Source organism: Streptomyces sp. NBC_01257, from assembly GCF_035917255.1.
GTDB lineage: Bacteria > Actinomycetota > Actinomycetes > Streptomycetales > Streptomycetaceae > Streptomyces.
The window spans coordinates 2,963,884-3,019,346 of sequence record NZ_CP108472.1; the positions used below are offsets into that span (position 1 = coordinate 2,963,884).

Here is a 55,463-nt window from a genome sequence, read left to right on the forward strand (position 1 = left end):
GCCGAACCACTTGCCGTGCCGGGCGACCCAGCGCTGCCCCTTGATCAGATAGCCGAGGCCCGCCCCGAGATCACGCATGGCGTCAGCCTAACGGGACCGGGGGGCGGGCCCCTTCGCGGGAGGGGGCTGTGGTCAGGAGAGGCGGATCATGTTCCAGGACATCGGCTCCAGCACGGCCCGCAGCACTCCCCCGTCGAGTGCCGTGCCCTCGGCCGGGTGGGGAGTGACGCGGCCGGGTTCGGTGAGGGTGTTGCGGGCGTCCGGGTCGGCGTCGGCGAGGACCTGGTGCTCGGCGATCCCCGTCAGGCCGAGCCCGTGCAGGGCGACTTCGAGCGGGAGGGCCGCGGACTGGCTGCGGTTGACCGCGAAGACGGTGACCGCGCCGGTCTCCGGGTCGCGGACGGCGGTGGCGTGCAGCAGGTCCGTCTCACCGTACTTCGCGGTCGTGTACGTGGGCGAGTCCACCCGGACGTCCAGGACCTGGCCGCGGCCGTGCCGGGCGGCCTGGGCGAACGGGAAGAACGTGGTCTGGCGCCAGGCGGGTCCGCCGGGTTCGGTCATGATCGGGGCGATCACGTTGACCAGTTGTGCCAGGCAGGCCACCGTCACCCGGTCGGCGTGGCGGAGCAGGGCGATGAGCAGGGTGCCGAAGACGACGGCGTCGGTGACCGAGTAGCTGTCCTCCAGCAGGCGCGGCGCCTCGGGCCAGTCGAGGGGGTTCGCCTCGGCCTCCTGCTGACTGCGCGCCATGTACCAGACGTTCCACTCGTCGAAGGAGAGGTTGATCCTCTTCGTGGACTTCAGCCGGGCCCCTACGTGGTCGCAGGTGGCGACGACGTCCTCGATGAAGGACTCCATGTCCACGGCGGACGCCAGGAACGAGTCGCGGTCGCCGCCGAGTTCCTCGTAGTAGGCGTGCAGCGAGACGTAGTCGACGAGGTCGTAGGTCTCGGCGAGGACCGTGGCCTCCCACGCGGCGAAGGTGGGCATGGAGCGGCCGGACGAGCCGCAGGCGACGAGTTCGACGGACGGGTCGATCTGCCGCATGGCGCGGGCCGTCTCGGCGGCGGTCCTGCCGTACTCCTCGGCGGTCTTGTGGCCGGTCTGCCAGGGGCCGTCCATCTCGTTGCCCAGGCACCACAGCCTGATGCCGAAGGGGTCCTTGTCGCCGTGCGCGATGCGGCGCTCGGAGAGTTCGGTGCCGGCCGGGTGGTTGGCGTACTCCTGGAGCTCGATGGCCTCCTGGACGCCGCGGGTGCCGAGGTTGACGGCGAGCATCGGCTCGGCCTGCGGGCCGATCTTCCTGAGGAAGGCGATGTACTCGGAGAGGCCGAAGCGGTTCGTCTCGGTGGAGCGCCAGGCGAGGTCGAGGCGGCGCGGCCGTTCGTCGGCGGGGCCGACGCTGTCCTCCCAGCGGTAGCCGGAGACGAAGTTGCCGCCGGGGTAGCGGATGGCGGTGACGCCGAGTTCGCGGATGAGTTCCAGGACGTCGGTCCGCAGGCCCGCCTCGTCGGCCGAGGGGTGGCCCGGCTCGTATATGCCGTCGTAGACGCAGCGGCCGAGGTGCTCGACGAACGAGCCGAAGAGGCGGGGGTCGACGTCGCCGACGGTGAACGCCGGGTCGAGGGTGAATCGGGCGGTGCGGGTCATGACGTCCTTCGGGGTCGGGTTGCGGATCTCGGTGCGCGTCACTGGCCGGCCAGCCCGGTGTGGGCGACGCCGCTGACGATCTGGCGCTGGAAGAAGACGAAGACGACGATGAGCGGCAGGCCGGCCATCAGCCCGCCGGCCATGAGCTGGGCCCACTGGATGCCGTAGGAGTTCATGACGGTCGCGATGCCGTTCGGCATGGTCATCAGGTCGGGGTTGTTGGTCACCATGTACGGCCAGAGGAAGTTGTTCCACGACGCGATGAAGGTGAAGATGCCGACCGCGGAGAGGGAGGGCCTGGAGAGCGGCACGATGATGGTGAAGAAGACCCGCCAGCGGCCGGCGCCGTCGATGAACGCCGCCTCCTCCAGCTCTTTCGGGATGCCCTGGAAGAACTTGTAGAGGATGTAGACCATCGCGGCGGGCGCGCACTGCGGCAGGATCATGCCCCAGTAGGTGTCGACCATGCCCATCTGCTGGACCGTGGTGAACAGCGGGACGCCGAGGACTGCGGGCGAGACCATCAGGCCCGCCATCACCGTGCCCATGAGGAACGCCTTGCCCCTGAACTCGGTGCGGGCGAAGCCGTATCCGGCGAGCGCGCTGACGAGCAGCACGACGACGGTGACGCAGATGGAGACGACGAGCGAGTTCACGAACCAGTCGGTGATGTTGCCGGTGGCGAAGAGCGCCTTCCACGCCTGGCCCGTCCAGTCCTCCGGCAGCCAGTGCGCCGGCACCTCGACGGCCTCGGTCTCCGACTTGAGCGAGGTGAACAGCGCCCAGGCGAGCGGCGCCAGGAACACGGCCGAGACGGCGACGCCGATGAGGGTGAGCACGACCTGGCTCGGTGACCAGGGCTTGCGGGTACGGGACTTGACGGGCGCCTGCGCGGTGTCGGCGGTCATCGGGCGTCCTCCTCACGGTTGCGCAGCAGCCACATCCGGGCGAGGGCGACGGCCGCGATGATGACGAAGAAGATGATGGAGATCGCGGAGGCGTAGCCCACGCGGTAGCTGGTGAAGCCCTCTTCGAGCGTGTACTGCACGAAGGTGCGGGTCGACCCCTCGGGCCCGGGGCCGAAGTCCTGCATCACGACGGCCTGGTCGAAGACCTGGAGCGAGGCGAGGATCTGCAGCGCGATCACGAGGCCGGTGATGTTGCGCAGCATGGGCAGGGTGATGTGGACCATGCGGTGCCAGGCGTTCGCGCCGTCCAGTTCGGCGGCCTCGTAGAGGTGTGCGGGGATGTTCTGGAGCGCGGCGAGGTAGAGCAGGAAGCTGAAGCCGACCGTCCACCACAGGGTGGTGATGACGACGGCGAGCATCGCGTACGACGTGTCGGTCAGCCACGGCGTATCGAGGCCGAAGAGGTAATTGACCATGCCCGTACCGGGGTTGAACAGCCACTGCCACAGGTTGCCCGCGACGGTCGACGGCAGCAGGAACGGGATGAAGAAGCACAGCCGCCACAGCCATTTTCCGCGCTCGATGTGGTGGGCGAGCAGCGCGAGGAGGAGGGCGAGGACCGTGATGCACGGCACGACGAGCAGCGTGAAGTAGGCGCTGTGGCCGAGCGCGTCCCACATCAGCTGGTCGTGCAGGGCCTCGCGGTAGTTGTCGAGGCCGACGAAGCCCGCGCCGTCGCCGGAGATGTTGGCGTCCGTGAGGCTCAGGTAGACGCCGCGCAGCAGCGGCCAGATCACGAAGAGCGCGAACAGGACGAGGAACGGGGCGACGAACCATCCGCCGTGCTGGAAGCCCTGCCTGCGGCGGGCCGTGGGGCTGTCGGCGGCGGTCCTCGCGCGGGTGGGTGCGAGGACGGCCTGGGGTGTGGTCGTCGTCATGCGGCCGCTCCTGCCTGCGCCGCGGTCCTGCCGTCCATGGGGTTCTTCATCGCGAGGAGCTCGGCGAGGGTGCTCCTCATGCGGCGGGCGGCGGCCTCGGGCCTGGCGGAGCCGAGCATGGAGGATGCGGCGATCGGTCCGACGCGCTGGGCGAGGATGCCGGTGGAGCCCGCGAACCACACCTTGGGCTCGGTGGCCTGGTGGTCCATCGCGGAGACGTACTCGCTCTGCGGTTCGAGCTTCTTGTACGCGGCCGTGGACAGCGTCGGCGTGTAGGCGGGGATGTGCCCGCCCGCGGCCCACTGCTGTGCGTGCCTGACGACGTAGGCGGCGAGTTCGTGGGCGGCCTCGTTGGCGTCGCCGCCGCGGCCTGACTGGTGCGGCAGGACGAAGGAGTGCGATTCGGCGTGGGTGGCCCGCTTGCCGAAGACGGGCGGCAGTGGCGTGGCGCCGTACTCGGTCTTCGCTCCGTCGAACACCGGCACCGACCAGTTGCCCTCCCAGCAGAACGGGGAGCCGTTGAGGAACTGTTCGGCGCCCGCGGCCCCGGCGAAGCCCGGGTCGGAGTACCCGTCGGTGATGTGCCGGCGCATGAACTCCAGGACCTGGGTGGCCTTGTCCGTGTCGAAGGTGACGTCGGAGTCGGCGGCGTCGAACCAGGTGCCGCCGAGCTGGGTGTAGAAAGCGACGAAGAACCACCACTGGAAGTTCTGGTCGTTGGCCCACAGACCGATGGTCTGCAGTCCCTTCTTCGTGGCCTTCTTCGCCTCCTTGAGCACGTCGAACCACTCCTCGGTGGACGTGACGGGCACGATCCGCCCGTCGTCGCCGAGCAGGCCGGCCTTCCTCAGCACGTCCTTGCGGTAGAAGCAGAGCTGGACGTGGATGTCGAGCGGGAGGGCGTAGAGCTTGCCGTCGACGACGGCGCGCTTCCACAGCGCGGGGTTGAAGTCGGCTTCCCTCACGCCGTACTTGGCGAGCAGGCCGACGTCCCAGGGGTCGAGCAGGCGGCCCGGTGAGAACCCGGTGACGCGGCCCAGGTGCATGACGCCGAGGTCCGGTGCGCGGTTGCCCGCCGCCGCCATGGCGAGCTTGGTGTAGAAGGGGCTGCCCCACTGGAGCGTCGAGTCCTTCACCTCGGTGCCGGGGTGCTCCCTGCGGAAGGCGTCGAGCATCGCGATCATGTTGTAGCCGTCGCCGCCGCTGAAGAGGTTCCAGTAGCGGACCCGGGTGGCCGCGTCCGACGCGAGGGCGTCCGCACCGCTTCCCAGCGCCGCGAAGCCGAAGCTGCCGGCGACGGCCGCACCGCCAAGGCCGGTGATCAGTTGCCTGCGATTCAGGCCAGGTCGTCCCATGCCCCGCCCTCACTGTTCGATATACCGGATGACGCCCGTAACTTCGAACGGACCGTAAAATCGAAGCGCTTGCGCGTCAATGGGTCGCGCAAGAATTCCGGACAATGTCCGGGGTGTCGAACAGGAGGGCGGGCCGGGACCGGGAACGGCCGAGGGCCGCACCTGGTGGGGTGCGGCCCTCGGCTGTGTACGAGTGGTGCGGACGGTCAGACGACCGAGAGCGCCACCTTGATGTTGCCGCGCGTGGCGTTCGAGTACGGGCAGACCTGGTGGGCCTTCTCGATGAGCGCCTGCGCGGTCGCCGCGTCCACGTTCGGGATGGTCGCGGTGATCGCGACCTCCAGACCGAAGCCACCGGCCTCCGTCTTGCCGATGGAGACCGCGGCGGTCACCGTGGAGCCGGTGATGTCGGCCTTCTCCTGGCGCGCCACGACGCCGAGCGCGCCCTGGAAGCAGGCACTGTAACCGGCGGCGAAGAGCTGCTCCGGGTTGGTGCCGGCGCCGCTGCCGCCCATCTCCTTCGGCGGGTTGACGACCACGTCGAGCTTGCCGTCGTCCGAGGAGACCCTGCCGTCACGGCCGTTCTCGGCGGTGGCGACGGCGGTGTACGCGACGGTGATGTCCTGAATGGTCATGCTGGGGGATTCCTCCTGCTGATGCGCCGCGACTCGCGCCCACGATCGCGACGGCCTGGGACGAGCCTAACGCGTGCCCGGACGGGCGGTTCAGCCGAGGGAGACGATCATCTTCCCGGTGTTCTCGCCGCGGAGCAGACCGAGGAAGGCCTCGAAGCCGTTCTCGATGCCCTCGACGACGGTCTCGCGGTACTTCAGCTCGCCGGAGGCCAGCCAGCCGGCCACCTCCTGGACGAACTGCCCCTGGAGGTCGGCGTGGTCGCCGACGAGCATGCCCTGGAGGCGCAGCCGCTTGCCGATGACGAGGGCGAGGTTGCGCGGGCCGGGGGTGGGCTCGGTCGCGTTGTACTGGGCGATCATGCCGCAGATGGTCGCGCGGCCGTGCACGTTGAACGAGGAGATCGCGGCTTCGAGGTGCTCGCCGCCGACGTTGTCGAAGTAGACGTCGATGCCGTCGGGGGCGGCCTCGCGCAGCTGCTGAGCGACGGGGCCGTTCTTGTAGTTGAAGGCGGCGTCGAAGCCGTACTCCTCGACCAGGAGCTTGACCTTCTCGTCGGAGCCGGCGGAGCCGATGACCCGCGCGGCGCCCTTGATCTTCGCCATCTGGCCGACCTGGCTGCCGACCGCACCGGCGGCGCCGGAGACGAAGACCACGTCGCCCTCCTTGAAGGAGGCCACGTCGAACAGGCCGGCGTAGGCGGTGAGACCGGTCATGCCGAGCACGCCGAGGTAGGCGGAGAGCGGGGCGAGGGAGGCGTCGACCTTCACCGCGTGCTTGGCGGGGACGTCGGCGTACTCGCGCCAGCCCAGACCGTGCAGCACGTGGTCGCCGACCGCGAAGCCCTCGGCGTTCGACGCGACGATCTCGCCGACCGCGCCACCCTCCATGGGGTGGTCCAGCTTGAACGGCGGGGTGTACGACTTCACGTCGTTCATCCGGCCGCGCATGTACGGGTCGACCGAGAAGTGCAGGTTGCGGACGAGGACCCGGCCCTCGGCGGGAGCGGTGACCGGCGCCTCACGCAGTGCGAAATCCTCGGCCTTCGGCCAGCCGTGCGGACGGGCTACGAGGTGCCATTCACGGCTGGACGTGGGAAGAGTTGCAGACATGGGCTCGGGTTCTCCTCGATGACTGGGGGATGCGGAGGGGTGGAGTCACGGAAGCGGTTCGGCCGGAGCGGAAAAGCTTCATGAGGTGAAACAACCATGCGCCTGGATATTTCACCTTGTCAAGTAACCGGCTATCCTCGATGTCATGGCCACCCCGCGCACGGACCCGCTGACCCTCGAAGTCGTCGAGCTGATCGGCTCGGTCGTGGCGCGGTACTACGAGGAGTACGAGCAGGCCGCGTCCGCCCACAGCCTCACCGGCGCCCAGGCCCGCGTCCTCGGACTGCTCTCCCTGGATCCGCTGCCGATGCGCCGGATAGCCCAGAAGCTGAAGTGCGAGCCGTCGAACGTCACGGGGATCGTCGACCGTCTCGAGGCGCGCGGACTGGTGGAGCGGCGGCCCGATCCGGCCGACCGGCGGGTGAAGCTGGCCGCGCCCACGGAGGAGGGCGCCCGGACGGCCCGGAAGCTGCGCGACTCGCTCGGCTTCGCCCGCGAACCCCTGGCGGGTCTCTCGGACCAGGAGCGCGCGGTCCTGCGGGACCTGCTGCGCCGGATGCTGGGGATGGAACCGGCCGACCTCTCCTGAGCGGCGTTCCTCAGGGGCTCAGCAGAACCACGGGAACCAGCAGTCGTCGTCCGTGGGGGTCGGTGACGGGGTGGGGGTCGGCGTGGGCACGGGCTGCGTCGGGGTCGCGGACGGTGACGGTCCGCCGCCGGTGCCGCCCGGCTCCGTGGGACCACCGGTGGTGACCGACGGGGCCGCCGACGGCGGTACGGAGACCGGGGCCGGGGCTGCCGGGGCCGAGGTGACCCCGCCGGGGCGCGCCTCGGCCGTGGCCCGGTCCGGCCGGGCGGCGGCCGAGGAGTGTGCGTCGGTCGCGGGGACGACGGACGGGCTGCCCGTCGGGCTCCTGACCGGACGCGGCGGCTCGGCCGTGTCGCTCACCTCGGGATCAGGCGCCGGAGCGGTGGTGGCGGACGTCGATTCGCGTACGTAGTCCGAGGCCCCGTCGCCGCCGTCCGGCTCGGTCGCCAGCTCGGCCAGGCTCAGCGCACCGGCGGCCAGGACCACCCCCAGCAGCGCCAGCAGCGCCGTACGGCCCCGCCTGCTGCGGCCACGCCGGCCACGGCGCGGCCGCTCCTCAGGGGCAGGGCCGCCGCGGCGCGCGGCGCGTCCGCCGTGCGCGCCGCCCCGTGTCCGGGCAGCCTCGCGCTCCCGGCGGCGCCGGCCCCCGGACGGAGACGGCGCGGCCCGCTCGTCCCGGGCGTCCGGCTCGTGGCCGAAGGGCGCGGGGGCGGCGTAGCGGCTCAGCGCCTGCGCGGGGGTTCCGCATCCGGCGCAGGCCAGGGCGCCGTTGAGATGCCGCTGACAGGGCTGGCAGTAATCCATGGCGCCCGCAGATTAGATGCCCGGCGGACACCAGAGAAAGCCGCTCAGGTGAGGATCCTGTGTGGAACCGTTGGTTCCATGACCGCTCCCGCCCCGTTCGGCCCCCGTGAGTTCCAGCTCGTCCTGCTGCGCCGGATGGCCGACCACCAGCCAGGCCTCGTCGAGGACGCCCGGCACGAACTGAGCGCCACGCTCGCCGAGATGCGTGAGGCCAACCGCCGCTGGCAGGCGATGACGCGGGCCCCGCGCGGGCGGGGAGCGCTGCGCCGCTACCGTTCGGTACTCGGCGAACCCGAGATCTCGCTGCGCCGCACGGTGGGTGATCTGGAGTGCGACGCGCTGTTCTGGCCGGTGCCGCTCTGGCCGGACCTGCGGTTCGAGGTGATGGTGGCGCCGGGCGGGGCGGTGTGGAACGAGTGGCTGGTGCGGGCGCCGGGCGCGCCGGCCCCCGAGCTCGGCCCGGCCGGGGAACTGCGCCCCTGGTCGTGCACCGTGAACGAGGTGGCGCGGGCCTTCGCCCCGGCCCGTCCGATGGAGGGCAGCGCACCGACCCGCTGGGCCCTCTCGATCACGGACACGGCCACCGGCGTCCCGTACGTCGCCGAGTTCACCTGGGGGCTGTTCCAGCGGCTGCTTCCCGGCCCGCCGGCCCGCTGAGACACGGACCGACGCCCCGTCAGCTGCGTACCTCCTCCGGCGTATCCCAGCGCGCACGAAGCCCCCGAACGGCGCAGGATGCGAAGAGAACCGGCTGCCCGTCGGTCCCCCCATCAGCGCTCTCGGGAGAACCTGCCGTGACCGTCAGCCTTGAGCAGTTGCGCCGTTGCCATGTCGCCGTCGACCTCGGGGCCGCCCGCACCCGGGTGTACGTCAAGGGGCTCGGGCTCGTCGTCGACGAGCCGAGTGTCGCCGCCGTCAACACCCGTACGGGCTCGCTCATCGCCGTCGGCGCGCTCGCCGAACAGATGACGGGCCGCACCCCCGACTACATCCGGGTGGCCCGCCCGGTCTCCGGCGGAACCGTCGTCGACATCGAGATGGCCCAGCGCATGCTGCGCCATCTGCTCGGCGAGAAGCTCCGCCGCCAGCTGCGCCGCAAGCCGCGGCTGCGGGCCGCCGCCTGCATCCCGCACGAGAGCGATCCGCTGGCCCAGCGCGCCGCCGTGGAGACGCTGGTCGGGCTCGGGGCGCGGCGGGTCGAGCTCGTCGACACCCTGATCGCGGCGGCCGTCGGCTGCGGACTGCCGGTCGAGCAGCCGACCGCCACCATGATCATGGTGTGCGGGGCGGCGACCACCCAGATCGCGGTCCTCTCGCTCGGCTCGATCGTGACGGCGGTGCGCATCCCGATCGGCGGCGACGCGATCGACCACGCCGTCATCCAGCACCTGCGCCAGTTCCACGAGCTGATGCTGCCGAGCCAGTCCGTGCGCCCCCTGCAGCTGGCGCTCAGCGGCAACGGGCTCACCCCGTACGGCCCCTCGGTGACCGAGATCCACGGCCGGGACGTGGCGACCGGACTGGCCCGCTCCGTCCAGGTCGACACGGCGGCGGTGCGGCAGGCGATCCACCGCCCGCTGACCGCGGTCCTCGACGGTCTCGGCAAGATCCTGCGGGCTTGCCCGCCCGATCTGGTGGCCGACCTCGCCGACTGCGGGATCATGATGGTCGGCGGCAGCGCGCTGCTGCCCGGCCTCGACCAGATGCTGCGCGACGCCACGGGCATGCCGGTGCACATCGCCGAGCGGCCCGACGTCTGCTCCGTCCTGGGGCTCGGCGCCATGCTGGACGGCAAGATCAGCCCGATGGTCCTCGACCCGCTCGCCGGCTGAGTCCGGCGGATGACGGACGAACCGCCCGACGAGGCACCCAGCCACGGTGTCCCCAGGTCACCACGGCTGCCGATGCTGCTGGAAGCGGTCCTCCGGGTCGGTACCGATCTCGAACTGCGGGCCACCCTCCAGCAGATCATCGACACCGCCACCGCGCTCACCGACGCCCGCTACGGGGCGCTCGGGGTCCTGGACCCCGCGAGCGGCAGGATCGGTGAGCTGTTCGTCACCGGGCTGAGCGAGAGCGAGCGGGCGGCCGTCGGCGGCCTCCCCGACGGGCACACGGGCCTGCTCGGCGCGCTGGTCGAGGAGGGGCAGCCGCTGCGCTGCGACGACCTGACCACCGATCCGCACTCCGTCGGCGTGCCCCCCGGCCATCCCCCGATGCGCTCGTTCCTCGGCTCCCCGATCCGGGTCCACCGCAAGGTGTTCGGGAACATCTACCTCACCGAGAAGCCCGGCGGGCACTTCACCGACACCGACATGACGCTGCTGCGGGTCCTCGCCGCTCAGGCAGGCATCGCGATCGGCAACGCCCGGCTGTACGAGGGCGCCCGGCAGCGGGAGCGCTGGATCGAGGGCGCGGCCGCGGTCACCAACACCCTGCTGACCGGCGAGAACGCGTCCGACGCCCTGATGACCGTGGCCGAGCGGGCCAGGATCCTCAGCGACGCCCTGGCCGGGGTGATCCTCCAGCCGAACGAGGCGGGCGGCATGGAGATCGTCGTCGCCTCGACCCTGGAGGACCCGGCCGGTCTGGTGGGCACGGCGATCGCCCCCGGCTCCCCCGTCCTGGTCCAGCTGCTGGGCGGCGAGGCGGTGTTCATCGACGACTCGGCGACCGATCCTCGGATGACCACGCCGGTCCGGACTCGCTTCGGGCCCAGCATGATGCTGCCGCTGCAGAGCGGCGGGCGGCTCATCGGCACGCTCGCCCTGCCCCGGCGGCGCGGCGCCCGCCCCTACACGGACGTGGACCGGCTGCTGGCCGCCCAGTTCGCCTCGCAGGCCGCGCTGGCCCTGGTGCTGGCGGACTCCCAGCACGACCGCGAGCAGCTCGCGGTGTACGAGGACCGGGACCGGATCGCCCGCGATCTGCACGATCTCGTCGTCCAGCGGCTGTTCGCCACCGAGATGATGCTGGAGTCGACGCGCCGCCGGGCCGGCGCCGCGGAGACGGACGAACTGCTCGGCAGGGCCGTGGACGAGCTGGACTCCACGATCCAGGAGGTGCGGACCGCCATCTTCGCCCTCCAGCAGCCGCCCGCCGAGGCTCCCACCACCTTCCGGGGCCGGGTACTGCGGGAGACCAGCGGTGCGGCGGCCGTGCTGGGTTTCCAGCCCTCCGTGCACTTCGCCGGGGCGGTGGACGCGCTGGTGCGCGATCCGGTGGACGGTCAGCTGCTCGCCGCGCTGCGCGGAGCGCTGGCGGCCGCACACCGCCGGCTCGGGGTGTCGGCGATCGAGGTGGAGGTGGACGCGACGGCCGTCCTGCCGGACGGCCGGGCCGGGGTGCGGCTGGCGGTTGCGGACGACGGGCGCGAACCGGACGGTTCGCGCGCGCCGACAGTCATTTGGCAGGCGCCGCTCTGAGCGCGATCCTGGTGCTGGAGTGGGCGACACCGGCCTCGCGCTTCAGCCGGCGCAGCAGCCCGTCCAGCGCCGCGGTGTCGGCGGCGGTGGCCCGTACGAGATAGTCGTGCCCGCCCGTCACATGCACCACCTCGGTGATGCCGGGCAGGGTCAGCACCGCCCGCTCGAACACCTCGTTGGTGGTGTCCGTCCGCAGGGTCACGTCGATGAAGACGACGAGTCCGGTCCGGGTGTCGGCGGCGGGGTCGATGATCACGGTGAAGCCGCGGATGACGCCGTCCCGGCGCAGCCTGCGCACCCGGTCGGCCGCCGCGTTGGCGCTGAGCCCGACCCGGACGCCCAGGTCGCGGTACGAGATCCGCGCGTCCTCCTGGAGGACTCCGAGGATTTCCCTGTCGAGACGGTCCATACCGCGATTGTCGCAGCTTTCGGCAGATCGCGACTGCGCAGACGTCGGCAGCCCGTCCCGCCCGGCCGTTACCGCGCCCCCGGATGGCGCAACCCGACGGGCCCGTGGCCCGCTCCCCCCCTTGACTGACTGTGTGGACAACGCCGTCAAGCAGTCACCCGCTCCGGCCGCCGCGAAGCCCTCCGGCGCCGCCTACCGCAACCTCGTGATGGCCACGATCGGCTTCGCGCTGACCTTCTGGGCCTGGAACCTGATCGCCCCCATGTCGGCCGACTACAAGGACCGGCTCGGGCTCAGCTCGTTCCAGCAGTCCCTGCTGGTAGCGGTGCCGGTGCTGGTCGGTTCGCTGGGCCGGATCCCGGCGGGCGCGCTCACCGACAAGTACGGTGCGCGGCTGATGTTCCCGCTGACCTCGGCGCTCACCATCGTCCCGGTGCTGCTGCTGATCCCGGCGCGGGACTCCTACGGCGCGATGCTCGCCGTGGGCTTCCTGCTGGGCCTGGGCGGCACGACGTTCGCGATCGGCATCCCGCTGGTCAACTCGTGGTTCCCGCCGTCCGACCGGGGCCTGGCCCTCGGCGTGTTCGGCATGGGCATGGGCGGGGTGGCCCTGTCCGGGTACTTCACCCCCCGGATCGCCAAGCACGGCGACAACCTGCCGTTCCTCGTGGTCGCCGGGGCGCTCGTGGTGTTCGCGGCGCTGGCGGCGGTGCTGATCACCGACCGGCCCGGCCGGCAGGTGCCGACCGACACGCTGGCCCACCGGCTGGGTGCGGCGGGGCGGCTGCGCGTCACCTGGGAGCTGTCGGCGCTGTACGCGATCGGCTTCGGCGGCATCGTCGCGTTCGGCGTCTACCTGCCGACGTATCTGAAGACCTGGTACGACCTCTCGCCGACCGACGCCGGCACGAAGGCCGCCGGGTTCGCCCTGGTCACGGTCATCTTCCGGCCGATCGGCGGCTGGCTCTCGGACCGGATCCACCCGGCGCTGGTCTCCTCCGTGGCGCTCGGGGTGGCCGCCCTGATGGCGATCGTCCAGGCCTTCGACCCGAAGCTGGTCCCCGGCGGCACGATCGCGCTGCTCGTGATGGCGGCCGGTCTCGGCACCGCGAGCGGCAGCGTCTTCGCCCTGGTCTCGCAGGTGACACCGCAGGCGAAGGTGGGCAGCGTCACCGGCATCGTCGGCGCGATGGGCGGGCTCGGCGGCTTCGTCCCGCCGCTGGTGATGGGCGCGATCTACAGCTCGAAGGGCTCCTACTCGATCGGCTTCATGCTGCTGTCCGACCTGGCCCTGGCGGGCTGTGTGTACGCGTACGGGCGGATGCGGACCATCCAGCGGGACGCCTGAGACGCCCCCTCACGACGGAGAACGGCAGCGGCCCCGCCGGGACGCTGCCGTTCGTCGTGTGCCGGGTCAGTGCGGGGCGGGAGCCGCCGCGCGCTGCTGCTCGAACCGCTCGGCCCAGTAGGCCGTCCGGTCGAGATAGGCCGTCTCGGCGGCCGCCCCGGTCTTGCCGTAGGCCCCTTCGTAGGTCTGGTAGCCGTGTCCTGCGGGCGGGGTGCTCGACGCGGGTTCGATCGGGCTGCCCTCGTGCCATTCGTTGAAGGAGGTGACGGAGACCCAGGAGGGTGATCCGCCGATGGCCGGGTCGAGCGCGTTGCTCCACTCCAGGTCGTAGGAGGCGCCGTCGTCGCGGCCCAGGGTGGGTGTGGTGTTGCCGGGTACGGCACGGTCGTCGATGTAGCCGGGAGCCACCGAAGGCGCCCAGACCAGACCGTTGGCCTTCGCGTACGCCCCTGCCTGCTGCCAGCCGGGGGCGGTGGCGCCGGCGATGCCGTCGTAGGTGTAGATCCCGCCGAAGTGCGCGACCTTGGTGGTGTCGGTGGTCTGCGCGAGGACGATGGCGCTGTCCCGTACGGCGTCCAGGGCCGACCAGTCCTGGATCCTCAGGCTCTCGAAGATGTAGAACGCGGGGCGGTCGCCGTGCTCCGCGTCCCGGTAGTACGCGGGGTGGCTGCCGAACTTCCCTTCGAGGTAGGCGATGTCGTCGACCACGGAGGCCGCGGTCCGGCCGCTGTACGGCTCGATGTGCCAGGCCACCTTGATCCCGTGCCGGGCCGCGGCGTCCAGCACCTGGCCGGCCAGGGAGTCCTCGTAACCGCCCTGTCCCCACCAGCTGTAGACGAGGACGCCCGCACCCGACTGCTCGATCCACTTCATGTGCTGCTCGACGGCCCCGGCGGTGTCACCGGAGTCGTACGGGCCGAGCTTCGGGTAGAGGTCGGCGCCGATGTCGTCGGGCGGGGTGTGGCCGCCCTGTTCCCAGTGGCGCCAGCTGCCGTTCGTCTCCGGGGTGCCGTACCAGGGGTAGTAGAAGAGGTGGACGTTCGACGAGCCCGCCGCCGCGGCCGGTGTCTCCTTGGCCAGGGTGAAGCTGTCGATGTCGAAAAGCGACCCCGCTCCCCCGGTGAAGCTCAGGAACAGCGGGCCCGAACCGGTCGCGGTGAGGGCGCCGGTCACCTCCGTGAAGGTCTCCCAGCCGCCGGTCGGGGCGACGGCCACCGATCCGAGTACCGGCCCGGTGGCCGATCCGGAGCGGACCTGGACGGTGCCGCCCGCTCCGGCCGAGGAGACCCTGGCGGTGAAGGAGGTCGCCCCGGCCGTGTCGACGGAGGCGTAGCCCGCCCAGTCGCCGTTGTCGATGTACCCGAGGGTGGCCCCGCCGCCGGCCCCGGCGTGCGCGGCGCTCTGCACACCGGATGAGGAGGTGTACGACTCCGCCTCGACGGCTCCGTCACCCGGTTCCGTGGTTCCGGAGCCGCAGTCGGCCTGCACCGCGCCGGCCGCGTACTGGATTCCGCCGAGCAGCAGCCGGCGGAAGTCCGGATCGCCGTACGACTCGATGGTGTGGCCGAGGCCGGTGTAGAAGGACCGGCCCTGCTGCTGCGGGTGGCACCAGGTGATCGGGTGGTCGCCGCCCATCTCCCCGCCGGTGTAGCTGCTTTCGTCCAGGGTCTGGAGCACATGGACGTCGGCGCGCGGGTTGGTGCGGTAGTTGTACAGCTCGTCGGTCCGGATCCACTCGTCGTCGAGGTGCGAGGTCGCCGGGTGGGCGTGGTCCTCGGTGAGGACCTTCGCCTGCTGGATCGCCGGATGGCTCTTGAACCAGGCGCCGACGAGGTGTTCGTAGGACGGCCAGTCGTACTCCGTGTCGGCGGCCGCGTGGACGCCGACGAATCCGCCGCCCCCGTCGACGTACGCCGACAGCGCGTCCTGCTGCGCGGAGTCCAGGACGTCACCGGTGGTGCTGAGGAAGACCACCGCCTCGTATCCGGCGAGGTTCTGCGGGGTGAAGGCGCTCGCGTCCTCGGTGGCCGTGACGGTGAAGCCGTCCGCCGTGCCGAGTTCCTGGATGGCGGTGATGCCGGCCGGGATGGAGTCGTGCCGGAATCCGGCGGTCTTGGAGAAGACCAGCACGTCGTACGGGTCGGCGGCCGCGGCCCCCGCGGGGGCGGGGGCCAGGAAGGCCGCGCCGAGGGCCAGGGCGGCGGCGCACGCGACATGCCGTGCGCGCCGGGCCAGTTGGCGTCTCATCCGTGGATCATCCTTCCGTCTCGAAGGTGAAGGCGTCGACGTCGAACAGATTCCCCTGGCCCGTGGGGCCCTTGAAGACGAGGAAGAGTTCGGTGGAGCCCGCGGGGGCGTTGCTCACATCGGCCGACACGTCCGTGAAGGTCTCCCAGCCGCCGGTGGGGGCGACGGTCAGGGTGGAGAGCAGCGTGCCCGTGGCGGAGCCGGCGCGGACCTCGATGGTGCCGCCGGGTCCCGCGGACGAGACCCTGGCCGAGACGCTGGTGGCGTTGCCCACGGCGTACGGCTCGAAGGAGATCCAGTCCCCGTTGTCGGTGAAGCCGACGGTGGCGCCGCCCTCGGCCGCGCCGTGCTGGGCGGGCTCGATGCCGGACTGGGCCGCGAAGTGCTCGGCCTGGCGGTGGCGCGGCTGCAGGATGCTGTCGCTGTGGCTGGTCAGTCCGCCTGCGTCGGTGTACTCGGCGTCGAAGACCCCGTAGATGTTGGCCGCGCTGTCGTGCTCACCGTCGACGGGGACGTCGATGGTGCCGGAGCAGCCGTTCTTCGAGGTGATCTGGTGGCGGTGGCTGTCGTGGCCGAGCAGATAGGTGACCTTCACCTTCGAGCAGTCGACCGTGCCGTCCTCCGGGTCGGTGACGGTGACGGTGAAGGGCACGGAGTCGCCGAAGGAGAAGAGCGAGCCGTCGACCGGGGTCGTCAGGGTGACGGTGGGTGCGGTGTTGCCCGCCGTCACGACGAGGCTGGCGGTGCCCGTGAGCCCGTCGGGGTCGGTGACCGTCAGGGTCGGGTGGAAGGTCCCGGCGGTGGTGTAGGTGTGCTGCGGGTTCGCCTCGGTGGAGGTGGCGCCGTCACCGAAGTCCCAGGCGTAGCTCAGCGCCCCGCCCTCGGGGTCCTCGCTGCCGGCCGCCGAGAAGGCGACGGCGAGCGGGGTGGGTCCGGAGGTGCGGTCCGCCGCGGCCTTGGCGACGGGTGAGCGGTTGCTGCCCGCCAGGTACTCGACGCGGTAGAGCGCCTGGTTGCCGGATCCGGTGCCGTAGTCCAGGACGTACAGGGCCCCGTCCGGGCCGAACGCGGAGTCCATGACCTGGGTCCCGGTCCAGGGGAAGGTGTCGATCGTCCCGGGTGAGCCGTCGGCCTTCACCTCGATCGGCTTGATCCACTTGCGGCCGTACTCGGCGGCGAAGAAACGCTTGTCGAGTGATTCGGGGAACTTCACGGCCGAGTCGAGGCCGGCGTCGTAGTGGTAGACGGGCCCGGCCATCGGGGACTCGGAGCCGCCGCCGAACTCGGGCGGGGTGCCCGCGTCACCCGCGTACCTGATCCAGGCGGGCTTCACCGCGGGCAGCTCGGGCCGGCCGGTGTTGCGGAAGGAGTTGTTGGCCGGGCCGCCCGCGCAGTCGTACTTCGCGCCGGACGGGCCGCTGGGGAAGGTGTACTCGTTGTACGTCTCCGAGGCGGTGTTGGTGCCCGTGCAGTACGGCCAGCCGAAGTTGCCGGGGCCGGTGACACGGTCGAACTCCACCTGGCCGCTGGGGCCGCGGTTGGCGTCGGTGGTGCCGGCGTCGGGTCCGTAGTCGCCGATGTAGACGGTGCCGGTCGGCTTGTCGACGGACATCCGGAACGGGTTGCGGAAGCCCATGGCGTAGATCTCGGGCCGGGTCGCGGCGGTGCCGGGGGCGAAGAGGTTGCCGGCCGGGATCGTGTAGCCGCCGTCGGCGGTGGGCTTGATCCGCAGCAGCTTGCCGCGCAGGTCGTTGGTGTTGCCCGAGGAGCGCTGGGCGTCGAACTGCGGGTTGCGGTCGGTGCGTTCGTCGATCGGCGCGTAGCCGCCCGACTCGAACGGGTTGGTGTCGTCGCCGGTGGTCAGATAGAGGTTGCCGGCCGCGTCGAAGTCGATGTCGCCGCCGACGTGGCAGCACTGGCCGCGGTCGTTGGCGACTTCGAGGAGGACCTTCTCGCTCGCGGTGTCCAGGGTGCCGTCGGTCTTCAGCGTGAACCTGGAGAGGTTGAGGTGTCCCTTCCAGGCGTCGAAGTCGGCGGCGGATCCGGTGACGGGGGCGTCGCCGCCCGGGGTGTTCAGGGCGGGCGAGTAATAGAGGTAGAGGTAGCGGTTGTTCGCGAAGTCCGGGTCGGCCGCGACGCCCTGGAGCCCTTCCTCGTCGTGCGTGTAGACATTGAGCTTGGCGGCGGTCTTCGTCGCTCCTGCGGCGTCGGTGAGCCGGACCGTGCCGTCGCGGGCGGTGTGGACGACCGAGCGGTCCGGGAGGACGGCGAGGGACATGGCCTCGCCCAGCTCGGCCGCGCCGAGGGCCAGTTGGACCTGCTGGTAGTCGGCGGCGGGTATGTCGGCACGGGCGTGGACCGCGGTGGGGGCGGCGGGTGCGGCGGCCGCGGTGCCGGCGGCGAGGCCACCGGTGGCCACCAGGGTGAGCGCGGTGACGACTCTGGACCAGAGTGGGGGAGACAGGGGCATGAACGCTTTCCTTCCTGACGGTGCGTGGGGTTGTCAGGCAAGGCGCTGTCGCGCTTTGCGACGTGCGGGTGCGGCCGGACGAGCATGGGAATGACCAGGTTTTTTTCTTCCTGATCACCTGGGAATGCTCAGCCGGAGTGAACTTTTTGCATGCTGGCAACGCAAAATTAATTTGTCAAGGTCCCAACCAAATCCCCGGCGGGTGCCCCGTACAGCCACCCGCGCCGCGGCTCGCACCGGACTCCGGGGCCGGAAGCGCTTCACCGAATTAGGCTGCGCGACGTGATGCCACTCTTGCCCGCACTCCAGGAATCGGCCGCTCCGACGGCCTCCCGCGAAGCCGTACGTTTCGGCGAACTGACACTGACCTACGCACAGTTGGGAGCAGCTGCGGCTGCGCTCGCGGCCCGCATCGGCGACGCCGGGCGGGTCGCGGTCTGGGCGACCCCGGCCGCGGAGACCGTGGTCGCGGTGGTCGCCGCGCTGCGCGCGGGGGTGCCAGCCGTGCCGCTCAACCCGAAGACGGGCGAACGGGAACTGGCGCACATCGTCGCCGACAGCGCGCCCTCGGCCGTGCTGGCCGCGGCCGGTGACGTACTGCCGCCGGCGCTGGCCGGGCTGCGGCGGCTGGACGTGTCCGTGACGGCCCCGGCCACCACGGACGCCCGCTCCTTCCCCGAACCCTCCCCCGAATCCCCCGCCCTGGTCGTATACACCTCCGGCACCACCGGCCCGCCCAAGGGAGCCGTCCTGCCGCGGCGGGCGATCGCGTCCTCCCTGGACGCGCTGGAGGACGCCTGGCAGTGGACGGGCGACGACGTACTCGTCCACGCCCTGCCGCTGTTCCATGTGCACGGCCTGATCCTCGGCGTCCTCGGCCCGCTCCGGCGGGGCGGTTCGGTGCGCCATCTCGGCCGGTTCTCCGCCGAGGGCGTGGCCCGGGAGCTGGGCTCCGGCGGCACGATGCTGTTCGGTGTCCCGACGATGTACCACCGGCTGGCGGAAGCGCTTGCGGAACCGTCGGGGTCCGAGGGCCTCGCCAAGGCGCTCGCGGGGGCCCGGCTGCTCGTCTCCGGCTCGGCCGCGCTCCCGGTCCACGACCACGAACGGATCGCGGCCGCGACCGGCCGCCGGGTCATCGAGCGGTACGGCATGACGGAGACCCTGATGAACACGGGCGTACGGGCCGACGGCGAACCGCGCCCCGGCACGGTCGGCGCCCCGCTCCTGGGCGTCGAACTCCGCCTGGTCGAGGAGGACGGCGGCCCGCTCGCCGATCCCGCGTCCATCGGCGAGATCCAGGTGCGCGGCCCGAACCTGTTCACCGGCTATCTGAACCGCCCCGACGCCACCGCCGCGGCACTCACCGCCGACGGCTGGTTCCGTACGGGCGACATGGCCACCCTCGACCCCGACGGCTACGTACGGATCGTCGGCCGCAAGGCCACCGACCTGATCAAGAGCGGCGGCTACAAGATCGGCGCCGGTGAGATCGAGAACGCGCTCCTGGACCACCCGGGCGTCCGGGAGGCCGCCGTCACCGGCGAGCCCGACCCGGACCTGGGCGAGCGCGTCGTCGCCTGGGTGGTGCCGGCCGACCCCGCCGCCCCGCCCTCGGCCGCCGAACTGGCCGGCCACGTCGCGGCCCAGCTCTCCCCGCACAAGCGCCCGCGCACGGTCCGCTACCTGGACGCACTGCCGCGCAACGACCTGGGCAAGATCATGAAGCGGTCCCTCCATGACTGACGCCCGCTCGATGTTCCGGCGCGCCGGTTCCGGTTCGGCGCGCAGGTGGGGCGAGGGATGGCTAGCGTGGCAGAGGGGCCCGTTCCCGCGTGAGGAGATGAACGGTCATGGCCGCAGAACCACAGGGCACACCGTGCTGGGCCGACGCGACGTTCGGCGACCTGGAAGGCGCGAAGCGCTTCTACGGCGAGCTGCTGGGCTGGACGTACGGCGAGTCGCTGCCCGAGTACGGCAACTACACGCAGGCGTACGTGGACGGCAAGGCGGTCGCCGCCCTGTCCCCGCCCATGCCCGGCCAGGACGCACCCCCCGCCTGGTGTCTGTTTCTCGCCTCGCCGGACGCGGCGGCCACCGCCGCCAAGGTCCGCGAGAACGGCGGCACGGTCCTGGTGGAGCCGATGCGGGTCGGTGAGTTCGGCACGATGGTGCTGGCGAGCGACCCCGGCGGGGCAGCCTTCGGGGTGTGGCAGGCGGGCAGCCACGAGGGCTTCGAGGCGCGGGAGGTGCCCGGCGCCTACAGCTGGGCCGAGATCTACACCAGGGAGCCGGAGAAGGCGGACGCCTTCTTCCCCTCCGTCTTCGGGTACGGGGTGAAGCGGGTTGAGGACGACGCGATCGACTTCACGCTCTACGACCTGGGCGCGGACCCGGTGCTCGGCCGGATGCGGATGACGGAGGACTTCCCGCCGGAGGTGCCGTCGCATCTGAACGTGTACTTCACGGTCGCGGACTGCGACGCGGCGGTGGAGAAGGCGCAGGCTCTCGGGGCGCAGCTCCGGTTCGGGCCGCTGACCATCCCGTTCGGCAGGTTCGCCGCGCTGACCGACCCGCAGGGCGCGCCGTTCTCGCTGATCGACGGCACGACGACCGGTGGCGAGATGCCCACGCTCAAGGACGTCTCCTGACCGGCCGCCCGGGCCCGCCCGCGGTTCAGGCCTCGGGTGCGCGGGCGTCGTAGCGCGCGAACCCGGGCCACCGCAGCGCCAGCAGCGCCACCGCGACCACACACGCGATCCCGCCGCCGGTCACGGCGAGCCCAGGCGAGGCCAGGTCGGCGACGGACCCGGCGAGGAAGTCACCGAGCCGCGGTCCGCCCGCGACCACCACGATGAACACCCCTTGCAGCCGGCCCCGCATCGCGTCGGGGACGGCGGCCTGGAGCATCGTGTTGCGGAAGACCATGGACGTCGTGTCGGCGGCGCCCGCGAGCGCCAGGAAGACCAGCCCGAGCCAGAGCTGCCGGGTCAGCCCGAAGACGGCGACGGCGGTGCCCCAGCCGGCGACGGCGAACAGCACCGTGAGGCCCTGCCGCCGGATCCGCCCCAGCCAGCCGGAGAACACCCCGCCCAGCAGGGCCCCCAGCGCCGGGGCGGCGACCAGCAGTCCGGTGGTCTTCGCGTCACCCCCGTACCAGAGCCCGGCGACGACGGGGAACAGTGCGCGCGGCTGGGCGAGCACCATGGCGCACATGTCGGTGAAGAAGGTCATCCGCAGATTGGGCCGGGTCCCGAGGAACCGCAGCCCGTCCGCGACGGAGGCCCGTTTCCCGTCCCCGCTCTTCCCCTCGCCCCGCTCCGGCAGCATCGAGGGCAGCCGCCACATCGCGTACAGCGAGGCCGTGAAGGTGACCGCGTCGACGCCGTACGCGGCGCGATACCCCCACCATCCGACGATGAGCCCGCCGAGCATCGGCCCGACGAGCATGCCCGTGGTGCTGGTCATCGAGCTCAGCGCGTTCGCCGCGGGCAGCTGCTCGGCGGGCAGCAGCCGGGCGATCATCGAGCTGCGGGCGGGTGAGTTGAGCGCGAAGCAGACGGCCTGGAGGGCGACCACCCCGTACAGCAGCCCGACCCGCTCCACCCCGGCCACGGTGATCGCCACCAGCCCCACCGAGAGGGCGAACGACCCGAGGGCGCTGGCGAGCCCCAGCTTGCGCCGGTCGACGGTGTCGGCGATGGCCCCGCCGTACAGCCCGAAGACGATGAGCGGCACGAGCGAGCAGAATCCGATGAGCCCGACGGAGAACGCGGAGCCGGTGAGGTCGTACACCTGGAGCGACACGGCGAGCGACGTCATGCCCTGGCCGACCCAGGAGACCGTGTTCCCGAACCAGAGCCGCCGGTAGTGGGGGGAGGTCCGCAGCGGGGTAAGGTCGGCGAATATTCGGGTGCGGGATACATCGGGTTCGGTCGTTTCGGTCACGGAAGATGGTAGCGACCGGGGCCGGGCGGAAAGCCGGCCGGTCTCCCGGGTCCGGGATCGGACCGCAGCGGGGCGCGACCGGCCCCGGAAACGCCAAAGTCGCAGGGAAGATCGTTTCTTCACCTGCGACTCGCAGTGGGGCGGGTGGGACTCGAACCCACGGCCGACGGATTATGAGTTCGATCAAGGACGATCCGGAGGATGCCGCCGGATGATCAACTCTGCTGTTCTGGCTGGTCACGGCCCACGTCCACAGCCTCGCGGTGACGCCCACTGCCGCCTCATTCCGGTGCGTCCGTTCCCATCGGGTTCCCAACCCGTTCTCAAGATGCACCTGCGCTGAGCAGCCATGATGCGGCGCCGCCCCGGACTTCGGCGGCGCCGCTCGGCCACCCTGAGGCCGCGACGCCCCGCTATGCGATCATCTGCCAATGCTGGAGATCGCAGGTTACGAAGGCAGCCCGCTGGTGGACGGTTCGAGGTTCCTCGACCTCCCTCTCTTCTGGCCATGCCACTTCGGTTCAAGCCTTTGGGGCGAGGAAGCACAGGCTGTCGCCTTCGGCCCCGACTGGGACGACGCTCAGGAGCTGTACAGGACCCTCTCGTCCCCCGACGAGTGGCCGGCGTTCACCGTGCACCTGCACTCCGGGTACGCGCTCCACGTCGTCTATCGCAACATGGAGGGTGACCACGGCGTCGACTACCTGCTCTCCCACCCTGACTGGGCGGAAGCCGTCACCCTCGCCACCGACGACGGCCACTTCATGGGGCCCGGCCTGTCCTGGCCAGAGCTGGAAGCCTCGGCCGACCAGACCTCCACATCCGGCGTCGGTGACCCCGACGCCCGGCTGCTGCTCCTCTTCCCCGTGCTCGGGGACGCCGACGTACCCGAGACCGCGGCGCCCCGCCTCGCCGCAGCGTTGGAAAGACTCACGATTGTCGAGGACCCCGCCGGGCTCGCTCGCGCGCTCCTGGAAAATCAGGGCCAGTGGACTCCTGCGAGCTGGCGCCAAGTCGATGACACCTGGATCTGCGACGGTTCACACAGCTTCCGCAACCCCGCGAACCACTTCGTACTGGCGCCGTCACGGCTGGCGGCGGTCAGCCGTGCCCTGCGCGAGATATAGGTCGGGACAGGCCAGACAGCAATAACAAGTGTCACCGCCAAGGAGCCTCTGCCTGGGAATGCGGAAGCGTCACTGCGATTGGACCCTTAAACACGGGCTTCCAGCACCTGAACTATCGCCATGGCTGTCCGGTTGCCGATCTGCTGCGCAGCGCTGGTCAGGTCGGTGCCCGTGTACGCGTCCGCCAGGGTCAGCCATGTCTGGAGGATCTGGGAACCGGTGACGAGTGAGTTGAGCGCCGCGGGGCCGTTCTGCCCGCCAGCCGACAGGACCCACGGACGGCTGTGAGAGGCACCGGACAGGATGTCGTAAGGGGAACCGATCTCCTTTGGCCAGAAGCCGGAGACCATGTTGGCGAAGCCAAGCTCCGCGGAGACCTTCATCGTGCCGATCCGGAGCTCAGCCTTGTTGTTCTTGTCGATGGTCGACTGAATGCCGGCGTGCTCGACGATCCGACGAAGGCCACGGATTGCTCGCTCGGCTTCGGCTTGGACTTCGCCAGCCTGCTTGGCCACCTTCTCAACGTAAGGGACATCGCCGAGGAGGACGGCCGCGGCCCTCGCAGCCCTCTTGAGTGCGGGCTCCCTCTTGAACAGGTAGGCGAACGTCGCCTCGGCCTCCAACGCACTTCGAATGAGCGCGGTCGTGGACCACGATGGCACGGGGTCGGTCCGTCGGACGTCGTGAGCCGCGGCACGGAGGTAGTCCAAAACGCTGGCCCATGCCTGCCCGCCGCACCAGGTGCCGAGTCGAAGAAGAGCTAGGCGGCCCCACAACTCCTGTCCCTGGGAACCCGCTCGTATCGACTGACGATCTGTGGCAGCGCCAGCGCTGGACTCAAGGCAGGGGAAAGCCTGCTCGGCAATGGCAATGCAGTCGATCAATGCCTTCGATATCTCACGCTGAAGCTCGGGAGTAAGGACGAGGCCCGCCGATGTGACCTTCTGTTCGTCAGCTGTCATGTCCGAGGACAGTACTGCGAGGTTGCGGACTGCACCCGAAGGTTTCCGCCCTGGTCCGCTCGCCCACCAGCTCCGCAATGCCAGTCCCTCAGCGCCACACGAGGTCACACGGGCGGGCTGGGATGCTGCGCCAGCGTCGAGCCGTCCACGCACACAGTCGACGGGAGAGCGTGCAACTTCTTCCCCATCGGGCCGTATGCATCGGTACGGTTCTGAGAGATGAGCCCGAACGGATGAGCCGTAACGCTGTGGTCCTGCCTTGTGTCTGCGGCCCAGCCGCCACCTTGGGGGTGTGCTGATGTTGGAGGAAGCCGAGGAGATCGGCCGTCGCGTACGGCGGGCACGGCTGCGGCTGGGAATGCCGCAGGCTGACCTCGCCGCCGCCCTGGGAAAGACACAGGGTTGGGTGTCCAAAATGGAACGCGGCCTGATCGAGCTGGACCGGGTCGGGCTGCTGAACCTCGTCGCCGCTGAGCTGCACGTGCATCCGAATGACCTGATCGGCCGGCCGTACGCGAGCAGTCCCGCCGAGAATCAGTGGCAGGTCTCAGCCGCATCCATCCTGCGCGAGCTGCGCCGCTACGACCTCGCGCCGATCTTCGATGGCGCCCCGCGCGCGTCCGGTGAGCTGTGGCGGGACATGACCCGCCTGCACCGCCTGCGAGATGCGGCGGCCAACACGGCGATCCTCGCCACCCTCCCCGACCTCCTCCGCGAGGCCCGCGCCCTGGCCGAGGCCGCGAACGGCCACGAGCGCGAGGAAGCGTTCGCGATCTACGCCGTGGCATGCAAGTTCGCCCACACCGCCGCGCATGCGCTTGGGCACCCCGAACTCGTCGCCATGGCGGCCGAGCGCGCCGCATGGGCGGCCCGCCTCTCGGCCGACCCCGTCATGCCCGCCCTCGCCGACTGGATGCGCGTCTGGGACATGTGGGCCACCGCCGATTGGGACGACTCGCTCACCCTGTCCGACAAGGCCATCGCCGGCGTGCAGCGCGAGTACGAGCTCGGCGAGCCGCTCGCCCTACGGATGTGGGGCACGCTCCACCTGCGCGCCGCCGTCGCCGCGGCCCGCGCCGGCCGACCAGCCGAGGCCGACGAGCGGATCAACCACGCCCGCGACGCTGCCCGCCGGATGACAGGCCACCACAACCCTCCGATCTACGACCGGCACTCAGTCACCTTCTCCCCCGGCAATGTGCAGATCCACGCGATCAGCGTCGCCCTGGAGACCGGCGAGCAGACAAAGGCTCTCGCCATAAACCGCCGCACGGCCCCCGAGCTCGTCGCCGCCCTTCCCAACTCCCGTCAGGGTCACCACCACATGGACCTCGCCCGCGCGTGGCTGTGGGACGGCAACCGCGACCGCGCGCTCGCCGAGCTGGAGACAGCAGAGCGGATCGCCCCGCAGCTCGTGCGGAACCATCCGATTGCCCGGTCGACCCTCCGCGGCATCGTCTACGCCGAGCGGATCGCCACCCGCGAGAAGCTGCGCCGCATGTCAGACCGCTTCCACCTGGACGGATGAGGGCGGTATTCCTCCGATTCATATTGGGCCCCCGGCCCGCCTCTAACTTCTGGGGCATGACAGGACGACCAACACCCCATCTCCCTTCACAGGGTGGCGAGTTAGGGACGGCCGGACCGTTCTACCCACGACTCGGCGACCTCGCCCGCGACACCGCCAAGGACGGGCGAATCGGCGTCATCGTGACGCTGCCCAGAGTGGGCGCCAGCACGTACCACCTGCGTCCGCCGGGCGGTGGCGACGAGTGGTCGGCGCCAGCTGACGGAACTACCCTGCGCCCCGTCGGCGCAGGCCGCGTACGTGACCCCGATGCAGCGCGACGCCGTGTACGACCACCGGGCCCAGCAGAGCGCACTGCCGGTCCTGGTCCACTACGACGACGGCGGTACGGCCGAGTCCCTGCTCGTCCTCACCCCGGACCAGGTCGAGTTGTACGCGATCCAGTTCGAGCGACTCATCTCCCAGCGCGAGCAGGCACAGGAGAACGCAGCATGACCGCGCGGCCATGCTGCGCAGCGCGGGGCCGCATCCGGCGATCCGGTGGGCCGCTTCCTGAGCCGGATATAGGTGCTCGGCACCGCCGCGGGATTCGCTGCGCTCGCCACCATGACCACCGCTGAGCTCGGCCACCGCGACGCGCTGTCGGCCATGGCCATCCCCGACGCTGGATTCCCGGCGCTCTGATCTCCCCGCCCGCTCGGATGACCCGACAGGCCCCGGGCGAGCGGGGCACGCCTCGGTCGGCACCGTCCCCAGTCGCGCCGGCCGAGGCAGTTCACAGCACGTCCCATGCACCACTGACCAAGGAGGCAAGGACCGTGACCGTAATCCAGGAGCGTCCCGCGACCGACGCGCGGAATCTGATCGGCGCCAAGCTGCGCGCGACGCTCGTGTCCAACATGCAGGCCAAGTTCCCCGAGCTGACCGATGACAAGGCCGACCGCGGCGTCGGGCAGATGATCGCCTTCCTCGCGGCCGGCGCGTACAGCGACACCCCGCTCAGCCCGTCGCCGCTCGTCGATGACTTCTGGCACGCCTTCCTGCTGCACACGCAGGCGTACCAGGACTTCTGCGCGGGGACGATCGGCAAGTTCGTCCACCACCAGCCCGGGTTCCTCGATAAGGAGGAACACGGCGGCGGCAAGGCCCTGCGCGCCCGGACGGTCGACGCGATCGGCGCGTCCGGGTTCGTGATCGACATGGAGTTCTGGCCCGAGCTGGACCTCGCCGACTGCTCGCAGTGCCACGCCAACTGCCACAACAGCCCCAAGTACGCCTGACGTACCGCCTGCGGCCGGTCCTCGGCTTGTGCCACTCTGTGGCCGAGCCGGGGACCGGCTTCCGTTCTGCACGAGGAGTAAGCGGGTGGACCGCACCGCATGGCTTGAACTCCCACCCGAGGCCCGTAGCGCCGTCGAGACCTACACCGGCGCCGTTGAGCACGCCGAGACAGCCGAGACCGGCGTCATGGCCCGCCTCGCCTGCACCCTCCACACCGCCACCGGGCCCGTCTTCGTCAAGGGCACCCGCAGCGACGAGCCCACAGCGTGGATGTACGACTACGAAGCGCGCGTGACCCGAGTCGCACCGCTCGCGCCCCGCGTGCTCTGGCAGATCGACGCCGGCGGCTGGCTGCTCACTGGGTACGAGTACCTCGTCGGTCCCCACCCAGACCTCAGCCCCGGTTCACCTGACCTCGGCCCCTTTCTCGACGCGCTCACAGTCATGTCCAAGACACCATGGCCCGAGCAGGTCCGTAAGAAACCGCTACACATTCGCTGGGCAGGACTCTTCCCAGCCGACCGCTCTGCCGACCTCGACGGCCGGACCCTCGTCCACTCAGACGTGTCGCCACTCAACATGATCGCCGCTACGGGCGGAATCCGCGTACTGGACTGGGCCCTTGCCTGCCCCGGTCCAGCGTGGGCCGACACCGCATTCGCTATCCCCCGGTTCATCCACGCCGGCCACAGCGCGGAACAAGCCGAGAGGCTCGCCCAATCGGTTCCCGCCTACCAAACCGCGGCCTTACCCGCAATCACCACCTTTGCCCAAACAGTGTTCGCCGTATGGAAGAGTCGCGCAGCGTCCGACCCTGCCCCGCATCGAGCCCCCTTGATTTCGGCAGTAGACACGTGGTGCGGGTTTCGCGGAATGACTCCGGCGCGATAGCTATTTACCCGGGAAGAAAAGCGGCAACAGCAGAGCCAGTACACCCAGACCTGTAGCCAGCGCACTGCGATAGACCAACGCAATCGCAATAACCGCCGCCGCCACCGCGACTGGGATAGGAATGTGCAACAAGGGAGCACAAACAGCAACCCCAGCGACAAGCAGGACTGCAGCGCAGAGTCGCAGGGCTTCACGCCTCTTTGCAGGTGCTGTCAGCTCACCAGGATCGAGCAAAGCCCCAACTTGCCCATTCGCGTATCGCTGGCTGATCTTGAGCAGCAGGCGCGCCAACTCTCTAGCTGCTTCCCTAGGCTCAACATCCAGGCGAGACTCGGCGGCTCTCAGCGCGGCCACAACGCTGAAGGCATGCCCCCTCAACGGCGCACGCCGCCAGGAGAACGGGGAAACAGTGCCTCTCATCGAGCGCGCCCCGTACACCCGCATCACGGCATACCTGAGAGACAGAGTCCGCAAATGGAAAGCACGGTTGCTCGCGGAGCGATAAACGTCTGCACATTCCCCTATTAGATCCACCCAGATGACGACGCGAGTAAACATCAGCGCATCCAATCGGAAGCGAACCCCCAAGGAGACCATGACGCGCCGCACAAGAAGGAGCCAACTACCGACTACGATAAAGTCTCGGACAAATTGCAGCCAGGCCGCCCTACTCAGAGCAGATGCAGGAGCCTGCATCTTGAGATCATTTATCAGCCATCCCGGGGCATAGATGTCTATGTAACCTGCCACCAGCTTCGACACAAACCTGAGCCCAAAGAATCCCACAATTATTAATGCCGCCCAGCTGGCCGGTGCTCTTTGATATCGCGCTCGAAGTGCCAATCTCACCGAACCGGGTGCAGGCCCAAGACCAAGCACATCGAGATCCGTGCGCAGCTTCTGTATCGCCGCATCAGCCCTCAGCCTCTGACGTTGCGCCACGCGACGCCGTATGCCTGTGATCACGCAGCGATAATGACACCAATCAACAGTCCTGTGGGGCGAGTTACACAGACGAACGTGCGGCAGAGTTCACTTCAAGCGCTGTCTGCGGCCCCACCCGCAGACAGGGCCGCAAGGCATGGTCAATCAGCTACACGTTCAGCCCAGCGGCTTGGTCCGCGAGGCGAGCAGCGATGGCGCTGCGCAGCCCGTCGCCGTCGCTGGCTGAGCCGTCGACCTGGCGCCGCAGGCCCGCGACGGTTTCACGCAGGCCGGACTCGGCCTGGTCGAGGTCGAGGCGGATGCGCAGGGCCGCACTCTGATCCTTGGGCAAGCGGTCGACGAGGGCCAGGTCGATCGTGCGCAGCACCGGGGCCGGGTCTGCTTCGGTCCAGTCGAGGCCGGCCAAGCCCTCGGGTTTGGCGCTCCTGGCAGCGAGGTACGACGGGAGTTCGACACGTAGAGCGCGCAGGGTGTCGACGTCTGCCGAGCCGATCACATCGGCAGCGCTGCGGCCGGCGTCGAGCAGAGCTCGGGTGCGGTCCCACGCGCGTCCCCGGCGGGTCTCGGCGAGGAGCTGCTCGGTTGCGTCGCCCGCGGTCGGCGCCGAAATGCGTTCGGCGTACGCGCGGATCTGTTCGGCCGCCGCGTTGGTCGTGCGCTCGATGCTGTCCCGTTCGGTGCCTGCGCGCTCGCGGGCGGCACGTTCCATTTCCGCCCGGCGACGGGCGTTCGCTTCGTCGGTGAGGTCGGGGTCACGGAAGGTTCGGGCCTGGCTGAGCCCGTCGTCGAGGCGCCGACGCAGTCCGGCGAGGTCCGTTTCGCGGGCACGGCGGACGGTGGCGAGGGAGAGCTGTGCGTCGATGATGCTCGGGCCGGTGAGGCTGGTCATGGAGTGGGTTCCTTCGGCGGCGGGGGCTGGTCAGTAGAAGCGGACGAGCAGGGGCTGCCCCTGTTCGTCGCGCGGCAGGGGCGGGCCGGGCGCAGGGTGTGCAGCTCGGCGTATCGGCGCATGGCCTCGACTTGGGCGCGGTGCTCGGCTGGCGCGCCGTCCGGGGCTTCCTCGACGACGATCTGCTGCCCGCTCTGCTGCGCCTGCTCGCGAACGCGCCCGAACCAGCGGGCGTTGTCTGTGTAGAGAGTGCCGTCGACCCACCACGGCGCGGTGTGAACGAAGCCCCGGTCTGCCATGACGGGGTGCGTACTGACGGGGCCCGAGCGGGCTTCCGGGGCCGTGACCCTCTTCCAAGGGATCTTGCGGTCGTCAGGCGTGGTGTCCTCCCACTGGGAGCAGTCGACGTCGGCGGTGGTCATAGGGCGGTTCCTCCTTGGCGGTAGTGGTCGAGAGCGGCTCGGTCGACGAGCCACAGACGCTCGCCGGCCCGCCGAGCGGGCAGGCGCCCGGCTTCGATCAGGGACCGAATCCAGCGTGGCGAACACTCCATAAGCGCCGCCGCCTCGGTCACGGTCACTTCGACCGTGCCAGGGTCCGCCGGGGGGCTTCCGGTAGCGGCGGGCCGTGCGGGCTCCGTTGTCGCGTGCTCAGCGCCAGCTTGTAGTGCGACAAGGAGGCGCCGAGCTTCGGTGGAGAGCTCGCCCCCATCTGTACGCACCCGTGCGTCAAGGTGGCCCGAGAGGATGCGGACGACCTCACTCGCCAGTGCGGGTGGCACGATCACCGATCCATCGGGCCGAAGCATCGAATTGCCTGGTCGTGCCCGATCCGCTCCATCGAACCGACGGATTTGGTATCCGCTACGGGCGCCATCGGCGCAGGTCGCGAGGGGGTTGGGACCGCGCTGGGAACGGTCGAGGGCGTTCATTCGCCGATCTCCCGAACTGCCTCCTTGGCAAGCGCTACGACCGTACGGCCGAGCATCGACGTCTCTGAGCCCTCGGCCACGCGAGCGAGCAGCCGTATCTCGCGTGTCAACGTCAGTCGGGGCGGTCCCGGCGACCGCTCGTCATCTTCCTGGTCGCCGTCGACGGGGAAGCCGAACAGCTCGGCGAGCGCGTCCATGACGGTGAGCACGGGCAGAGCGGCGGTGGTGCCGTCTTCGAGGGTGAGCTGCCACATGCTCTCGCGGGACGCGTCTTCGAGGCGGGCGAGGCGGTCGGCGAGCTTGTTCTTCCTGCGGGCCATCAGCGCGCGTCACCCCCGGCTGCTTCGAGGGCGGCGAGGCGCTGTTCGAGGTCGAGGGACTCGCGCAAGGCGAGGACGGCGTCGAGCAACACACGGGCAGCCTGCACGCGGGCCTGCCCCTTCTCGCTGTCGAGTGCATCGACGAGGGTGGCCACGGCCTTGGTCGAGGCGGCGGCGAGCTGCCCGACTGCGAGCTGTAGCAGCTCGGTTCGGGTCGCCATCACCTGCCGGCCGAACCCGGGTTCCTCCATCCACCGGCGGATGGTGCGGCCGGAGACGCCGGCCTCGCGGGCGGCCTGCTCGGCCGTGTTGCCGCGAGCCAGAGCGACCACAGCGGCGGGGCGATTCTTACTGGTCATCTCGGGGTCCTTCTCTCCTCGCGCACGTGAGGACGTAATGAGGCGTGGGTGGGCGTTCCCCAGCGACCGCAGGAAGACCGGAGGAAGCGACATCCGGGCATCTGGTGATCGGGGAGACAGTGAGCGTGTCCCGAGGGTGAGTGCGGGCCGTGAGTGTGGCCCGGTTGACCGTGTCCCCTATAGGGACACTGGGACACGGTCATACGGTCGGGGCCACCGTGGCCGGGGAAGCGGTCGGCCACGGTGGGACACAGTCGTACGGTCAGTCGGTGGAGTCGGTGAACGGGCGCTTCAACTCGTGGAGCTGAGCGTTACGGGCGCCGGGCGTCTGGCCCACGAATCCCTCGTCGACGAGCAGCGCGAGCGCACGGCGTACCGCGTCCTGTTTGCCGGAGACGCGTTCGAGGACGCCGCGGACGCTGAGCGGTTCCCGTGCCGTCGCGAGCGCGTCCGACACCCGCTTCATGAGCATCGTCGGCCTGAACGGTCCCTCGTGCTGCGCGGGCGCGGGCAGACTCACGAGCGCCGAGCCGTCGAGCTGGGACTCGACGATGAAGTCGGCGAACCAGTGAAGCGCCCCGTTGCTGCCCGGTAGAGCGTTCTTGCGAACCTGTCCGGGGCGGTCCTTGGCAACGCGTACACGGGATTTTCCGGTCTGCCCGGGGGCAAGGGGCGTGATGTTCTCCAGTACGAAGGCGCACCCGTTGAGTCCGGAGAGTTTGTGCTGCGAGCCGGTCGCCCAGCGGCCCCGGTTCTCACGGTCCTTGTTGACGTGGTCGAGCAGCAGCACGGCCGGGCCTTGCTCGGCAAGCCATCGGGGCAGGATGCGCCAGAAGCCGGCGACGTCGGCGTCGTCCTTCGGCTTGAGGCCAAAGAGGCCCATTGCTTCGGTGACGCCGTCGATGACTGCGAAGGTGGTCGGGCTGGTGAGGCAGGGGGCCAGGGCAGCGCGGCCGGCGTCGCCGAGCGGCCCGTCGGGGCGGAAGTAGTGGAAGCGTTCGGCGATGGCTGCGGCCGGGGCCCCGAGGGCGAGCAGGCGCGAGACGATGCCGCCTTCCTCGTCCTCGAAGTCGAGGTACATCACGGCGTTGCCGAGGGCGAGTTCGGCGGTCGCAACGGTGAGCGCGAGCCACGTCTTCATGGCTTCGGGCTCGGCGAAGATGCTGTGCAGTCGACCGGGGTAGAAGAGACCGGCGCCGTCGTCACGGCGGCCGATGGTCGGCTGCGGCGCGCTGTGGGTGCCGTCGAGCACGGGGCCGAGGTCGACGCGCTGCCATGTGGTGCGGTCGGTCAAAGCGGCCTCGCTCGGTTGGGCCGGGACGGCAGCGAGAATGCGCTCACGCGCGGTCGGGGCGGTCATACGGCTGCCCCTCGCGGGCGGTGCATTCCCGAGCGCAGGCCCGAGGTGATGGTCTTCTCCGTTTCCGTCGGGCCGAGGCCGTTGGCTGCTGCTGCGGCGAGCAGCTCGTCGACGATCTCGGCGGGGGTGAGGTCACCGCGGCCGGCGAGCGTGCCGAGCTTGAACGCGGCCCGGTGCAGGGTGTCGTTCCGGGTGCCAGGGGCAGCCGTGCGGACGGCGTCAGCCTCAGCGCGCAGCGCGGCGGCGGCGTACCCCGGGTGGCTGGTGCGCGGCGGGGTCAGCGGCAGCACCACCGCGTGCACTGGCTCGGGCGTCGCCGGGGCGGCGAGCTCGCCGAGCCACTGGGGCAGGGCGAGGAGCTCGGCGTCGAGTCCGGTCAGCCATCGGTACGGGGCGCCGTTCGCCGTTGAGGGCGGGGCGACGACGTACCCTCCGACCGCGCGTACGTCGATCTTCCACCCGAGGCGGCCGGCGCTGTTGCGGATCTCGCCGTCGACCGGCGACCGGTAGTAGAGGTGCTGGCCGCCCGATGCCGTGCGAACGGCGGGGGTGGTGCCGAACGGCCACCGAGCCCCGTGGCGGGCGTGCAGCTCGGCGAGTACGTCGGCGCCGTCGGTGATCCCGGGCAGGGCCCACTCGTCGGGCGGGGTATCGCCCTTGGCCGTGTCGAGATCGACCACGACGAGACCGGAGGGACCGCAGGCGATACCGACGCCATACGGCCCGTGCGACCACGCCCGTACGATCGCGCCCTTCTCGGTCGTGGCCCGCTGCTGCCACTCCTTCACGGCGGGCCGCTTGTCGTCGGGACGGAGGGGAAATACGTGCATGCCGTGGCCTGCGAGGTCGAGCACCTGCTCGACCCGCCGTGTGGTGTCGGTCTCGTTCATCGGGCGGCCCAGGACCGGCGTCCGGTGGGCAGGTACGGCAACGAGCGACGCGCGCGCTCAGTAGCCTGGGACATGAAGCTTCCTTACTGGCGGCGCAAGGTGGTGAGAGACCTCGCGCTCGCCGTGACTGTTCAGAGCTGGGCAGTGCTGAGGGGCTTCGGGGCCTCGGCTCGGTGTTAGCGCACCGGCCGGGGCCCGCCTATTCCGGCTGAACGCCGAGGAGTTCGAGCAGTTCGGCCGTGACCACGCGGTAGGCGCTGCCCAGGCGCAGCGTCCGTACGGGCATCTCGCCGCGCTGGGCCAGTTGGTAGACCTTGCTCCGTCCTAGACCGAGCGCGCGACCTGCTGTTACAAGGTCGACCGTGGGCGGGAGAGACAGGAGATCCGATCGGGTCATGCTGGGCTGTGTCACTGAGTCACTACCTCTTCGATTTTGGTGACAGGTGAACACAGAATGCACTTCAATGCTGGACAGTGTCAATCAACTTGAATACTGTGCTTCCATGACACAAGAGGAATGGCCTGCTCGACTGGCCCGCACGATGGCCGCCGAGGTCCGGCGCTTCCGCCAAGTACGCGGAATGAGCGCGCAGCAGCTCGCAGACCGTTGCGCCGAACTCGGCATGCCCATCGCACGATCCGTGCTGGCCAACTTCGAGAGCGGTCGGCGACCGACCCTCTCTGTTGCCGAGCTCTTGGTCATCGCACAGGCCCTGCGCGTACCACCGGCCGCCCTCGTCTTCCCTGTCGGCTATCAGGCAAGGATTGAAGTGTTGCCTGGCCGAAAGATCGACACATTTCAGGCCACCCAGTGGTTCGGCGGCGAGGGACTGGAACACACCCACCCCGAGGCCGAGCGCGCAACCGAGGAAGAACGGCAACTCTTCCGCAGCGCGCCCGTCGGTGCGGACCTGGTCCGCGAGCACGAGCGGTTGGCGCGTGCTCTCGTATCGCACCAACTGCGGGCCGACGAAAAGATCAAGCGAGCCGCCCAGCTGGACCACGACTTCGACTCCGAGCTTCGCGGCGCCCTGCTCCAAGTAGCCGACGCGATGACGGACACCACGTACCGGACAGCGGAAGAGGTAGAGGGGATCAGGACCGAGATTCGAACCTTGGGTATGGAGCCCCCCGCCCTCCCGTACTACCTGGCCCCCTACTTCCAGGAGGAGATCGACCCACCCCGCACGGCCGAGGAGCTCTTCGCCATGGCCGATCGTCCGACCGACCCAGAATCCCCCAAGGAGGCAGATTGAAAGGCCATGTGTTCAAGCGGTGCCAGTGCATCGCCCAGTACGACGCCAAGGGCCGGCGCAAGAACTGCAATAAGGCCCACGGTTCCTGGTACTACGCCGCCGACACCGGGATCGAGAAGGACGGCAAGCGGCAGCAGCTCAAGAAGGGCGGGTTCGCCACGGCCGACGAGGCCGAGCGCGAGCTGAGCACAGTCCTCGCCCGGATCAGCGAGGGCAGCTACACCCACGACGACGGGCAGACCGTCGAGCAGTGGCTCAAGAAGTGGATGGAGCTCAAGGAGCGGGCGGGCCGGCGCCCGACGACGCTCCGCTCGTACCGGCACCACATCGACGACTACCTCGTTCCGCACCTCGGCCGCATACGCCTGCGCGACCTGCGGCCCTCGCACGTCGACAAGCTGCTCGCCGAGGTCAACGACGGGAAGCGGAAGACGGCGACCGTTCGCCGCATTCACGCGACGCTGCGCAGCGCCCTGACGACCGCCGTGAAGCAGCAGCTCATCACCTTCGACATGGCGAAGAACGTCGAGCTGCCGACCTCTCAGCGCCCCAAGGTCGTCCCGTGGGAGCCGGCCGAGCTCGGCGCCTTCCTCGACCACATCGGTACGCACCGCCTCGGCGCCCTCTTCGAGGTGATCGCCGGAACGGGCCTGCGCCGCGGTGAGGCGTGTGGGCTCCGATGGAACGACGTCGACTTCGCCCGGCGGGTGATCGTCGTGCGGCAGCAGATCGTGCAGGTGTCCGGGCTCAAGAAGCGGGACATGCCGCCCGTGGCGTGTCCGTACTGCGAAGGGGGACACATCGGTCTGATGTTCTCCCGGCCAAAGACGGCGAGCGGCGAGGATCGGATCATCGACCTCGACGAGCTGACCGTCGGCGCGCTCCTGAGTCACAAGCTGCGGCAGGAGGAGGAGCGCCGCAAGTGGAAGTCGGCGTACCGGGACCACGGGCTCGTGTTCGCCCATGACGACGGCGACGCCCTGCGCCCGGATCACGTCTCCAAGCTGTTCGGCGGCCTGATCGACGCCGTCCGCTTCGAGGACAACGCGCACCTGCCCGCCGGGGAGCGCCAGCGACTGCGACGGGTGCGGCTGCACGACCTGCGGCACGGACAGGCCTCGCTGATGCTCGCCGCCGGGGTCGACATGGCGATCGTGTCGAAGCGCCTCGGGCACTCCACGGTGACGATCACCACGGACCTGTACTCACACCTGCTGGGTGGGGTTGGGCGCGACGCCGCCGAGAGGGCTGCCTCACTCGTGCCGCGCCGTCGCCGCAATCAGCCCGAGTCGGCCGACCCGCGTTCCCAGGTGGTTCCCAGCCAAAGGCTTGAGCTCGGCTCGCCTGATGGCACGACAGACCCCGGAAACGCCAAAGTCGCAGGGAAGATCGTTTCTTCACCTGCGACTCGCAGTGGGGCGGGTGGGACTCGAACCCACGGCCGACGGATTATGAGTCCGCTGCTCTAACCGGCTGAGCTACCGCCCCTTTTCGGCGTGGCGCGTACACGTGTGCGCGCCGTCTGCCGCAGCATAGCCGGTCATACGATCTCCCGCTCCGACTGCCCGGCCACTGATGACCATGAAGACCGTGCTGCTCGCTGCTCGGTTCCGGGGCACGCGAAGTTGACGCGAAAGTGTCACGCGGGCCCCACCGGCCACCGCTGCGGCGGACGCCCGCGCACCGGCCCCGGGCACACGAAAAAGGACCCCTGAGGGTCCTCTTCCGTTCCGCTCCCCCGACTGGACTCGAACCAGTAACCCTCCGGTTAACAGCCGAATGCTCTGCCAATTGAGCTACAGGGGATCGCGCTCCCCCGACTGGACTCGAACCAGTAACCTGCCGGTTAACAGCCGGCTGCTCTGCCAATTGAGCTACAGGGGATTGCTGCGTTGCCTCGAACGTACCTGCCTGGCTGCTGCCGGGCGGCGCGCGTTCGCTGCGACACATACATTAGCGCAAGCAGGGGGGTGCTTTGCCAATCGGTATCGCCCGGGGTGATCTCGGGCGTCCGCGGGTAGGCGGGCAGCACACGTCGCACGGAGCGAAGGAAGGGTGGCAGCCATGCGGTACCGGCTCACGTTCATCGCCGGAGTGGCCCTCGGTTACGTGCTCGGCACGCGTGCCGGGCGCGAGCGTTACGAGCAGCTGAAGAAGTCCGCACGCCAGTTCGCCCAGAACCCGGCCGTGCGGAACACCTGCGAGACGGCGGCCCAGAGCGGCCGTCAGTTCGCCGGCAAGGCGGCCCACGCGGTGGGCGAGAAGGTCGGCGACAAGGTGCCGGCGTCGGTGGCGGACCGGGTGCGGTCGCTGCGCGGGCGCGGGGCCAACGGCGAGGACGACTGGGGTACGACCAACACCTGAGTCCTGCTCGCCCACGTCTGCCGCACCACCGGTAAGGGAAACCGCCGGCGGTGCGGCAGAATCCTTGTATGGGCATAGTCGCCGGCTTGGACAGTTCTTCCGCCTTCACGCACATCGTGGTCTGCGATGCGGACTCGGGTGCCGTACTGCGCCAGGGATACGCCGCACATCCCGTGGACGCGAAGGCCACCGAGGTCGACCCGCAGGCGTGGCTGCTCTCACTCGGTGAGGCCGCCACCGGCGGGCTCCTCGAAGGGGTGCAGGCGATCGGTGTGTCGGCGCAGCAGCACGGGCTCGTGCCGCTGGACCGCCAGGGCAATCTCGTGCGCCCGGCGCTGCTCGGCAACGACCGGCGGGCGCAGGTCGCCGCGGCCGATCTGATCGACGGGCTCGGCGGGCGGCAGGCCTGGGCCGAGGCGGTCGGCGCGGTGCCGCAGTCCGCGCAGCCGGTGTCGAAGTTGCGCTGGCTGGCCCGGACCGAGCCGGACATGGCGGAGCGGGTCGCCGCGGTGCTGCAGCCCCACGACTGGCTGGTGTGGCAGCTGCTGGGCCGGCCCGCCCGGCGGACCACCGACCGGGGGGCCGCCTCCGGGACGGGCTACTGGTCGGCGGGCAGCGAGTCGTACCGGCCGGAGCTGGTGGAGCTCGCGCTCGGGCACCAGGCGGCGCTGCCGGAGGTGCTCGGCCCGTCCGACGCGGCCGGGACGACGCCCGAGGGGCTGCTGATCTCGGCCGGTACCGGCGAGACGATGGCGGCGGCGTTCGGGCTCGGGGTCGGGGTCGGCGACGCGGTCGTGTCGCTGGGGGCCTCGGGTTCGGTGATGGCGGTCCACCACGAGGCGCTGGCCGATCCGACCGGGATGATCACGTCCTTCGCCGATGCCACCGGAATGCATCTGCCGGTGGTCCACACGTCGAACGCGGTACGCGCCCTGCGCGGCACCGCCGAGATGCTGGGGGTGGACGGGCTGGAGGAGCTGTCGGCGCTGGCGCTGAAGTCGACGCCGGGTTCCTCGGGGCTGGTGCTCCTGCCGTATCTGGAGGGTGAGCGCACCCCGCATCTGCCGCACACCGCCGGGACGCTGAGCGGGCTGCGGCGCGAGTCGATGAAGCCGGAGCACCTGGCGCGGGCCGCCTTCGAGGGGATGCTCTGCTCGCTGGCCGACGCGCTGGACGTGCTGCGCGGGCGGGGGGTCGAGGTGCGGCGGGTGTTCCTGCTGGGCGCGGCCGCCGAGCTGCCTGCCGTACAGGGTCTCGCGCCCGCGCTGCTGGGCACCCAGGTGGTCGTGCCGCAGCCCGCCCAGTACGCGGCGATCGGCGCGGCCCGGCAGGCGGCCTGGGCGCTGGGCGTCTCGCAGGGCTCGCTCGACGCGCGCACTCCCCCGGCCTGGCAGGGCGCCTCGGCGCAGGTGCTGGAGCCGGGCGAGGAGCTGCCGGTCGGCAAGGCGGTGCGCCAGCAGTACGTGGCGACGCGGGACCAGATCCACCCGGGGGCGTTCGACACCGCGCGCTGAGGCGTGCGGCGTCGCGCGGGGGCCGCGTTCGGACGGAAATTATGGACCCGGTCTGTTTTTTGACCTGGACTTGAATAAAAACGTTCGCGGTCCCGGTCGGCGGTGCCCGAAAATGGGTCGACTCCCGACCTCGCCGACTCCGAGAGACACGCGTGCTCATAAAACTCCTGCGGGCCTATCTCGGCCCGTACAAGAAGCCGATCGCGCTGCTGGTCGTCTTCCAGCTGCTGCAGACCTGCGCCACGCTCTATCTGCCCACCCTGAACGCCGACATCATTGACTACGGTGTCGTCCAGGGGGACACCAGCTACATCCTCCAGTACGGCGGCGTGATGATCGTCGTCAGCATCGCCCAGGTGGTCTGCAACATCGGGGCCGTCTACATCGGCGCCCGCACCGCGTCCGCGCTCGGCCGTGACGTCCGCGCGTCGGTCTTCGACCGGGTGCAGTCGTTCTCCTCGCGCGAGGTCGGCCGGTTCGGCGCTCCCTCGCTGATCACCCGTACGACCAATGACGTCCAGCAGGTCCAGATGCTGGCCCTGATGACGTTCACCCTGATGGTGTCGGCGCCGATCATGTGCGTCGGCGGCATCATCATGGCGCTCGGCCAGGACGTCCCGCTCTCCGCGGTGCTGCTCGCGGTGGTGCCGGTCCTCGGCATCGCGGTGAGTCTCATCGTGCGCAGGATGCGCCCGCTGTTCCGGACCATGCAGGAGCGGCTCGACACGGTGAACCGGGTGCTGCGCGAGCAGATCACCGGCAACCGGGTCATCCGCGCCTTCGTCCGCGACGGCTACGAGGAGGAGCGCTTCCGGGGCGCCAACACCGAACTGACGGACGTGGCGCTGTCCACGGGCCGGCTGATGGCACTGATGTTCCCGACCGTGATGACGGTCGTGAACGTGTCGTCGATCGCCGTCGTCTGGTTCGGCGCGCACCGCATCGAGAGCGGCGGGATGGAGATCGGCGCGCTGACGGCGTTCCTCTCCTATCTGATGCAGATCGTCATGTCGGTGATGATGGCCACCTTCATGTTCATGATGGTGCCGCGCGCCGAGGTCTGCGCGGAGCGCATCCAGGAGGTCCTGGAGACCGACTCCAGCGTGGTGCCGCCGGTGAAGCCGGTGCGCGAGCTGACCGCCCACGGCCATCTGGAGGTGCGCGGCGCGGACTTCCGCTACCCCGGCGCCGAGGAGCCGGTGCTGCGCTCGGTGGACCTGGTGGCCCGGGCCGGCGAGACGACCGCGATCATCGGGTCGACGGGCAGCGGGAAGTCGACGCTGCTCGGACTCGTACCCCGGCTGTTCGATGTGACGGACGGCCAGGTGCTGGTCGACGGGACGGACGTACGCACGCTGGATCCGGTGCTGCTGGCGAAGACCGTGAGTCTGGTCCCGCAGAAGCCGTACCTCTTCTCCGGGACGGTCGCGACGAACCTGCGGTACGGGAACCCGGACGCGACCGACGAGGAGCTGTGGCACGCGCTGGACATCGCGCAGGCCAAGGAGTTCGTCGAGGGTCTGGAGCACGGGCTCGACGCACCCATCGCGCAGGGCGGCACCAATGTCTCCGGCGGGCAGCGGCAGCGGCTCTCGATCGCCCGGACGCTGGTGCAGCGCCCGGAGATCTATCTGTTCGACGACTCCTTCTCGGCGCTGGACTACGCCACGGACGCGGCGCTGCGCGCGGCGCTGCTGCGGGAGACGTCCGGCGCGACGGTGGTGATCGTCGCCCAGCGGGTGTCCACCATCCGCGACGCCGACCGGATCCTGGTGCTGGACGAGGGCCGCGTCGTCGGCTCCGGCAGCCACCACGAGCTGATGGACGGCAATGAAACATACCGGGAGATCGTGCTCTCCCAGCTGACGGAAGCGGAGGCCGCGTAATGGCCGGGCCTGGCGGACGCATGATGGCGGGCGGGGCGCCGACCGAGCGGTCCATGGACTTCAAGGGCTCCTCGAAGCGGCTGCTGAAGCGCTTCGCGGCGGAGAAGGCCACGCTGTACGTGATGCTGGCGGCCGTCTCGCTGAGCGTGGCGCTCTCGGTGGTCGGCCCGAAGATCCTCGGCAAGGCGACCGACCTGGTGTTCGCAGGCGTCGTCGGACGGCAGATGCCGGAGGGGACGAGCAAGGAGCAGGCCATCGCGGGCCTGCACAAGTCCAACAGCGGCCTGGCCGACATGCTCTCCAAGGTGGACTTCACCCCGGGGCAGGGCATGGACTTCGACGCGATCGGCCGGGTGCTGCTGATGGCGCTGGCCGTCTACGTCGGTGCCGGGCTCCTGATGCTGGTGTCGACGCGGCTGTCGATCCGGGTGATCAACCGCGTCGTCTTCCAGATGCGCGAGGACATCCAGACGAAGCTGTCGCGGCTGCCCCTGTCGTACTTCGACCGGGCCAAGCGCGGCGAGGTGCTGAGCCGGGCGACCAACGACATAGACAACATCTCGCAGACGATGCAGCAGACGATGGGCCAGCTCATCAACTCGCTGCTCACCATCGTCGGCGTGCTGGTGATGATGTTCTGGATCTCGCCGCTGCTGGCGCTGGTCGCCCTGGTCACGGTGCCGCTCTCGGTGGTCGTGGCCACGAAGGTCGGCAAGCGCTCGCAGCCGCAGTTCGTCCAGCAGTGGAAGGTGACGGGCAAGCTCAACGCCCACATCGAGGAGATGTACACCGGGCACACCCTGGTGAAGGTCTTCGGCCGGCAGGAGGAGTCCGCGCGGGACTTCGCCGAGCAGAACGACGCGCTGTACGAGGCCGGGTTCAAGGCGCAGTTCAACAGCGGGATCATGCAGCCGCTGATGATGTTCGTGTCGAACCTGAACTATGTGCTGATCGCCGTCGTCGGCGGGCTGCGGGTCGCCTCCGGCGCCCTGTCGATCGGTGATGTGCAGGCCTTCATCCAGTACTCCCGGCAGTTCTCCATGCCGCTGACCCAGGTCGCCTCGATGGCGAACCTGGTGCAGTCCGGGGTGGCGTCCGCCGAGCGGATCTTCGAGCTGCTGGACGCCGAGGAGCAGGACGCCGACCCCTCGAAGGCCGAGGCCGAGTACCCCGGCGAGCTGCGCGGCAGCGTCTCGCTGGAGCACGTGTCGTTCCGCTACGCCCCGGAGAAGCCGCTCATCGAGGACCTGTCGCTGAGTGTCGAACCGGGCCACACGGTCGCGATCGTCGGCCCGACCGGCGCGGGCAAGACGACGCTGGTCAACCTGCTGATGCGGTTCTACGAGGTCACCGGGGGCCGGATCGCGCTCGACGGGACCGACATCGCGAAGATGTCGCGCGACGACCTGCGCTCGGGGATCGGCATGGTCCTCCAGGACACCTGGCTGTTCGGCGGGACCATCGCGGAGAACATCGCGTACGGCGCGTCGGGCGACGTCACCCGCGAGCAGATCGAGGAGGCGGCGCGGGCGGCCCACGCCGACCGCTTCATCCGCACCCTGCCCGACGGCTACGACACCCGGATCGACGACGAGGGCTCCGGCGTCAGCGCGGGCGAGAAGCAGCTGATCACCATCGCCCGGGCGTTCCTGTCCGACCCGGTGATACTCGTGCTCGACGAGGCGACCAGCTCGGTCGACACCCGGACCGAGGTGCTGATCCAGAAGGCGATGGCGCGCCTCGCGCACGGCCGGACGAGCTTCGTCATCGCGCACCGGCTCTCCACCATCCGGGACGCCGACGTCATCCTGGTGATGGAGAACGGGTCGATCGTCGAGCAGGGCACGCACGACGAGCTGCTGAAGGCCCACGGCGCGTACGCCCGGCTGTACGCGGCCCAGTTCGCGCAGGCCGTCGCCGAGGTCGACTAGCCCCACCTCATCCGCGGCTGCCCGGACCCGCGCGCGTGCGCGTCAGTCCAGGTAGCCGCGGAGCTGGTCGGCGAAGGCGTGGTCCCGGAGCTTGCCGAGGGTCTTGGACTCGATCTGGCGGATGCGCTCACGGGTCACCCCGAAGATCCGCCCTATCTCCTCCAGCGTGCGCGGCCGCCCGTCGACCAGCCCGTACCGCAGCTGGACCACCTTGCGCTCGCGCTCGTTGAGCGTGGAGAGCACCGCCTCCAGGTGTTCGCGCAGCAGCAGGAAGGCCGCCGACTCGACCGGGGACGCGGCGTCCCCGTCCTCGATCAGGTCGCCCAGCGAGACGTCGTCCTCCTCGCCCACCGGGGCGTGCAGGGACACCGGTTCCTGGGCCAGGCGCAGCACCTCGCCGACCCGTTCCGGTGTCAGGTCGAGCTGGGCGGCGACCTCCTCGGGCGTCGGCTCGTAGCCGCGCTCCTGGAGCATCCGGCGCTGGACCCGGACGACGCGGTTGATCAGTTCGACGACGTGGACCGGGACCCGGATGGTCCGCGCCTGGTCGGCGAGGGCGCGGGACATGGCCTGCCGGATCCACCACGTCGCGTACGTCGAGAACTTGTAGCCGCGGGCGTAGTCGAACTTCTCGACCGCCCGGATCAGTCCGAGGTTTCCCTCCTGGACCAGGTCCAGCATCGTCAGTCCGCGCCCGACGTAACGCTTGGCCACGGAGACGACGAGGCGCAGGTTGGCCTCGATGAGGCGGCGTTTGGCCATCCGCCCCATGACGACGAGGCGGTCCAGGTCGACGGCGAGGCGGGTGTCCGGGTCCGGGGTGCGGGCCAGGCGCTCCTCCGCGAACAGGCCGGCCTCGACCCGGCGGGCGAGCTCCACCTCGTCGGCTGCGGTGAGCAGCGGGATGCGGCCGATCTCGCGCAGGTACTGGCGGAACAGGTCGGACGACGGTCCGCCGGTCTCCGGACGGCTGCGCGGCTCCGGGGGTTCGGGGAGTTCCTGTTCCTCCATGACGGCCTCGGGCGGGTCCGGTGGCGCTTCGGCTGGTTCCTGCCGTGCGGGCAGGGGTGTCACCGGGTCCGCCGCGGCCTCCGGATGACGCACGGCCCGGGATTGCGCGGGGATTGCCGAGACACGCTCGGTTTCGGTCACGGTCCGGGTCTGCACGGGGGCGACCTCCAGGTGATCGCTGCCGGAGAGCGGGGATGGAGGACCACCGTTCGGTGGACGGGCCGCGCTCCGATGACTCAGGCACCGCCACCCAGTGTGGGGTACGACACACAGCCGCCACGAGGGGCGTGCGGGGACTTTCTGAGTTCGTTCCGTGACCGGGCGGTTACCGGAGCGGAGGACGCCGCGGCGGCGTCAGAGTGCGTCGGCGCCGTTGTTGCGCAGGGACTGGGCGTACTGCTGGAGGACCCAGACCTCGTTCTGCGCGGCGGCCAGGTGGTCCGGGGCGACATTGCTGCCGAGCCGGGCCAGGCTGCCCTGGACCTCGTTGATCCGGCGGTCCACGGCGCGCAGGCGGACGTGGACGAGCTGCTCGCCCGCGTACGCCTCGTCGATGGACTTGCCCCGGAAGACCTCGACCGCGAGCTCCGTGACCAGCTTGCGCACGGTGTCGTTGGGGGTCGCGTCGAGCACCTGGACGAGGTACTCGCGGGTCTCGGGGACGCCCAGCTCCGCGCCGCCCGCCTCCGCGATGCACTGGCGGACCGCGGCGTACGGCGGGGCGGTGAACTCGTCGACCCCGTAGGCGTCGAAGGCCGGGGAGACCAGGGCGGGCTTCTGCAGGGCGAGCTTCAGGAGCTCGCGCTCGGTGCGGTGGGCGGGGCTGCGGAGGTTGAGCGCGGGGCCCGAGGGGGCAACGGGCGCCTGGACCTCCTGGGGCCGGGAGCCGCCGCGGGCGCCCGGTGCGGGCCCCCTCTCGCCCCGGCCGCGGGCCCACTGGGCGAGCTGGTTGACCCGGTGCACGACGTACTCCTGGTCCAGGATGCCGACGAAGCCGGCGAGCTGGACGGCGACCTCACGCTGCACGCTGCCCGTCTTGATCTTGGCGACGACCGGGGCGGCCTCGTCGAGCGCGGCGGCTCGGCCGGCCGGGGTCTCCAGGTCGTAGCGCGCGACGATCTGGCGGAGCGCGAACTCGAAGAGCGGGGTGCGGGGTTCGACCAGGTCGCAGACGGCCTGGTCGCCCTTGGCGAGACGCAGATCGCACGGGTCCATGTTGTCCGGGGCGATCGCGATGTAGGTCTCGGCGGCGAACTTCTGGTCGTCCTCGAAGGCGCGCAGGGCGGCCTTCTGGCCGGCCGCGTCACCGTCGAAGGTGAAGATCACCCGGGCGCTGCCGTTGTCCATCAGGAGGCGGCGCAGGATCTTGATGTGGTCGCCGCCGAACGCCGTGCCGCAGGTGGCGATGGCGGTGGTGATCCCGGCGAGATGGCAGGCCATCACGTCCGTGTAGCCCTCGACGACGACGGCCCGGCTGGACTTCGCGATGTCCTTCTTGGCCAGGTCGATGCCGTACAGCACCTGGGACTTCTTGTAGATCGCGGTCTCGGGGGTGTTGAGGTACTTCGGACCGTTGTCGTCGTCGCGCAGCTTGCGGGCGCCGAAGCCGACGATGTCGCCCGAGGTGTCGCTGATCGGCCACATCAGCCGGCCGCGGAAGCGGTCGATGGGGCCGCGCCTGCCGTCCTGGGAGAGGCCGGAGCCGATCAGCTCCTTGTCGCTGAAGCCCTTGCCGCGCAGATAGCGGGTCAGGTGGTCCCAGCCGGCCGGGCTGTAGCCCACCCCGAAGTGGGCGGCCGCCGCCTGGTCGAAGCCGCGCTCGGCGAGGAACTTACGGCCGATCTCGGCCTCGGGGCCGTCGAGCTGTTCGACGTAGAACTGGGCGGCCGCCTTGTGCGCCTCGACCAGCCTGATCCGCTCACCGCGCTGGTGGGACGGGTTGTACCCGCCCTCCTCGTACCGCAGGGTGATGCCGGCCTTGGCGGCGAGCCGCTCCACGACCTCGGCGAACGTCAGGTGATCGATCTTCTGCACGAAGGCGATCGTGTCGCCGCCCTCCTGGCAGCCGAAGCAGTGGAAGAGGCCCTTGCTCGGGCTGACCTGGAAGGAGGGGGACTTCTCGTCGTGGAAGGGGCAGAGGCCCTTGAGGTTTCCGCCGCCCGCGTTGCGCAGCTGGAGGTACTCGGAAACGACGGCGTCGATCGGGACCGCGTCCCGGACCGCCTTCACGTCGTCGTCATTGATCCTGCCTGCCACGCGTGAAGTCTACGGGTGAGCTACGACAACCGACGCCGGGTGCGGGGTGCGGGGTGCTGTGGTGCGGGGTGCTGTGGTGCGGGGTTCCGTCCTCAATCGCCGGACGGGCTTGTTGGTGCGGGTTCCCCGCGACCCGGGGCGCCTGCCCCGGTGGGTGGGGGTCCGGTGCCCCTCCGGGGCGTCTCCTCAAACGACGAACGTTTCCAGTCCCACGCGGCGGGAGCCCGGAATCCGTTCGTCGTCCTGCGGGGACTCCCCTGCACGGCCCCGGACCCGGCCGCCTTGCGTCTGCGGCGTTCGTGTCGCCGGTGTTCAGACGCACGTCAGAGTGGGTGGGGGCGTGCAGGGGCGTCCCCGCAGAAAAATGGCGTAATACCCGGCCCCCGCAACGTCTCCGGTTGCCACGCCAGTTTTTGAGGAGACGCCCCGGAGGGCCCCCACCCCCACCCACCGGACAAGGGCGAACCGGCGGGGGACCCGCACACAAGCCCGTCCGGCGATTGAGGACGGAACCCCGCACCACGGACCGGCACCGTTCAGATCAGGGACTCCAGGGGGACGGACGGGTCGGCGAGGGCGTCCGGGTCTACCGGCTGGGCGGCCCGGATCAGTTCCTGCACGGTTTCCGTGACGTCCCACACGTTCACGTTCATCCCGGCGAGCACCTTGCGGTCCTTCAGCCAGAACGCGATGAACTCGCGCTTGCCCGCGTCGCCGCGGATCACGACCTGGTCGTAGCTGCCGGGCGGCGCCCAGCCCGAGTACTCGAGGCCGAGGTCGTACTGGTCGGAGAAGAAGTACGGCACCCGGTCGTAGGAGACCTCCTGGCCGAGCATGGCGCGGGCCGCCGCCGGTCCGCTGTTCAGCGCGTTGGCCCAGTGCTCCACCCGCAGACGGGTGCCGAGCAGCGGGTGGGCCACGTTGGCCACGTCACCGGCGGCGAAGATGTGCGGGTCGCTGGTGCGCAGCGAGGCGTCCACGGCGATGCCGCCGCCCTGGGCGCGCGGGACGGTCTCCAGCCCGGCGGCCTCGGCGAGGGCGGCCCGCGGGGCCGCGCCGATCGCGGCGAGGACGTCGTGGGCGGGGTGCTCCTCGCCGTCGTCGGTGCGGACCGCGAGGACCATGCCGTCCTGGCCGACGATCTCGGTGAGCCGGCCGCCGAAGTGGAAGCGGACGCCGTGGTCGCTGTGCAGGTCGGTGAAGATCTGGCCGAGCTCGGGGCCGATGACGCGGAGCAGCGGGGTGGCCTCCGGTTCGACGACGGTGACCTCGGCGCCGTAGCCGCGGGCCGCCGCCGCGACCTCCAGGCCGATCCAGCCGGCCCCGGCGATCACCAGGTGGCCGTTGTCGCGGCCGAGCGCGGCGAGGACGTTGCGCAGCCGGTCGGCGTGGGCCAGGCGGCGCAGATGGTGGACGCCCGCCAGGCCGGTGCCGGGGATGTCGAGGCGGCGCGGTTCGGCGCCGGTGGCCAGCAGCAGCTTGTCGTAGTGGATGACCGTGCCGTCGCCGAGCTCCACGGAGCGGGCCTCACGGTTCAGTGCGGTGACGGGCTGGCCGAGGTGGAGTTCGACGTCGGCCCCCGCGTACCAGGCGGTCTCGTGGACGAAGACGCTGTCGCGGTCCTCCTTCCCGGCCAGGTATCCCTTGGACAGCGGTGGACGTTCGTACGGGTGGTCGCGTTCGTCGCCGATCAGGATGACCCGGCCGCTGAACCCCTCCGACCGGAGCGTCTCCGCTGCCTTCGCTCCGGCCAGTCCTCCGCCGACAATGACGAACGTCCGATGTGCGTCGACCACTTGATGCCTCCTCGGTGCTTGCTGCACGGCGCCAACTGCGAGCGTCCCGCACGCAGCGTGATGGCGAAAGGGGGTGTGACCCGATCAGGTCACGCCCCGTGATCATGGGCCGGTGTGCCGGCCGGGGCCCGCACACCTGGAGCAGGGCTGCCCTCAGCCGCGCGGAGCGGTGAGCGAGAGGTGCAGGGTACGGGCCGAGGCGTCGGTCAGGGCGGCGATCTGGTCGACCAGGACCCGCTTGCGGGCCCGGTCGTCGGGGGCCGCCTCGTAGAGCGCGCGCAGCTGGGGCTCCAGTCCCTCCGGTGCCCGGGCGGTCAGGGCGGCGGCCAGTTCGGCGATGATGATGCGCTGGTCGGCGCGGATCGCCTCCTGTTCGGCGCGCTGCATGACGTACCGGTCGGCGACCGCCTTGAGGACCGCGCATTCGTGGCGGGCCTCGCGGGGGACGACGAGCTCGGCCGCGTATCTGCCCAGGCGCCCGGTGCCGTGAGCCTGCCGGGTCGCGCTCTCGGCGGCGAGGCAGAAACGGCCGATCAGCTGGCTGGTCGCGTCCTTGAGCCGGGCCTGGGCGACGGCCGATCCGTCGTAGCCGTGCGGCCACCAGTCCTGGCCGATCAGGCGGTCCAGGGCGTCGGACAGTTCCTGCGGATCGGTGTCCGCCGGGACGTACCGTCCGATGGCGACGGCCCAGATCTCCTGGCGCTCCGGTTCGGCGTCGAGGCAGTTGGGGTCGATGTGGCCGGCGTGCAGCCCGTCCTCGAAGTCGTGCACCGAGTACGCCACGTCGTCGGACCAGTCCATCACCTGGGCCTCGAAGCACTTGCGGTCCTGCGGGGCGCCCTTGCGGAACCAGTGGAAGACCGGCAGGTCGTCCTCGTACACCCCGAACTTCGGTGAGCCGGGGTCGGTGGGGTGGGCGCCCCGGGGCCAGGGGTACTTCGTGGCGGCGTCGAGCGCGGCGCGGGTGAGGTTGAGTCCGACGCTGGCCGGCTCACCGGTGCGGGTGTCGGGGACGAAGCGCTTGGGTTCGAGCCGGGTCAGCAGCCGCAGCGACTGGGCGTTGCCCTCGAATCCACCGCAGTCGGAGGCGAAGTCGTTGAGCGCCTGTTCGCCGTTGTGCCCGAAGGGCGGGTGGCCCATGTCGTGGGAGAGGCAGGCCGTCTCGACCAGGTCGGGGTCGCAGCCGAGCGCGGCGCCGAGTTCCCGGCCGACCTGGGCGCACTCCAGCGAGTGTGTGAGCCGGGTCCGCGGGCTGGCGTCCCAGGCGTGACTGCGGGTGCCGGGGGTGACGACCTGGGTCTTCCCGGCGAGTCTGCGCAGCGCGGCGGAGTGCAGCACCCGGGCGCGGTCGCGCTGGAAGGCGGTGCGTCCCGGCCGTTTGTCCGGTTCGGTGTCCCAGCGCTCGGCGTCGGCGGCACCGTAGGGAGCCGTGCCGGGGTCCTGCGTGCCGTACGTACTGTCCGTGCCGTCGAAGCCGTCGATGCCGTCCATGGGGTCGACAGTAATCGGCCGCGCCGACAGGAAGGCTCAGGCAGAGGCCAGGAATCGTGTGTTCATCAGGCTTTCGTGTGCGGCCGCCCGTGCCTGGTCGTAGCGGTGCAGGAGCAGTCGTGCCATCGCCGGGTGGGCGCCGAGCGGGGCGGCGGCGATCCAGGGGGCGGCCCCTGCCGCGGCGGACGCGAAGCGTCCGGGGGCGGTGAAGTACGAGGCGACGGCGACCCGTCGGCGGCCTCGGGCGGCCAGGGCGCGCAGGGCGGCCGGGACGGTCGGTGTCGCCGCGGAGGCGTACGCGGGCACGACGGGCACCCCGCCGAGCCGCTCGCTGAGCAGCTGCGCCGTGCGGCGCGTGCCGGCGGCCGATTCGGGGTCCCGCGATCCGGCGGCGGCCAGCACCACGGCGCTGTCGCGGCTCCCGTCGTCCGAGGGGCGCCAGCCCGCCTCGGCGAGCCGGCCGTGGAGCGCCTCGACCAGCAGCGGGTGCGGTCCGAGGGGGCCAGCGGTGCGGGTGCGCAGGGCGGGTGCGCCGGCGACGGCCTCCGGGATGTCCTGCTTCACGTGGTAGCCGCGGCCGAGCAGCAGCGGCACGAGGACCGCCTCGCCGCTGCCCAGGGTGTGCAGGGTCTGCGGGAGGAGGGGTTCGTTGAGCTCGATGTGGCCGAGCCGGACGTCGAGCCCCGGCCGCAGCTCCCGTACCCGGTCCAGGAGTTCCGTCACCGTGTGCAGCGCCCGCGGGTCCCGGCTGCCGTGCGCGACGGCGACGAGGGCGGGGGCGGCGGGGGTCAGCGGGCTCACGTTGCGGTGCGGGGGCTGCTGCCGGGTGCGGTGCATGGGCCGTCGGGTTCCGTTCAGGGAGACGAGGCTGAGCTGGGTGCCGAGCTGTGCGGTGATGCGGGTCAACATTTGCGCCGTGCTGTCGAGAGGCGGGGACTCCTGGGGGTTTTCCGGTGCCGACTCCGTCATGGACCGATGGTGCCGGGTGCAGGTTGCCGCCTCGTTGCGCGCCGGTCACGGGCGTTTTCCGCCGCCTCACCGGCGGCTCCTGGCCGCTGTCAGGTCGCGGGTTCGGGCCGTACCCGCGAGGCGAAGAGCCGCTCGATGACGTCGGCGACCCCGTCCTCCTCGTTGGTGGCGGTGTGCACCGGCACGGCGGCGAGCACGGCCGGGTGGGCGTTGGCCATGGCGTAGCCGGTGCCGGCCCAGGCGAGGACGGTGAGGTCGTTGGGCATGTCGCCGAAGGCGATGACCTCGCCGGCTTCGATGCCCCGCCCGGCGCAGAGCGCTGCCAGGGTGCCGGCCTTGGTGACGCCCGGCGCGCTGATCTCCAGCAGGCCGCGCCCGCCCGAGTGGGTGAGCTGCACCTCGTCGCCCGCGCCCTGCCGGACGGCGGCCAGCAGGGTGTCGGCGTCGAGCCGGTCCGACCAGGCGAGCAGCTTGGTGACGGGGGCCTCGGTCAGCCACAGGTCGGCGAGGGAGGGGACGGGGAGTTCGGCGCCGACGTCCTCGGACATGCGCAGCCGGTAGGCGGGTTCGTACAGCACCTGGTTGCCGGTCTCCAGGGCGAAGCCGATCCCGGGGATCACGGCGGCGATTGCGGTGGCGACCCGCTGGGCGGTGGTGAGGGGCAGGACGCGGGAGGAGACGACGGTGCGGGTCGCGATGTCGTAGACGAGGGCGCCGTTGCTGCACACCGCGGTGCCCAGCAGGCCGGTGGCCTCGGCGAGCCGGTCGACGAAGCGGGGCGGCCTCGCGGTGACGATGACGATCTCCGCGCCGGCGTCCTCCGCCGTGCGCAGGGCTCTCAGGGTGCGCGGCGAGAGGGTGCCGTCGTTACGGAGCAGGGTGCCGTCCAGATCGGACGCGATCAGCCGGGGAAGCAACATCGGCCGATGCTACCGACAGCCCTGGCGGAGAACCGTTTCGGCCGTCTGCTCGTCAAGCGAGGGGGACGGTACGACACGACAAAAGGGATGGGGGCTCCGATGCGGCTGAGGCCACGGAGCGGAGGGGCGGTGCTGGCGCGGCTGCGGAGGGCCGCCCGGTTGCGGCCGCGGCTGCCGCGGACCCGGCGGGGGCGGCGGCGGGCCGTGCAGGGCGTGATGGCCGCCTGTGTGCTCGCGCTGGCTCCGGCCACCTGGATGCACACGGTCGCGGACGCCCGGGTCAGGACCGCGGCGGACGTGCCCGCGCAGCAGGTCGCGGTGGTGTTCGGGGCGGGGCTGTGGGACGGGAAGCCGTCCCCGTACCTCGCGAACCGGCTGCGGACCGCGGCCGGGCTCTACCGGGACGGGAAGGTGAAGGTCGTGCTGGTGACCGGTGACAACAGCCGGAAGGAGTACGACGAGCCGGACGCGATGCGCACCTTCCTCGTCGCGCACGGCGTGCCGGACACCAGGATCGTCAGCGACTTCGCCGGCTTCGACACCTGGGACTCGTGCGTGCGGGCCAGGAAGATCTTCGGGGTGGACCGGGCGGTGCTGGTGAGCCAGGGCTTCCACATCCGGCGCGCGATCGCGCTGTGCCGGGCGGCGGGCATCGACGCGTACGGCGTCGGGGTCGACGCCGTACACGATGTGACCTGGTACTACGGCGGCACCCGGGAGGTTTTCGCGGCAGGGAAGGCGGCCCTGGACGCCCTGTTCACCCCGGACCCGCACTTCCTGGGGCCGCGGGAGACGGGCGTGACGCGGGCCCTCGCCGAGGCCGCCCGGTGACCGTGCGGCCGCACCTCACCGCCGGGTGCCGGGCGGGCTGAGGTGCGCGTACCGGCGGTGTAACCGGGAGCGGGCGTCCGTGTAACACCCGGCTCGCAGGCTGGGGGCATGACCAGCACCCCGGCCGCCGCCACCGCGACCCACTGCCCGTACTGCGCGCTGCAGTGCGGCATGAACCTGCGCCCGGCCGCCGGTGACGCGGTCGTCGAGGTGGAGGAGCGCACCTCCTTCCCGGTGAACCGGGGCGCGCTCTGCGGCAAGGGCCGGTCGGCGCCCGCCGTGCTCTCCTCGGCCGTACGGCTGACCGGGCCGCTGGTACGCGATGCGGTGAGCGGGCGGCTGGAGCCGGCCGGGTGGGACGAGGCGCTGGCCCGGATCGCCGACGGGATGCGGGGGACGCGCGCACGGCACGGGGCCGACGCGGTCGGGGTGTTCGGCGGCGGCGGGCTGACCAACGAGAAGGCGTACGCACTCGGGAAGTTCGCCCGGGTGGTGCTCGGCACCTCGCAGATCGACTACAACGGACGGTTCTGCATGTCGTCGGCGGCCGCCGCGCACCAGCGGGCCTTCGGGCTCGACCGCGGGCTGCCGTTCCCGCTGGAGGACATACCGCGCACCGGGTGCGTGATCCTGGTGGGCTCCAACCTCGCGGAGACGATGCCGCCCGCGCTGCGCTATCTGACCGAGCTGCGCGAGAACGGCGGCCGGCTGATCGTCATCGACCCGCGCCGCACCCGGACCGCCGAGCAGGCGGACCTCCATCTGGCACCCCGGCCCGGCACCGATCTGGCGCTGGCGCTCGGCATGCTGCACCTGGTGGTGGCGCAGGGGCGGGTGGACGAGGAGTTCGTCCGGGAGCGCACCAGCGGCTGGGACGAGGCGCGGGCCGGGGTGATGGCCCACTGGCCGGAGCTGGTGGAGCGGCTGACGGGGGTTCCGGTGCCGCAGCTGCGGACGGCCGTGGAGCTGTTCTGTGACGCGCCGAGCGGCATGGTGCTGACCGCGCGCGGACCCGAGCAGCAGGCCAAGGGCACGGACACGGTCGGCGCCTGGATCAACTTCGCGCTGGCCACCGGGCGCGCGGGCCGTCCGCTGTCCGGCTACGGCTGTCTGACCGGGCAGGGCAACGGCCAGGGCGGCCGCGAGCACGGCCAGAAGGCCGATCAGCTGCCCGGCTACCGCAAGCTCACCGATCCGGCGGCGCGCCGCCATGTCGCCGGGGTGTGGGGAGTCGACCCCGACTCGCTGCCGGGGCCGGGGCGCAGCGCCTACGAGCTGCTGGACGCGCTGGGCACCGATGTGCGGGCGCTGCTGGTGATGGGGTCGAACCCGGTGGTGTCGGCGCCGCACGCGGGGCATGTGGAGGAGCGGCTGCGGTCGCTGGACTTCCTCGCGGTCGCCGATGTGGTGCTGTCGGAGACGGCCGCCCTGGCCGATGTGGTGCTGCCGGTGACGCAGTGGGCCGAGGAGACCGGGACGACCACCAGTCTGGAGGGCAGGGTGCTGCTGCGCCGGCGCGCGGTCGAGGCGCCCGACGGCGTGCGCAGTGATCTGGAGGTGCTGAACGGGCTGGCCGCCCTCCTCGGCCACGGGAAGGGTTTCCCGGCCGCCCCGGAGGAGGTCTTCGACGAGCTGCGGCGGGCCTCGGCAGGCGGCCCCGCGGACTACGCGGGCATCACGTACGAGCGGATCGCGGCCGAGGACGGGGTGTTCTGGCCGTGCCCGGACACCGCGCACGCCGGTACGCCGCGGCTGTTCCTCGACCGGTTCGCGACGGACGACGGGCGGGCCCGGTTCGTTCCCGTGACGCACCGGCCGGCCGCGGAGGAGACGGACGCGGAGTACCCGGTGGTGCTGACCACGGGCCGGGTCGTCGCCCAGTACCAGTCGGGGGCGCAGACCCGCCGGGTGGCGGAGCTGAACGCCGCGGCCCCGGGCCCCTTCGTGGAGCTCCATCCGCGGCTCGCGGAGCGGATCGGGGTGGCCGAGGGCGATCCGGTCGCGGTCACCTCACGCCGGGGCCGGGCGGTGGCGCCCGCGCGGATCACCGGGACGATCCGGCAGGACACCGTGTTCATGCCGTTCCACTGGGCGGGTGAGGGCAGGGCCAACACCCTGACCAATCCGGCGCTCGACCCGGTGTCGCGGATGCCGGAGTTCAAGGTGTGCGCGGTGCGGCTGGAGGCTCTGGCCACCGCCCCCGTCACCGCCCCCGTCACCACTCAGAGCGAGGTGACCGGGGCCGTCTCCGCCGAGACCCAGCCGAGGTAGCGGGCGCTGCCCCGGACCACCGGCAGGGCGATGATCTCCGGGGTGTCGTAGTCGTGCGTCTCCTGGAGGTAGGCCTCCAGCTCCTCGTACCGCTCGGCCGTCGTCTTGAGGAAGAGCTGCCACTCCTCGGTGGTCTCGATGGCGTTCTGCCACCGGTAGACCGAGGTGACGGGTGCGGAGATCTGCACGCAGGCGGCGAGCCTCGCCTCCACCGCGCCCTGCGCCAGCAGCTGGGCCTTCTCCTCGCTGTCCGTCGTGGTCAGCACGGTCAGCCATGCGGGCGGTGTCACCGTCGGTCTCCTCGCGGTCGTCGGGGCTCTGCCCCGATTGTCGGGCAGAGCGTCCCGATGCGCAGTCAGCCGCCGTACGGATGGACCGCCTTCGCGTCCCGCAGTGCCCGGCCCCACCAGACCAGCTGGTCGAGGAGCGTCTTCGCCGCGGCGTCGGGGCCCGCCGGGTCCTTGTGCCGGCCCTCGTCGTCGAAGAGGGCGCCGGCGTTGTGGAAGGAGACGGTGTCGCGGATCGAGGCGGTGTGCAGTTCGGCGAAGACCTGCCGCAGGTGCTCGACCGCGCGCAGCCCTCCGGAGACCCCGCCGTAGGAGACGAAGGCGACGGGCTTGGCCTGCCATTCGGCGCGGTGCCAGTCGATGAGGTTCTTGAGCGGGGCCGGGTAGGAGTGGTTGTACTCCGGGGTGATGACGACGAAGGCGTCGGCGTCCGCCAGCCGTCCCGAGACCTCCGCCAGCAGGGCCTGGTCCTCGGGGCCGGGCCGGTAGGAGAGGGCGGTCGGGAGTTCGAGCGCGGCGACGTCGACCAGGTCGGTCGCGATGTCGGGACGCTCGTCGGTGCGGGAGCGGAACCAGTCGGCGACGACGGGCGCGAACCGGCCCTCGCGGTTGCTGGCGAGGATGACCGCGACCTTCAGCGGGGCAGTCGCGGACAGAGCGGTGGCCGTGGTTGCGGCAGTGGTGAGGTCCATGGCAAGAGGCTCGTACATCAACCGCGCTTGAGGTCAAGCGGCCCGCCTCGCGCGCGGGTCGGCATACGGTGGACGGCATGACGAATCCAGCAGCGGCGGCGTTCCCGTACGCCGAGTTCGACGGGCGTCCGGCCACCGAGGACGATCTGCGGACGGCCGCCCTCTTCCCCTACGGCCATTTCACGGCGATGCAGATCAGGGACGGCCGGGTGCGCGGCCTGGACCTGCATCTGGAGCGGCTCGGCTCCGCGAACCGGGAGCTCTTCGAACTCCCCCTGGACGGCGGCCCGGTGCGTGAGCTCGTCCGGCACGCGCTGCGGGGCGCGGGGGTGGCGGACGCCTCGGTGCGGGTGGTCGGGACGAGGCCGCCGGGCGCCACCGGGACGACCGTGATGGTCACGGTGCGCGAGCCGGCCCGGATGACGTCCGAGCCGCGGAGTCTGATGTCCGTCCCGTACGCGCGCACCGCGCCGCACCTCAAGCGCCCCGGGGACTTCGGGCAGATGTACTACGGGGATCTCGCCCGCCGGGCGGGTTTCGACGATGCGCTGCTGACCCTGCCGGACGGTGCGGTGACCGAGGGCTCCATCACCAACATCGGTTTCTGGGACGGCACTTCGGTGATCTGGCCGCAGGCCCCCGCACTGCTGGGCATCACCATGGCGCTGC

At 70.8% G+C, this 55,463-nt stretch carries 50 protein-coding genes, 3 tRNA genes and 1 pseudogene (2 of these 54 only partly in view); 21 read left to right on the forward strand and 33 right to left on the reverse strand.

What is annotated here, in order from left to right; genetic code table 11:
• From OG408_RS12575 to OG408_RS12605, 7 genes are all read right to left on the reverse strand, one after another.
• Positions 1 to 78, reverse strand: partial view of an EI24 domain-containing protein gene (locus OG408_RS12575; protein ID WP_266778436.1) — the start only. It extends 696 nt beyond the left edge of the window; only the first 78 of its 774 coding nucleotides appear in the window; its start codon is at positions 76 to 78; its stop codon lies beyond the left edge, outside the window.
• Between the two features lie 54 nt (positions 79 to 132).
• On the reverse strand, positions 133 to 1,650 hold the full coding sequence (gene arfA, locus OG408_RS12580; RefSeq protein ID WP_285570163.1) for an arabinosylfuranosidase ArfA: 1,518 nt from the start codon (positions 1,648 to 1,650) through the stop codon (positions 133 to 135).
• Positions 1,651 to 1,688: 38 nt separating this feature from the next.
• Positions 1,689 to 2,558 (reverse strand): carbohydrate ABC transporter permease, encoded by an 870-nt coding sequence (locus OG408_RS12585; RefSeq protein WP_285570161.1) that lies wholly within the window; start codon positions 2,556 to 2,558, stop codon positions 1,689 to 1,691.
• Entirely contained in the window at positions 2,555 to 3,496 is a 942-nt protein-coding gene (locus tag OG408_RS12590) for a carbohydrate ABC transporter permease (RefSeq protein ID WP_266778443.1), read from the reverse strand. Before OG408_RS12590 ends, OG408_RS12585 begins: the two co-directional genes overlap by 4 nt.
• Positions 3,493 to 4,851 carry an extracellular solute-binding protein gene (locus OG408_RS12595; protein ID WP_326669887.1) on the reverse strand — a complete coding sequence of 453 codons (1,359 nt, stop codon included), beginning with the start codon at positions 4,849 to 4,851 and terminating at the stop codon, positions 3,493 to 3,495. Before OG408_RS12595 ends, OG408_RS12590 begins: the two co-directional genes overlap by 4 nt.
• A gap of 206 nt (positions 4,852 to 5,057) precedes the next feature.
• Positions 5,058 to 5,486: an organic hydroperoxide resistance protein gene (locus tag OG408_RS12600; protein ID WP_266778447.1), complete on the reverse strand. Its 429-nt coding sequence runs from the start codon at positions 5,484 to 5,486 to the stop codon at positions 5,058 to 5,060.
• Between the two features lie 90 nt (positions 5,487 to 5,576).
• Positions 5,577 to 6,596: an NADP-dependent oxidoreductase gene (locus OG408_RS12605; RefSeq protein WP_266778449.1), complete on the reverse strand. Its 1,020-nt coding sequence runs from the start codon at positions 6,594 to 6,596 to the stop codon at positions 5,577 to 5,579.
• A gap of 145 nt (positions 6,597 to 6,741) precedes the next feature.
• On the opposite strand from OG408_RS12605, the gene OG408_RS12610 reads away from it, so the two are divergent.
• Positions 6,742 to 7,185, forward strand: coding sequence for a MarR family winged helix-turn-helix transcriptional regulator (locus tag OG408_RS12610; protein WP_266778451.1), 444 nt, complete (start codon positions 6,742 to 6,744; stop codon positions 7,183 to 7,185).
• 18 nt (positions 7,186 to 7,203) lie between these two features.
• On the opposite strand, the gene OG408_RS12615 is transcribed toward OG408_RS12610, so the two are convergent.
• Entirely contained in the window at positions 7,204 to 7,989 is a 786-nt protein-coding gene (locus OG408_RS12615; protein WP_326669890.1) for an SCO2400 family protein, read from the reverse strand.
• A 78-nt stretch (positions 7,990 to 8,067) separates the two neighbouring features.
• Here OG408_RS12615 and OG408_RS12620 point away from each other — a divergent pair, with 78 nt between their 5' ends.
• From OG408_RS12620 to OG408_RS12630, 3 genes are all read left to right on the forward strand, one after another.
• A complete protein-coding gene (locus tag OG408_RS12620) occupies positions 8,068 to 8,646 on the forward strand; it encodes a hypothetical protein (RefSeq protein ID WP_266778455.1) in 579 nt (192 codons plus the stop codon).
• A gap of 137 nt (positions 8,647 to 8,783) precedes the next feature.
• The gene (locus OG408_RS12625; RefSeq protein ID WP_266778457.1) at positions 8,784 to 9,821 is read left to right on the forward strand and encodes a rod shape-determining protein; all 1,038 of its coding nucleotides are present in this window, start codon (positions 8,784 to 8,786) and stop codon (positions 9,819 to 9,821) included.
• A 9-nt stretch (positions 9,822 to 9,830) separates the two neighbouring features.
• Positions 9,831 to 11,414 carry a GAF domain-containing protein gene (locus OG408_RS12630; RefSeq protein WP_285570143.1) on the forward strand — a complete coding sequence of 528 codons (1,584 nt, stop codon included), beginning with the start codon at positions 9,831 to 9,833 and terminating at the stop codon, positions 11,412 to 11,414.
• Here OG408_RS12630 and OG408_RS12635 read toward each other — a convergent pair.
• Positions 11,392 to 11,823: an Lrp/AsnC family transcriptional regulator gene (locus tag OG408_RS12635; RefSeq protein ID WP_266778461.1), complete on the reverse strand. Its 432-nt coding sequence runs from the start codon at positions 11,821 to 11,823 to the stop codon at positions 11,392 to 11,394. The genes OG408_RS12630 and OG408_RS12635 overlap by 23 nt on opposite strands.
• Positions 11,824 to 11,956: 133 nt before the next feature.
• Between OG408_RS12635 and OG408_RS12640 the strand changes: the two genes are divergently transcribed.
• Positions 11,957 to 13,171 (forward strand): MFS transporter, encoded by a 1,215-nt coding sequence (locus OG408_RS12640; RefSeq protein ID WP_266778463.1) that lies wholly within the window; start codon positions 11,957 to 11,959, stop codon positions 13,169 to 13,171.
• Between the two features lie 66 nt (positions 13,172 to 13,237).
• Here the strand turns inward: OG408_RS12640 and OG408_RS12645 are convergent, their stop codons facing one another.
• Positions 13,238 to 15,418, reverse strand: coding sequence for a ThuA domain-containing protein (locus tag OG408_RS12645; protein ID WP_326669894.1), 2,181 nt, complete (start codon positions 15,416 to 15,418; stop codon positions 13,238 to 13,240).
• A 7-nt stretch (positions 15,419 to 15,425) separates the two neighbouring features.
• The gene (locus OG408_RS12650) at positions 15,426 to 17,888 is read right to left on the reverse strand and encodes a carbohydrate-binding protein (protein ID WP_326669897.1); all 2,463 of its coding nucleotides are present in this window, start codon (positions 17,886 to 17,888) and stop codon (positions 15,426 to 15,428) included.
• A 285-nt stretch (positions 17,889 to 18,173) separates the two neighbouring features.
• Between OG408_RS12650 and OG408_RS12655 the strand changes: the two genes are divergently transcribed.
• On the forward strand, positions 18,174 to 19,634 hold the full coding sequence (locus tag OG408_RS12655) for an acyl-CoA synthetase (protein WP_266786131.1): 1,461 nt from the start codon (positions 18,174 to 18,176) through the stop codon (positions 19,632 to 19,634).
• 107 nt (positions 19,635 to 19,741) lie between these two features.
• Positions 19,742 to 20,539 (forward strand): VOC family protein, encoded by a 798-nt coding sequence (locus OG408_RS12660; RefSeq protein WP_326669899.1) that lies wholly within the window; start codon positions 19,742 to 19,744, stop codon positions 20,537 to 20,539.
• Positions 20,540 to 20,564: 25 nt separating this feature from the next.
• Here the strand turns inward: OG408_RS12660 and OG408_RS12665 are convergent, their stop codons facing one another.
• Entirely contained in the window at positions 20,565 to 21,836 is a 1,272-nt protein-coding gene (locus tag OG408_RS12665; RefSeq protein WP_266778471.1) for an MFS transporter, read from the reverse strand.
• Between the two features lie 431 nt (positions 21,837 to 22,267).
• On the opposite strand from OG408_RS12665, the gene OG408_RS12670 reads away from it, so the two are divergent.
• The gene (locus OG408_RS12670) at positions 22,268 to 22,963 is read left to right on the forward strand and encodes a hypothetical protein (protein WP_266778473.1); all 696 of its coding nucleotides are present in this window, start codon (positions 22,268 to 22,270) and stop codon (positions 22,961 to 22,963) included.
• Positions 22,964 to 23,049: 86 nt separating this feature from the next.
• Here the strand turns inward: OG408_RS12670 and OG408_RS12675 are convergent, their stop codons facing one another.
• The gene (locus tag OG408_RS12675; RefSeq protein WP_266778475.1) at positions 23,050 to 23,925 is read right to left on the reverse strand and encodes a hypothetical protein; all 876 of its coding nucleotides are present in this window, start codon (positions 23,923 to 23,925) and stop codon (positions 23,050 to 23,052) included.
• 298 nt (positions 23,926 to 24,223) lie between these two features.
• Between OG408_RS12675 and OG408_RS12680 the strand changes: the two genes are divergently transcribed.
• The 4 genes from OG408_RS12680 (at position 24,224) to OG408_RS12695 (ending at position 27,625) form a co-directional block, all read left to right on the forward strand.
• Complete coding sequence (locus tag OG408_RS12680; RefSeq protein WP_266778477.1) at positions 24,224 to 25,453, forward strand: helix-turn-helix domain-containing protein; 1,230 nt, start codon at positions 24,224 to 24,226, stop codon at positions 25,451 to 25,453.
• Between the two features lie 309 nt (positions 25,454 to 25,762).
• Positions 25,763 to 25,948, forward strand: a complete 186-nt coding sequence (locus OG408_RS12685) for a hypothetical protein (RefSeq protein WP_326674524.1) — start codon at positions 25,763 to 25,765, stop codon at positions 25,946 to 25,948.
• Between the two features lie 323 nt (positions 25,949 to 26,271).
• Positions 26,272 to 26,733, forward strand: a complete 462-nt coding sequence (locus OG408_RS12690) for a glycine-rich domain-containing protein (protein WP_266778481.1) — start codon at positions 26,272 to 26,274, stop codon at positions 26,731 to 26,733.
• 85 nt (positions 26,734 to 26,818) lie between these two features.
• Complete coding sequence (locus OG408_RS12695; protein ID WP_266778483.1) at positions 26,819 to 27,625, forward strand: phosphotransferase; 807 nt, start codon at positions 26,819 to 26,821, stop codon at positions 27,623 to 27,625.
• Here the strand turns inward: OG408_RS12695 and OG408_RS12700 are convergent, their stop codons facing one another.
• From OG408_RS12700 to OG408_RS12735, 9 genes are all read right to left on the reverse strand, one after another.
• The gene (locus OG408_RS12700; protein ID WP_266778485.1) at positions 27,626 to 28,591 is read right to left on the reverse strand and encodes a hypothetical protein; all 966 of its coding nucleotides are present in this window, start codon (positions 28,589 to 28,591) and stop codon (positions 27,626 to 27,628) included.
• Between the two features lie 127 nt (positions 28,592 to 28,718).
• Positions 28,719 to 29,459: a hypothetical protein gene (locus tag OG408_RS12705; protein WP_266778487.1), complete on the reverse strand. Its 741-nt coding sequence runs from the start codon at positions 29,457 to 29,459 to the stop codon at positions 28,719 to 28,721.
• Positions 29,456 to 29,881, reverse strand: coding sequence for a hypothetical protein (locus OG408_RS12710; RefSeq protein WP_266778489.1), 426 nt, complete (start codon positions 29,879 to 29,881; stop codon positions 29,456 to 29,458). Before OG408_RS12710 ends, OG408_RS12705 begins: the two co-directional genes overlap by 4 nt.
• Positions 29,878 to 30,390, reverse strand: coding sequence for a helix-turn-helix domain-containing protein (locus OG408_RS40150; protein ID WP_353963216.1), 513 nt, complete (start codon positions 30,388 to 30,390; stop codon positions 29,878 to 29,880). Before OG408_RS40150 ends, OG408_RS12710 begins: the two co-directional genes overlap by 4 nt.
• Complete coding sequence (locus tag OG408_RS12715) at positions 30,387 to 30,710, reverse strand: hypothetical protein (RefSeq protein ID WP_266778491.1); 324 nt, start codon at positions 30,708 to 30,710, stop codon at positions 30,387 to 30,389. Before OG408_RS12715 ends, OG408_RS40150 begins: the two co-directional genes overlap by 4 nt.
• Positions 30,710 to 31,069, reverse strand: a complete 360-nt coding sequence (locus OG408_RS12720) for a hypothetical protein (RefSeq protein ID WP_266778493.1) — start codon at positions 31,067 to 31,069, stop codon at positions 30,710 to 30,712. The genes OG408_RS12715 and OG408_RS12720 overlap by 1 nt, the downstream gene beginning before the upstream one ends.
• Positions 31,070 to 31,331: 262 nt before the next feature.
• Complete coding sequence (locus tag OG408_RS12725; RefSeq protein WP_266778495.1) at positions 31,332 to 32,429, reverse strand: AAA family ATPase; 1,098 nt, start codon at positions 32,427 to 32,429, stop codon at positions 31,332 to 31,334.
• Positions 32,426 to 33,319, reverse strand: coding sequence for a bifunctional DNA primase/polymerase (locus OG408_RS12730; RefSeq protein ID WP_326669907.1), 894 nt, complete (start codon positions 33,317 to 33,319; stop codon positions 32,426 to 32,428). The genes OG408_RS12725 and OG408_RS12730 overlap by 4 nt, the downstream gene beginning before the upstream one ends.
• A 199-nt stretch (positions 33,320 to 33,518) precedes the next feature.
• Positions 33,519 to 33,716, reverse strand: coding sequence for a hypothetical protein (locus tag OG408_RS12735; RefSeq protein ID WP_266778499.1), 198 nt, complete (start codon positions 33,714 to 33,716; stop codon positions 33,519 to 33,521).
• 106 nt (positions 33,717 to 33,822) lie between these two features.
• Here OG408_RS12735 and OG408_RS12740 point away from each other — a divergent pair, with 106 nt between their 5' ends.
• Together OG408_RS12740 and OG408_RS40155 are read left to right on the forward strand one after the other, a co-directional pair.
• Positions 33,823 to 34,575, forward strand: a complete 753-nt coding sequence (locus OG408_RS12740) for a helix-turn-helix domain-containing protein (protein WP_266778501.1) — start codon at positions 33,823 to 33,825, stop codon at positions 34,573 to 34,575.
• Positions 34,576 to 34,583: 8 nt separating this feature from the next.
• A pseudogene (locus tag OG408_RS40155) lies at positions 34,584 to 35,729 on the forward strand (tyrosine-type recombinase/integrase); the annotation flags it as partial.
• 260 nt (positions 35,730 to 35,989) lie between these two features.
• Here OG408_RS40155 and OG408_RS12750 read toward each other — a convergent pair.
• The 3 genes from OG408_RS12750 to OG408_RS12760 all read right to left on the reverse strand — a co-directional run bounded on the left by OG408_RS12750 (position 35,990) and on the right by OG408_RS12760 (position 36,459).
• Positions 35,990 to 36,063, reverse strand: a tRNA-Ile gene (locus OG408_RS12750).
• Between the two features lie 245 nt (positions 36,064 to 36,308).
• A tRNA-Asn gene (locus OG408_RS12755) sits at positions 36,309 to 36,381 on the reverse strand.
• 5 nt (positions 36,382 to 36,386) lie between these two features.
• Positions 36,387 to 36,459, reverse strand: a tRNA-Asn gene (locus OG408_RS12760).
• Between the two features lie 180 nt (positions 36,460 to 36,639).
• On the opposite strand from OG408_RS12760, the gene OG408_RS12765 reads away from it, so the two are divergent.
• The 4 genes from OG408_RS12765 (at position 36,640) to OG408_RS12780 (ending at position 42,270) form a co-directional block, all read left to right on the forward strand.
• The gene (locus OG408_RS12765; protein WP_266786133.1) at positions 36,640 to 36,939 is read left to right on the forward strand and encodes a YtxH domain-containing protein; all 300 of its coding nucleotides are present in this window, start codon (positions 36,640 to 36,642) and stop codon (positions 36,937 to 36,939) included.
• Positions 36,940 to 37,007: 68 nt separating this feature from the next.
• Positions 37,008 to 38,453 (forward strand): FGGY family carbohydrate kinase, encoded by a 1,446-nt coding sequence (locus tag OG408_RS12770; RefSeq protein ID WP_266778505.1) that lies wholly within the window; start codon positions 37,008 to 37,010, stop codon positions 38,451 to 38,453.
• A gap of 152 nt (positions 38,454 to 38,605) precedes the next feature.
• Entirely contained in the window at positions 38,606 to 40,339 is a 1,734-nt protein-coding gene (locus OG408_RS12775) for an ABC transporter ATP-binding protein (protein WP_326669913.1), read from the forward strand.
• Complete coding sequence (locus OG408_RS12780; RefSeq protein ID WP_285570106.1) at positions 40,339 to 42,270, forward strand: ABC transporter ATP-binding protein; 1,932 nt, start codon at positions 40,339 to 40,341, stop codon at positions 42,268 to 42,270. Before OG408_RS12775 ends, OG408_RS12780 begins: the two co-directional genes overlap by 1 nt.
• A 42-nt stretch (positions 42,271 to 42,312) precedes the next feature.
• On the opposite strand, the gene OG408_RS12785 is transcribed toward OG408_RS12780, so the two are convergent.
• The 6 genes from OG408_RS12785 to OG408_RS12810 form a co-directional block, all read right to left on the reverse strand.
• Entirely contained in the window at positions 42,313 to 43,437 is a 1,125-nt protein-coding gene (locus tag OG408_RS12785; protein WP_323177990.1) for an RNA polymerase sigma factor, read from the reverse strand.
• A gap of 198 nt (positions 43,438 to 43,635) precedes the next feature.
• A complete protein-coding gene (dnaG, locus tag OG408_RS12790) occupies positions 43,636 to 45,537 on the reverse strand; it encodes a DNA primase (protein WP_266778511.1) in 1,902 nt (633 codons plus the stop codon).
• A gap of 536 nt (positions 45,538 to 46,073) precedes the next feature.
• Positions 46,074 to 47,333 carry an NAD(P)/FAD-dependent oxidoreductase gene (locus OG408_RS12795; RefSeq protein ID WP_266778513.1) on the reverse strand — a complete coding sequence of 420 codons (1,260 nt, stop codon included), beginning with the start codon at positions 47,331 to 47,333 and terminating at the stop codon, positions 46,074 to 46,076.
• Positions 47,334 to 47,486: 153 nt separating this feature from the next.
• Positions 47,487 to 48,824: a deoxyguanosinetriphosphate triphosphohydrolase gene (locus OG408_RS12800; RefSeq protein WP_266778515.1), complete on the reverse strand. Its 1,338-nt coding sequence runs from the start codon at positions 48,822 to 48,824 to the stop codon at positions 47,487 to 47,489.
• Positions 48,825 to 48,860: 36 nt separating this feature from the next.
• Positions 48,861 to 49,793, reverse strand: coding sequence for a sirohydrochlorin chelatase (locus OG408_RS12805; protein WP_285570095.1), 933 nt, complete (start codon positions 49,791 to 49,793; stop codon positions 48,861 to 48,863).
• Between the two features lie 89 nt (positions 49,794 to 49,882).
• On the reverse strand, positions 49,883 to 50,698 hold the full coding sequence (locus OG408_RS12810) for a Cof-type HAD-IIB family hydrolase (protein WP_326674526.1): 816 nt from the start codon (positions 50,696 to 50,698) through the stop codon (positions 49,883 to 49,885).
• Between the two features lie 114 nt (positions 50,699 to 50,812).
• Between OG408_RS12810 and OG408_RS12815 the strand changes: the two genes are divergently transcribed.
• Complete coding sequence (locus OG408_RS12815) at positions 50,813 to 51,544, forward strand: SanA/YdcF family protein (protein ID WP_326669919.1); 732 nt, start codon at positions 50,813 to 50,815, stop codon at positions 51,542 to 51,544.
• 108 nt (positions 51,545 to 51,652) lie between these two features.
• On the forward strand, positions 51,653 to 53,815 hold the full coding sequence (locus OG408_RS12820; protein WP_326669921.1) for a molybdopterin oxidoreductase family protein: 2,163 nt from the start codon (positions 51,653 to 51,655) through the stop codon (positions 53,813 to 53,815).
• On the opposite strand, the gene cutA is transcribed toward OG408_RS12820, so the two are convergent.
• Together cutA and OG408_RS12830 are read right to left on the reverse strand one after the other, a co-directional pair.
• Complete coding sequence (gene cutA, locus OG408_RS12825; RefSeq protein ID WP_266778523.1) at positions 53,767 to 54,105, reverse strand: divalent-cation tolerance protein CutA; 339 nt, start codon at positions 54,103 to 54,105, stop codon at positions 53,767 to 53,769. The genes OG408_RS12820 and cutA overlap by 49 nt on opposite strands.
• A 65-nt stretch (positions 54,106 to 54,170) precedes the next feature.
• Positions 54,171 to 54,794: an NADPH-dependent FMN reductase gene (locus OG408_RS12830; protein WP_326669922.1), complete on the reverse strand. Its 624-nt coding sequence runs from the start codon at positions 54,792 to 54,794 to the stop codon at positions 54,171 to 54,173.
• Between the two features lie 77 nt (positions 54,795 to 54,871).
• Here OG408_RS12830 and OG408_RS12835 point away from each other — a divergent pair, with 77 nt between their 5' ends.
• Positions 54,872 to 55,463: the 5' portion of an aminotransferase class IV family protein gene (locus OG408_RS12835; RefSeq protein ID WP_266778527.1), read on the forward strand. Its footprint extends 209 nt past the window's final position; the window shows 592 of its 801 coding nt (coding positions 1-592); the start codon lies at positions 54,872 to 54,874; its stop codon lies off the right edge, out of view.

What these genes read in the sequence shown, in the direction of transcription:
- arfA (WP_285570163.1), bottom strand. Translation starts at nt 1,650, where the DNA reads ATGACCCGCACCGCCCGATTCACCCTCGACCCGGCGTTCACCGTCGGC.
- OG408_RS12585 (WP_285570161.1), bottom strand. Translation starts at nt 2,558, where the DNA reads ATGACCGCCGACACCGCGCAGGCGCCCGTCAAGTCCCGTACCCGCAAG.
- OG408_RS12590 (WP_266778443.1), bottom strand. Translation starts at nt 3,496, where the DNA reads ATGACGACGACCACACCCCAGGCCGTCCTCGCACCCACCCGCGCGAGG.
- OG408_RS12595 (WP_326669887.1), bottom strand. Translation starts at nt 4,851, where the DNA reads ATGGGACGACCTGGCCTGAATCGCAGGCAACTGATCACCGGCCTTGGC.
- OG408_RS12600 (WP_266778447.1), bottom strand. Translation starts at nt 5,486, where the DNA reads ATGACCATTCAGGACATCACCGTCGCGTACACCGCCGTCGCCACCGCC.
- OG408_RS12605 (WP_266778449.1), bottom strand. Translation starts at nt 6,596, where the DNA reads ATGTCTGCAACTCTTCCCACGTCCAGCCGTGAATGGCACCTCGTAGCC.
- OG408_RS12610 (WP_266778451.1), top strand. Translation starts at nt 6,742, where the DNA reads ATGGCCACCCCGCGCACGGACCCGCTGACCCTCGAAGTCGTCGAGCTG.
- OG408_RS12615 (WP_326669890.1), bottom strand. Translation starts at nt 7,989, where the DNA reads ATGGATTACTGCCAGCCCTGTCAGCGGCATCTCAACGGCGCCCTGGCC.
- OG408_RS12620 (WP_266778455.1), top strand. Translation starts at nt 8,068, where the DNA reads ATGACCGCTCCCGCCCCGTTCGGCCCCCGTGAGTTCCAGCTCGTCCTG.
- OG408_RS12630 (WP_285570143.1), top strand. Translation starts at nt 9,831, where the DNA reads ATGACGGACGAACCGCCCGACGAGGCACCCAGCCACGGTGTCCCCAGG.
- OG408_RS12635 (WP_266778461.1), bottom strand. Translation starts at nt 11,823, where the DNA reads ATGGACCGTCTCGACAGGGAAATCCTCGGAGTCCTCCAGGAGGACGCG.
- OG408_RS12645 (WP_326669894.1), bottom strand. Translation starts at nt 15,418, where the DNA reads ATGAGACGCCAACTGGCCCGGCGCGCACGGCATGTCGCGTGCGCCGCC.
- OG408_RS12650 (WP_326669897.1), bottom strand. Translation starts at nt 17,888, where the DNA reads ATGCCCCTGTCTCCCCCACTCTGGTCCAGAGTCGTCACCGCGCTCACC.
- OG408_RS12655 (WP_266786131.1), top strand. Translation starts at nt 18,174, where the DNA reads ATGCCACTCTTGCCCGCACTCCAGGAATCGGCCGCTCCGACGGCCTCC.
- OG408_RS12660 (WP_326669899.1), top strand. Translation starts at nt 19,742, where the DNA reads ATGGCCGCAGAACCACAGGGCACACCGTGCTGGGCCGACGCGACGTTC.
- OG408_RS12670 (WP_266778473.1), top strand. Translation starts at nt 22,268, where the DNA reads ATGCTGGAGATCGCAGGTTACGAAGGCAGCCCGCTGGTGGACGGTTCG.
- OG408_RS12675 (WP_266778475.1), bottom strand. Translation starts at nt 23,925, where the DNA reads ATGACAGCTGACGAACAGAAGGTCACATCGGCGGGCCTCGTCCTTACT.
- OG408_RS12680 (WP_266778477.1), top strand. Translation starts at nt 24,224, where the DNA reads ATGTTGGAGGAAGCCGAGGAGATCGGCCGTCGCGTACGGCGGGCACGG.
- OG408_RS12685 (WP_326674524.1), top strand. Translation starts at nt 25,763, where the DNA reads ATGCAGCGCGACGCCGTGTACGACCACCGGGCCCAGCAGAGCGCACTG.
- OG408_RS12705 (WP_266778487.1), bottom strand. Translation starts at nt 29,459, where the DNA reads ATGACCAGCCTCACCGGCCCGAGCATCATCGACGCACAGCTCTCCCTC.
- OG408_RS12710 (WP_266778489.1), bottom strand. Translation starts at nt 29,881, where the DNA reads ATGACCACCGCCGACGTCGACTGCTCCCAGTGGGAGGACACCACGCCT.
- OG408_RS40150 (WP_353963216.1), bottom strand. Translation starts at nt 30,390, where the DNA reads ATGAACGCCCTCGACCGTTCCCAGCGCGGTCCCAACCCCCTCGCGACC.
- OG408_RS12715 (WP_266778491.1), bottom strand. Translation starts at nt 30,710, where the DNA reads ATGGCCCGCAGGAAGAACAAGCTCGCCGACCGCCTCGCCCGCCTCGAA.
- OG408_RS12720 (WP_266778493.1), bottom strand. Translation starts at nt 31,069, where the DNA reads ATGACCAGTAAGAATCGCCCCGCCGCTGTGGTCGCTCTGGCTCGCGGC.
- OG408_RS12725 (WP_266778495.1), bottom strand. Translation starts at nt 32,429, where the DNA reads ATGACCGCCCCGACCGCGCGTGAGCGCATTCTCGCTGCCGTCCCGGCC.
- OG408_RS12730 (WP_326669907.1), bottom strand. Translation starts at nt 33,319, where the DNA reads ATGAACGAGACCGACACCACACGGCGGGTCGAGCAGGTGCTCGACCTC.
- OG408_RS12735 (WP_266778499.1), bottom strand. Translation starts at nt 33,716, where the DNA reads ATGACCCGATCGGATCTCCTGTCTCTCCCGCCCACGGTCGACCTTGTA.
- OG408_RS12740 (WP_266778501.1), top strand. Translation starts at nt 33,823, where the DNA reads ATGACACAAGAGGAATGGCCTGCTCGACTGGCCCGCACGATGGCCGCC.
- OG408_RS12765 (WP_266786133.1), top strand. Translation starts at nt 36,640, where the DNA reads ATGCGGTACCGGCTCACGTTCATCGCCGGAGTGGCCCTCGGTTACGTG.
- OG408_RS12770 (WP_266778505.1), top strand. Translation starts at nt 37,008, where the DNA reads ATGGGCATAGTCGCCGGCTTGGACAGTTCTTCCGCCTTCACGCACATC.
- OG408_RS12780 (WP_285570106.1), top strand. Translation starts at nt 40,339, where the DNA reads ATGGCCGGGCCTGGCGGACGCATGATGGCGGGCGGGGCGCCGACCGAG.
- OG408_RS12800 (WP_266778515.1), bottom strand. Translation starts at nt 48,824, where the DNA reads ATGGACGGCATCGACGGCTTCGACGGCACGGACAGTACGTACGGCACG.
- OG408_RS12805 (WP_285570095.1), bottom strand. Translation starts at nt 49,793, where the DNA reads ATGACGGAGTCGGCACCGGAAAACCCCCAGGAGTCCCCGCCTCTCGAC.
- OG408_RS12815 (WP_326669919.1), top strand. Translation starts at nt 50,813, where the DNA reads ATGCGGCTGAGGCCACGGAGCGGAGGGGCGGTGCTGGCGCGGCTGCGG.
- OG408_RS12820 (WP_326669921.1), top strand. Translation starts at nt 51,653, where the DNA reads ATGACCAGCACCCCGGCCGCCGCCACCGCGACCCACTGCCCGTACTGC.
- OG408_RS12830 (WP_326669922.1), bottom strand. Translation starts at nt 54,794, where the DNA reads ATGGACCTCACCACTGCCGCAACCACGGCCACCGCTCTGTCCGCGACT.